General features: G+C 70.5%; 42 protein-coding genes, 2 tRNA genes and 1 riboswitch. Of the genes, 17 read left to right on the forward strand and 27 right to left on the reverse strand.

Features of this window, described 5'->3' with window-relative positions; genetic code table 11:
- Window positions 1–429: 429 nt before the first annotated feature.
- The gene (locus ACIRR9_RS51090) at window positions 430–978 is read right to left on the reverse strand and encodes a MarR family transcriptional regulator (RefSeq protein WP_365339555.1); all 549 of its coding nucleotides are present in this window, start codon (window positions 976–978) and stop codon (window positions 430–432) included.
- A 140-nt stretch (window positions 979–1,118) separates the two neighbouring features.
- Between ACIRR9_RS51090 and ACIRR9_RS51095 the strand changes: the two genes are divergently transcribed.
- Complete coding sequence (locus ACIRR9_RS51095; protein WP_403767507.1) at window positions 1,119–2,390, forward strand: MFS transporter; 1,272 nt, start codon at window positions 1,119–1,121, stop codon at window positions 2,388–2,390.
- A gap of 212 nt (window positions 2,391–2,602) precedes the next feature.
- Here ACIRR9_RS51095 and ACIRR9_RS51100 read toward each other — a convergent pair whose 3' ends face one another.
- Together ACIRR9_RS51100 and ACIRR9_RS51105 are read right to left on the reverse strand one after the other, a co-directional pair.
- Entirely contained in the window at window positions 2,603–4,249 is a 1,647-nt protein-coding gene (locus ACIRR9_RS51100) for a SpoIIE family protein phosphatase (protein ID WP_403767415.1), read from the reverse strand.
- Between the two features lie 182 nt (window positions 4,250–4,431).
- On the reverse strand, window positions 4,432–5,811 hold the full coding sequence (locus ACIRR9_RS51105; protein WP_403767418.1) for an NAD(P)/FAD-dependent oxidoreductase: 1,380 nt from the start codon (window positions 5,809–5,811) through the stop codon (window positions 4,432–4,434).
- 414 nt (window positions 5,812–6,225) lie between these two features.
- On the opposite strand from ACIRR9_RS51105, the gene ACIRR9_RS51110 reads away from it, so the two are divergent.
- Window positions 6,226–6,996: a helix-turn-helix domain-containing protein gene (locus ACIRR9_RS51110; protein WP_365339561.1), complete on the forward strand. Its 771-nt coding sequence runs from the start codon at window positions 6,226–6,228 to the stop codon at window positions 6,994–6,996.
- A 232-nt stretch (window positions 6,997–7,228) separates the two neighbouring features.
- The gene (locus ACIRR9_RS51115) at window positions 7,229–9,085 is read left to right on the forward strand and encodes a sigma-70 family RNA polymerase sigma factor (RefSeq protein WP_403767421.1); all 1,857 of its coding nucleotides are present in this window, start codon (window positions 7,229–7,231) and stop codon (window positions 9,083–9,085) included.
- Here ACIRR9_RS51115 and ACIRR9_RS51120 read toward each other — a convergent pair.
- Together ACIRR9_RS51120 and ACIRR9_RS51125 are read right to left on the reverse strand one after the other, a co-directional pair.
- Entirely contained in the window at window positions 9,072–12,377 is a 3,306-nt protein-coding gene (locus tag ACIRR9_RS51120; RefSeq protein WP_403767424.1) for an AfsR/SARP family transcriptional regulator, read from the reverse strand. The genes ACIRR9_RS51115 and ACIRR9_RS51120 overlap by 14 nt on opposite strands.
- Window positions 12,378–12,701: 324 nt before the next feature.
- Complete coding sequence (locus ACIRR9_RS51125) at window positions 12,702–14,780, reverse strand: asparagine synthase-related protein (protein ID WP_403767427.1); 2,079 nt, start codon at window positions 14,778–14,780, stop codon at window positions 12,702–12,704.
- 758 nt (window positions 14,781–15,538) lie between these two features.
- Here ACIRR9_RS51125 and ACIRR9_RS51130 point away from each other — a divergent pair.
- From ACIRR9_RS51130 to ACIRR9_RS51145, 4 genes are all read left to right on the forward strand, one after another.
- Window positions 15,539–16,963: an MFS transporter gene (locus tag ACIRR9_RS51130; RefSeq protein WP_123975931.1), complete on the forward strand. Its 1,425-nt coding sequence runs from the start codon at window positions 15,539–15,541 to the stop codon at window positions 16,961–16,963.
- A 178-nt stretch (window positions 16,964–17,141) separates the two neighbouring features.
- Window positions 17,142–18,362: an L-2-hydroxyglutarate oxidase gene (gene lhgO, locus ACIRR9_RS51135; protein WP_385677723.1), complete on the forward strand. Its 1,221-nt coding sequence runs from the start codon at window positions 17,142–17,144 to the stop codon at window positions 18,360–18,362.
- A 77-nt stretch (window positions 18,363–18,439) separates the two neighbouring features.
- Window positions 18,440–19,321, forward strand: a complete 882-nt coding sequence (trmB, locus tag ACIRR9_RS51140) for a tRNA (guanosine(46)-N7)-methyltransferase TrmB (RefSeq protein ID WP_365339569.1) — start codon at window positions 18,440–18,442, stop codon at window positions 19,319–19,321.
- A 10-nt stretch (window positions 19,322–19,331) separates the two neighbouring features.
- Entirely contained in the window at window positions 19,332–20,681 is a 1,350-nt protein-coding gene (locus ACIRR9_RS51145; RefSeq protein WP_403767432.1) for a PrsW family intramembrane metalloprotease, read from the forward strand.
- A gap of 355 nt (window positions 20,682–21,036) precedes the next feature.
- Here ACIRR9_RS51145 and ACIRR9_RS51150 read toward each other — a convergent pair whose 3' ends face one another.
- From ACIRR9_RS51150 to ACIRR9_RS51165, 4 genes are all read right to left on the reverse strand, one after another.
- Window positions 21,037–21,999 (reverse strand): aldo/keto reductase, encoded by a 963-nt coding sequence (locus ACIRR9_RS51150; protein ID WP_403767435.1) that lies wholly within the window; start codon window positions 21,997–21,999, stop codon window positions 21,037–21,039.
- A gap of 176 nt (window positions 22,000–22,175) precedes the next feature.
- A complete protein-coding gene (locus ACIRR9_RS51155; RefSeq protein WP_365339573.1) occupies window positions 22,176–23,198 on the reverse strand; it encodes a M23 family metallopeptidase in 1,023 nt (340 codons plus the stop codon).
- A gap of 7 nt (window positions 23,199–23,205) precedes the next feature.
- Window positions 23,206–23,365: riboswitch (cyclic di-AMP (ydaO/yuaA leader) on the reverse strand.
- Window positions 23,366–23,690: 325 nt separating this feature from the next.
- A tRNA-Met gene (locus ACIRR9_RS51160) sits at window positions 23,691–23,764 on the reverse strand.
- A gap of 62 nt (window positions 23,765–23,826) precedes the next feature.
- On the reverse strand, window positions 23,827–24,954 hold the full coding sequence (locus tag ACIRR9_RS51165) for a dihydrofolate reductase family protein (RefSeq protein WP_403767438.1): 1,128 nt from the start codon (window positions 24,952–24,954) through the stop codon (window positions 23,827–23,829).
- A 100-nt stretch (window positions 24,955–25,054) separates the two neighbouring features.
- Between ACIRR9_RS51165 and ACIRR9_RS51170 the strand changes: the two genes are divergently transcribed.
- The 4 genes from ACIRR9_RS51170 to ACIRR9_RS51185 all read left to right on the forward strand — a co-directional run bounded on the left by ACIRR9_RS51170 (window position 25,055) and on the right by ACIRR9_RS51185 (window position 27,256).
- On the forward strand, window positions 25,055–25,585 hold the full coding sequence (locus ACIRR9_RS51170; protein ID WP_403767441.1) for a MarR family winged helix-turn-helix transcriptional regulator: 531 nt from the start codon (window positions 25,055–25,057) through the stop codon (window positions 25,583–25,585).
- A gap of 152 nt (window positions 25,586–25,737) precedes the next feature.
- Entirely contained in the window at window positions 25,738–26,379 is a 642-nt protein-coding gene (ribA, locus tag ACIRR9_RS51175; RefSeq protein ID WP_403767444.1) for a GTP cyclohydrolase II, read from the forward strand.
- 67 nt (window positions 26,380–26,446) lie between these two features.
- Window positions 26,447–27,034: an O-methyltransferase gene (locus tag ACIRR9_RS51180; protein WP_403767447.1), complete on the forward strand. Its 588-nt coding sequence runs from the start codon at window positions 26,447–26,449 to the stop codon at window positions 27,032–27,034.
- Window positions 27,035–27,040: 6 nt separating this feature from the next.
- Window positions 27,041–27,256, forward strand: coding sequence for a hypothetical protein (locus ACIRR9_RS51185; protein WP_403767449.1), 216 nt, complete (start codon window positions 27,041–27,043; stop codon window positions 27,254–27,256).
- 84 nt (window positions 27,257–27,340) lie between these two features.
- Here ACIRR9_RS51185 and ACIRR9_RS51190 read toward each other — a convergent pair whose 3' ends face one another.
- Complete coding sequence (locus ACIRR9_RS51190; RefSeq protein ID WP_403767451.1) at window positions 27,341–28,543, reverse strand: MFS transporter; 1,203 nt, start codon at window positions 28,541–28,543, stop codon at window positions 27,341–27,343.
- A 419-nt stretch (window positions 28,544–28,962) separates the two neighbouring features.
- On the opposite strand from ACIRR9_RS51190, the gene ACIRR9_RS51195 reads away from it, so the two are divergent.
- Complete coding sequence (locus ACIRR9_RS51195; RefSeq protein ID WP_403767453.1) at window positions 28,963–29,613, forward strand: DUF3566 domain-containing protein; 651 nt, start codon at window positions 28,963–28,965, stop codon at window positions 29,611–29,613.
- Window positions 29,614–29,620: 7 nt separating this feature from the next.
- Here ACIRR9_RS51195 and ACIRR9_RS51200 read toward each other — a convergent pair whose 3' ends face one another.
- Window positions 29,621–29,785: a hypothetical protein gene (locus tag ACIRR9_RS51200; RefSeq protein ID WP_403767456.1), complete on the reverse strand. Its 165-nt coding sequence runs from the start codon at window positions 29,783–29,785 to the stop codon at window positions 29,621–29,623.
- A gap of 115 nt (window positions 29,786–29,900) precedes the next feature.
- On the opposite strand from ACIRR9_RS51200, the gene ACIRR9_RS51205 reads away from it, so the two are divergent.
- Entirely contained in the window at window positions 29,901–31,019 is a 1,119-nt protein-coding gene (locus tag ACIRR9_RS51205; RefSeq protein ID WP_403767459.1) for a PP2C family protein-serine/threonine phosphatase, read from the forward strand.
- A 127-nt stretch (window positions 31,020–31,146) separates the two neighbouring features.
- On the opposite strand, the gene ACIRR9_RS51210 is transcribed toward ACIRR9_RS51205, so the two are convergent.
- From ACIRR9_RS51210 to ACIRR9_RS51230, 5 genes are all read right to left on the reverse strand, one after another.
- Window positions 31,147–31,219, reverse strand: a tRNA-Lys gene (locus ACIRR9_RS51210).
- A gap of 138 nt (window positions 31,220–31,357) precedes the next feature.
- The gene (locus ACIRR9_RS51215) at window positions 31,358–31,546 is read right to left on the reverse strand and encodes a hypothetical protein (RefSeq protein ID WP_403767462.1); all 189 of its coding nucleotides are present in this window, start codon (window positions 31,544–31,546) and stop codon (window positions 31,358–31,360) included.
- 5 nt (window positions 31,547–31,551) lie between these two features.
- Window positions 31,552–32,019, reverse strand: coding sequence for a hypothetical protein (locus ACIRR9_RS51220; RefSeq protein WP_403767465.1), 468 nt, complete (start codon window positions 32,017–32,019; stop codon window positions 31,552–31,554).
- A gap of 80 nt (window positions 32,020–32,099) precedes the next feature.
- Window positions 32,100–33,227 (reverse strand): three-Cys-motif partner protein TcmP, encoded by a 1,128-nt coding sequence (locus ACIRR9_RS51225; RefSeq protein WP_403767468.1) that lies wholly within the window; start codon window positions 33,225–33,227, stop codon window positions 32,100–32,102.
- Window positions 33,228–33,327: 100 nt separating this feature from the next.
- Window positions 33,328–34,083, reverse strand: coding sequence for a DUF5131 family protein (locus ACIRR9_RS51230; protein ID WP_403767471.1), 756 nt, complete (start codon window positions 34,081–34,083; stop codon window positions 33,328–33,330).
- A 1,238-nt stretch (window positions 34,084–35,321) separates the two neighbouring features.
- Between ACIRR9_RS51230 and ACIRR9_RS51235 the strand changes: the two genes are divergently transcribed.
- Window positions 35,322–36,917 (forward strand): hypothetical protein, encoded by a 1,596-nt coding sequence (locus ACIRR9_RS51235; protein ID WP_403767474.1) that lies wholly within the window; start codon window positions 35,322–35,324, stop codon window positions 36,915–36,917.
- Window positions 36,918–37,150: 233 nt separating this feature from the next.
- Window positions 37,151–37,591 (forward strand): hypothetical protein, encoded by a 441-nt coding sequence (locus ACIRR9_RS51240; RefSeq protein WP_403767477.1) that lies wholly within the window; start codon window positions 37,151–37,153, stop codon window positions 37,589–37,591.
- Between the two features lie 144 nt (window positions 37,592–37,735).
- On the opposite strand, the gene ACIRR9_RS51245 is transcribed toward ACIRR9_RS51240, so the two are convergent.
- On the reverse strand, window positions 37,736–39,262 hold the full coding sequence (locus ACIRR9_RS51245; RefSeq protein ID WP_403767480.1) for a protein kinase: 1,527 nt from the start codon (window positions 39,260–39,262) through the stop codon (window positions 37,736–37,738).
- A gap of 361 nt (window positions 39,263–39,623) precedes the next feature.
- Entirely contained in the window at window positions 39,624–40,502 is an 879-nt protein-coding gene (locus tag ACIRR9_RS51250) for a LysR family transcriptional regulator (RefSeq protein WP_403767483.1), read from the reverse strand.
- A gap of 487 nt (window positions 40,503–40,989) precedes the next feature.
- Between ACIRR9_RS51250 and ACIRR9_RS51255 the strand changes: the two genes are divergently transcribed.
- Together ACIRR9_RS51255 and ACIRR9_RS51260 are read left to right on the forward strand one after the other, a co-directional pair.
- Window positions 40,990–42,174 (forward strand): PucR family transcriptional regulator, encoded by a 1,185-nt coding sequence (locus ACIRR9_RS51255; protein WP_403767486.1) that lies wholly within the window; start codon window positions 40,990–40,992, stop codon window positions 42,172–42,174.
- Between the two features lie 280 nt (window positions 42,175–42,454).
- On the forward strand, window positions 42,455–43,048 hold the full coding sequence (locus tag ACIRR9_RS51260) for a response regulator transcription factor (protein ID WP_403767489.1): 594 nt from the start codon (window positions 42,455–42,457) through the stop codon (window positions 43,046–43,048).
- A 161-nt stretch (window positions 43,049–43,209) separates the two neighbouring features.
- Here ACIRR9_RS51260 and ACIRR9_RS51265 read toward each other — a convergent pair whose 3' ends face one another.
- The 9 genes from ACIRR9_RS51265 to ACIRR9_RS51305 all read right to left on the reverse strand — a co-directional run bounded on the left by ACIRR9_RS51265 (window position 43,210) and on the right by ACIRR9_RS51305 (window position 51,883).
- Window positions 43,210–44,502 (reverse strand): MFS transporter, encoded by a 1,293-nt coding sequence (locus ACIRR9_RS51265; RefSeq protein ID WP_403767492.1) that lies wholly within the window; start codon window positions 44,500–44,502, stop codon window positions 43,210–43,212.
- A 252-nt stretch (window positions 44,503–44,754) separates the two neighbouring features.
- Complete coding sequence (locus ACIRR9_RS51270; protein ID WP_359206659.1) at window positions 44,755–44,991, reverse strand: cytochrome C oxidase subunit IV family protein; 237 nt, start codon at window positions 44,989–44,991, stop codon at window positions 44,755–44,757.
- Between the two features lie 3 nt (window positions 44,992–44,994).
- Window positions 44,995–45,585: a cytochrome c oxidase subunit 3 gene (locus tag ACIRR9_RS51275; protein WP_403072548.1), complete on the reverse strand. Its 591-nt coding sequence runs from the start codon at window positions 45,583–45,585 to the stop codon at window positions 44,995–44,997.
- Window positions 45,582–46,298, reverse strand: a complete 717-nt coding sequence (locus ACIRR9_RS51280) for a hypothetical protein (RefSeq protein WP_403072545.1) — start codon at window positions 46,296–46,298, stop codon at window positions 45,582–45,584. The genes ACIRR9_RS51275 and ACIRR9_RS51280 overlap by 4 nt, the downstream gene beginning before the upstream one ends.
- A gap of 59 nt (window positions 46,299–46,357) precedes the next feature.
- On the reverse strand, window positions 46,358–47,362 hold the full coding sequence (locus ACIRR9_RS51285; protein WP_403072542.1) for a DUF4331 family protein: 1,005 nt from the start codon (window positions 47,360–47,362) through the stop codon (window positions 46,358–46,360).
- Between the two features lie 323 nt (window positions 47,363–47,685).
- Window positions 47,686–47,820 carry a hypothetical protein gene (locus ACIRR9_RS51290; RefSeq protein WP_403767498.1) on the reverse strand — a complete coding sequence of 45 codons (135 nt, stop codon included), beginning with the start codon at window positions 47,818–47,820 and terminating at the stop codon, window positions 47,686–47,688.
- The gene (locus tag ACIRR9_RS51295; RefSeq protein WP_403767501.1) at window positions 47,817–49,346 is read right to left on the reverse strand and encodes a GMC family oxidoreductase; all 1,530 of its coding nucleotides are present in this window, start codon (window positions 49,344–49,346) and stop codon (window positions 47,817–47,819) included. Before ACIRR9_RS51295 ends, ACIRR9_RS51290 begins: the two co-directional genes overlap by 4 nt.
- 187 nt (window positions 49,347–49,533) lie before the next feature.
- Window positions 49,534–50,406, reverse strand: coding sequence for a LysR family transcriptional regulator (locus ACIRR9_RS51300; RefSeq protein ID WP_359206674.1), 873 nt, complete (start codon window positions 50,404–50,406; stop codon window positions 49,534–49,536).
- A gap of 322 nt (window positions 50,407–50,728) precedes the next feature.
- Window positions 50,729–51,883 carry a D-alanine--D-alanine ligase family protein gene (locus ACIRR9_RS51305; RefSeq protein ID WP_403767504.1) on the reverse strand — a complete coding sequence of 385 codons (1,155 nt, stop codon included), beginning with the start codon at window positions 51,881–51,883 and terminating at the stop codon, window positions 50,729–50,731.
- Between the last annotated feature and the right edge of the window lie 130 nt (window positions 51,884–52,013).

The following is a 52,013-nucleotide window of genomic DNA, read 5'->3' on the forward strand; positions in this document are numbered from 1 at the left end:
CTCACCCTCTCGGGCTTTCCTCCGGGCTTCCCTTCGGTGTTTCCGACTCTATCAGATCTTTTTCCGATCCGATTTCCTCGGTGCTTTCCAGGTTCTCGCTTTCGCGTTTCCCTTTCCGGCGGTTCCGACTCTATCAGATCCTTTCGGCGTCCGATTCCCAGTCAGAGGGGGTTGCCATCCCGGCTGTTGGGCCGTTCCGACGTCTCAAACCTTAGCGGATCCGCTGGGCGATTCCCAATCGGGGCTCGCCGCTCCCATTCGAATTGAATTCGGGCACGCCGAAATCAACCCCGTCGGGAGATCATGCTGTGGTTTGAGGTGCCGCTCGAAGCGGCGGAGCGTCACCGAAGAACCGTTCCGGCTCTGTGGCAACCCGGAGAACTCTACGGATCGGCCGGAGGCGTGTCAAGACCTCCTTGTCAAGATCTTTTAGTCCAGGTCGGTGAGCCGGCCGCCGGCGTCGGGCTGGGCGTGCTCCACGCGGCGCAGCAGCCGGGTGAGGACCTCGCCCAGCACCGCACGCTCCGCCTGGGTGAGGTCCTGGAGCAGGTCCTCCTCGAAGACGGAGGCGAGGCGCATGGCCTCCAGCCACTTCCCACGCCCCTCGGGGGTCAGCTCGACGATCACCCGTACCCGGTTGGACTCGTCCCGCTCGCGGGTGACGAGGCCCTCGGCGACCATCCGGTCGATGCGGTGGGTCATCGCGGCCGGGGTGAGGCCGAGCCGCTTGGCCAGGTCGCTGGGGCCCAGCCGGTAGGGGGCACCGGACAGGACGAGGGCCTTGAGGACCTCCCACTCGGCGTTGCTGATGCCGAGGGCGGAGGTCTGGCGGCCGTAGGCGACGTTCATCCGGCGGTTGAGCCGGGACAGCGCCGAGACGACCTTCTCGACCTGGGGGTCGAGGTCCTGGAACTCGCGCTGGTAGGCGGCGATCTGTTCGTCGAGTGTCGGCTCGCCGGCGCCGGGGGTGTCGGCCATGGGTCGAAGTATCGCATGGGCACGCTTGGCGTTGAAGTCCTTCGAGATGTACTCTTTAGCTTCGAACTTTAGCTTCTAAGTCTTGAGACTTCAGTAGTCCCTGACTTGACTACCTGAGAGAGGTGAACGTGACCAGGGCGATGGGCGCAGCGATGCGCCGGATCCACGTGGGCAACGCACTCAGCGCGTTCGGGCTCGGCTTCACCGTCCCCTACCTGTACGTCTATGTGGCGCAGGTGCGGGGGCTCGGTGCCATGACGGCGGGTTTCGTGCTCGCCGTCTTCGCCGTGGCCGCTTTGATCGTGCTGCCGTTCGCCGGCCGGGCGATCGTGCGGCGCGGCCCACTGCCGGTCCTGCTCACCGCCCTGGTCCTGGCCGCGATCGGTGCGATGAGCCTGGGACTGGCGGGGAACGGCCCGGCCGTGCTGGCCGCGGCCGCGCTGCTCGGGGCCGGGCAGGCCGTGATGCAGCCGGCACTGGCGACGATGATCGTGGACTGCTCGGTCGCGGAGACCCGGTCGCGGGCCTTCGCGACGCAGTTCTTCCTGCAGAACCTCGGGCTGGGCGTCGGTGGTCTCATAGGCGGCCACCTCGTCGACACGACCCGGGTCTCCTCCTTCACGCTGCTCTTCGCGATCGAGGCGGCGATGTTCCTGCTGCTGGCCGGTGTGATGGCGACGGTCCGGATGCCGCACGCACCGCGGATCGGGGACGCGCCGGCCTCTTCCGCCAAGGGGAGCTGGCGGCAGCTGCTCGGGAACCGGGCGATGGTGCAGCTGTCCGTGCTGGGCTTTGTGCTGTTCTTCGCGTGCTACGGACAGTTCGAGTCCGGGCTGAGCGCGTACGGCGTGGAGGCGGCGGGGATATCGACGTCCGCGCTCGGTACGGCGCTGGCCGCGAACACGCTGATGATCGTGGTCGCCCAGTTCGCCGTGCTGAAGTTCGTCGAGCGGAGCCGGCGGTCCCGGGTGATCGCGGGGGTCGGGCTGATCTGGGCCGTCGCCTGGGTCACGGCGGGGTATGCGGGGCTGGGGCACGGCAGTCAGGAGATGGCGACGGCCGCGTTCGTGTCGACGTACGCGCTGTTCGGACTGGGTGAGGCGATGCTGTCGCCGACCGTCGCCCCGCTGGTCGCCGACCTCGCCCCGACGGGCATGGCCGGGCAGTACAACTCGGCGTTCGCCCTGGTGAAGCAGCTCGCCCTGGCGGTCGGCCCGGCGGTGGGCGGCCCGCTGGCCGCGTCACTGCCCGCGCCGTACATCATCACGTTCCTGCTGTTCTCGCTGGGCATCAGTGTGCTGGCGATACGGCTGGGGCGGAGCCTGACGGAGATGCAGGACCGGCCTTGGCTCGCTGCGAGGAGCAAGGTGGTCGCGCGGGGCGGTGCGGCCTCGGAGTCCGTGTCCGCGTAGTGGGGGCTGGGCGAGGGTGGGGACGCTTACCGGCGCTTGCAGGGTGCCTCCCCCCAGAGGGGGACCCCCAGCCCACCCGTGCCGCCCTGCGGCACGCCTGCCCGCGGCTAAAGCGCCCCTCTAGGGGCGCTGGGGGTACCCCCGGCCGAAGGCTGGGGGAGGAACTGCGCGACCAGCCACCACGCACCCGCAGCCGCGTGCCGGCCGCACCCCTACCCCTTGGGCAGCACGAACTCGCACCACACGGCCTTCCCGCCCCCGGGTGTCCGACGCGACCCCCACCCGGACGCGATCGTCGCCACGATCGCGATACCCCGGCCCGACTCGTCCCCCGGTTCCGCGCGCCGCCGGCGCGGCAGGTGGTCGTCGCCGTCCGTCACCTCGATGATCAGGCGGCGGTCGGTGCGGCGAAGCCGCAGCCGCATGGGTGGGGTGCCGTGCTGGAGGGAGTTGGCGACCAGCTCGCTCGTGGCGAGGACGCCCAGGTCATGGAGGTCGACCGGAAAGCGCCAGCTGGTCAGCACGCCGGAGGCGAACGCACGCGCGCGTGGCGCCGCCTCGATGCCCCCCAGGAGTTCCAGCGCGGCGTTACGGAACAGGTCGCTGTCGTGGCCCGTGCGGGCCGGGTGCTGGAGGACCAGGACGGCGACGTCGTCGTAGTGGTCGGCGGTCACGCCGGCCGAGCGGACCAGGCGGTCGCAGACCACCTGGGGCGTGCCGGTGGCCCCGGCCAGCGCGCGCTCCAGCGAGGCGATGCCCTCGTCCAGGTCCTCGTCACGGCGTTCCACCAGGCCGTCCGTGTAGAGGACGGCCGTGGAGCCGGGGCCCAGCGGGACCGAGCCCGACGCGTGGATCCAGCCGCCGGTGCCGAGCGGCGGGCCCGTCGGTTCGTCCGCGCGGAGCACGGTGCCGTTCTCGTCGCGGACCAGGATGGGCAGGTGGCCGGCGGAGGCGTACACCAGCCGGCCCTCGTTCGGGTCGTGGACGGCGTACACACAGGTGGCGATCTGGTTGGGGTCGATCTCGGCGGCGAGGCCGTCGAGGAGCTGGAGGACCTCGTGCGGGGGGAGGTCCAGGCGGGCGTACGCGCGGACCGCCGTGCGCAGCTGGCCCATGACGGCCGCCGCGCGGACACCCCGCCCCATGACGTCGCCGATGACCAGGGCCGTACGGCCGCCGCCGAGGGTGATGACGTCGTACCAGTCGCCGCCGACCGCGGCCTCGGTGCCGCCGGGCTGGTAGGTGGCGGCGATGCGCAGGTCGTCCGGTTGTTCGAGTTCCTGGGGGAGCAGGCTGCGCTGGAGGGTCACGGTCGTCTCGCGCTGGCGGCGTTCGCTCGCGCGCAGCCGCTCCGCCGCTTCCGCGTGGTCGGTGACGTCGGTGGCGAAGAGCAGGACGCCGCCGTCGCGGTCGCCGTTCTCGGCGACGGGCGTGCAGGTGAACGTGTAGGTGCGGCCGTCGAGGGCCTTGCGGGACTTGAGCGTGCGGGGCTTGCCGCTGCGCAGGACCTGGTCGAGGAGGGGGAGGAGACCGAGTTCGGCGAGTTCGGGGAGGGCCTCGCGGGCGGGGGCGCCCAGGGGCCGTACACCGAAGGCCGTCGCGTAGGCGTCGTTGACGTACGCGATGTGGTGGTCGGCGCCGTGGACGAGGGCGACCAGGGCCGGTACATGGTCCAGGACGTCACGGGCGGGCAGTTCGTCGACGGCGGGAACGCAGGATGGGTCGTCGGTCAGTTGTTCGGCGCGGGCAGCGGGCACGGAGCCGTCTCCCCGTCGGTCCGGAGGGACCGTGTGCTCGGTCCGCGCTGCGGCGCGGCGCTGCGTTCCGGGGAGCCGGGCGCTCCAGCGCGTGAAGTTCACGAATCCTTGCCTCGTGTCGTCGTCTCCGGCCGGCTACGGGAGCGGCCGGGGAGTCCGGGGGAAGTCCCCCGGTGCAGTTCTGGGGAGAAGCCTTGTGCTCGGTCGAGGGCAGTCTGGCAGGGTGGCCGTCGACGGCGACATCCGTGAGACGCCGGGGCGGGCCGTGGAGTTCCTGAGTTCCGTCAGGACGACCCGTTCGAGTCGTCCGAGGGACTGTGGGGAGGCTTTCCACCGGCCGCGAGTTCGAACTCCGCTCGGGGATGTTCGAGTGATCCGAGCGAGACGATCTCCCGTTTGAAGAGCCCGGAGAGGGTCCATTCGGCGAGCACGCGGGCCTTGCGGTTGAAGGTGGGCACCCTGCTCAGGTGGTAGACGCGGTGCATGAACCAGGCAGGGTAGCCCTTCAGTTTGCGGCCGTAGATCTGGGCGACGCCTTTGTGCAGTCCGAGGGAGGCGACCGAGCCGACGTAGGCGTGCTCGTAGGTGTCGAGGGGTTCGCCGCGCAGCGTGTGCACGATGTTGTCGCCGAGGACCCTGGCCTGGCGGACCGCGTGCTGGGCGTTGGGGGCGGTCTCGGTGCCGGGTTCGGCGGCGGTGACGTCGGGGACGGCGGCGGCGTCGCCCGCGGCCCATGCGTGGTCGACGCCGTCGATGGTCAGCTCGGCGGTGCATTTCAGGCGCCCGCGCGGGGTGAGCGGAAGGTCGGAGGCGGCGAGCACGGGATGCGGTTTGACGCCGGCCGTCCAGACGAGGGTGCGGGTCGGGAAACGCTGGCCGTCGCTGAGGACCGCGATCCGGTCGGCGCAGGATTCCAGGCGGGTGCCGAGCAGCACCTGGATGTTGCGGCGGCGCAGTTCGGTGACGGTGTAGCGGCCCAGCTCGGGGCCGACCTCGGGGAGGATCCGGTCGGTGGCCTCGACCAGGATCCACTTCATGTCCTCGGGCTGGACGTTGTGGTAGTACCGCGTCGTGTAGCGGGCCATGTCCTCCAGTTCGCCGAGGGCCTCCACGCCCGCGTAGCCGCCGCCGACGAAGACGAAGGTGAGGGCCGCGTCGCGGATCGCGGGGTCGCGGGTGGAGGAGGCGATGTCCATCTGCTCGATGACGTGGTTGCGCAGTCCGATGGCCTCCTCGACGGTCTTGAAGCCGATGCCGTGCTCGGCGAGACCGGGGATGGGCAGGGTGCGGGCGATCGAGCCGGGGGCGAGGACCAGTTCGTCGTACTCGAGAAAAGTGGCGCCTTTTCGCTCCTCGGCGGTGGCGAGCGTGGCGACTGCGGCGGTGCGTTCGGCGTGCCGGACGGAGGTCACCTCGCCGATGACGACATGGCACTGGTCCAGAACGCGGCGCAGGGGTACGACGACATGACGAGGGGAAATCGAACCCGCGGCCGCTTCCGGAAGGAACGGCTGGTACGTCATATAGGGATCGGGCGTGACGACAGTGATGTCGACCTCACCTCGCCTGAGCTCCCTCTTCAGCTTCCGTTGCAGCCGCAGGGCCGTGTACATCCCGACGTAGCCGCCGCCGACAACGAGAATGCGCGCACGTTCCTTCACCATCCCATGACGCACCCGTGACTCTTGTTTGTCCACAGTCCCGGCAATTTGTGTGACCGGCGGGCGACTGTGCGGGGCGTCGGCCGCGCGGTTCGCGCCGCAGGAAAGGGGCCAGGTCAGCGGGGGCGGACACGGGGGCGTGAAGCTGTCGAATCGGGACGTAAACGACCCGTACTCCGATCGGGGGGCGCTCTGTGCGGAACGTCCCCCTTCTGAATTGACAGCCTCTCAACTATGTTCGTGTGTCGACGGGGTGTGGGGGATGTGGCCGAACGGTCCGCGACGGGCGGTCCGCCCGGCCGACGGCCCATGGATCGTTCGTGGATCGATCGAGGATCGGCGGCGGTTCCACTCGCTCCGGCTATCAGTGGCGGGGAGAGTCTCCGGGGGGAGACGTCATTAACCGGGGGAACACAGATGCACATTCAGGACACACATTGGTCAACGGCTTCCGCCCTCGCATCCGGCGGCGGAACGGTGAGCGCGGCGGCGGGCAACGGACGCGGTGACGGGCCGCGTACGACGCCGCTGCGGGTGGACGCACAGCGCAATCTGGAGCACGTGCTGCGTGCGGCGCGCGAGGTCTTCGGCGAGCTGGGGTACGGCGCGCCGATGGAGGACGTGGCGCGGCGGGCGCGGGTCGGGGTCGGCACGGTGTACCGGCGCTTCCCGAGCAAGGACGTGCTGGTGCGGCGGATAGCCGAGGAGGAGACCTCCCGGCTGACCGACCAGGCGCGGGCCGCGCTCGGGCAGGAGGACGAGCCGTGGTCGGCGCTGTCGCGCTTCCTGCGGACGTCGGTGGCATCGGGGGCGGGGCGGTTGCTGCCGCCGCAGGTGCTGCGCGTGGGAGTGCCGGAGGAGGTCGGCGGCGGGGCCGGGGCCGAGGAGGCGCGGGTGCCGCAGCAGCGGACCCAGTCGGGGCCCGGTGAGTTGCGGCTGGTGTCGGAGGAGCGGGAGCCGGTGGCTGCCGTCGGCGACGACACCGGCGCGGCTGCGCTGCTGGAGGTCGTGGGGCGGCTGGTGGACCGGGCGCGGGCGGCGGGCGAACTGCGGCCGGACGTCTCCGTCTCCGACGTGCTGCTCGTGATAGCGACGGCGGCGCCGTCCCTGCCGGATGCCGCGCAACAGGCGGCGGCCTCGTCGCGGTTGCTGGACATCCTGCTGGAGGGGCTGCGGTCCCGGCGCTAGCACTGCCGCGCGATGACCGTGGACGGGTGCGGGTGAACTGTGGCTGATCGCACAGTTCCCCGCGCCCCTACGGAGCGCGAGGTTTCCCCTTGCGAGTGAACGCCAGTTCAGCATGTTGACAGGTGCGCTCGGACGAGTGGAAGGTCTGGTCCTCAGAGTCCTGAACATAGGCCAATGTGGCAGTCTGACCCGGTGATTCGGTCGGATTGGGCAGGTATCGGGGGCGTCCGCGATGAGCGTTGACGGGTGGGACGAGTCGTCCGTCGGTGACGAGACCGCCACGCCGCAGGTACCAAGTCAGGGCAGGCGGGCCGATGTGCCGACCGCCGGCGAAGCCACTGAGGGGAACGTTCCGGCACAGCGCGGCGGGAGTGTGCTGCCGCCGCCCCGCGAACGGCCGTCCGCCGACAGCCAGTTGATCGAGCGGATGCGGAGCGGCGACGACTCCGCCTACGAGGAGCTGTACCGGCGCCACGCGGACGCCGTGCGGCGCTATGCGCGGACCTGCTGCCGGGACGGGCACACCGCCGACGACCTGACCGCCGAGGTGTTCGCGCGGATGCTGCAGGCGGTGCGCGGCGGGGCCGGGCCCGAGTACGCCGTGCGCGCCTATCTGCTCACTTCCGTACGGCGGGTCGCGGCGCAGTGGACCAAGTCGGCCCGGCGGGAGCAGCTGGTCGACGACTTCGCGGTGTTCGCGGCGCAGGCCTCGCACGGCTCCGAGGCGGCCGACGGCGACACACTCGACCTCGGCGCGGATGTGCGCGCGATGCACGAGGCCGAGCAGTCGATGGCGATGCGGGCGTTCCGTTCGCTGCCCGAGCGCTGGCAGGCCGTGCTGTGGCACACCGAGGTCGAGGACGAGTCGCCGAGCGAGGTGGCGCCCCTGTTCGGGCTCGACGCCAACGGCACGCGTGTCCTTGCCAGCCGGGCCCGTGAGGGGCTGAAGCAGGCCTATCTCCAGGCCCATGTGAGCGCCTCCCTCGTCGACGACGAGGAGTGCGCCCGTTACGCCGACCAGCTCGGCGGCTACGCCCGCCGCAGGCTGCGCATCCGCGCGGAGCGGGGGCTGCGCAAACACCTGGAGGAGTGCGCCAGGTGCCGGCTGGCCGCCGCCCAGATCGAAGAGGTCGCCGCCGGTATCCCGGCCGTCGTCCCGGTCGCGGTCGTCGGCTGGTTCGGTGCCGCCGGGTACGCCAAGGCGCTCGGGATCATCGCCGGTGGCGCCGGAGCGGGGGCCGCGGGCGCGGCCGCCGCGGTGAGCGGCTCGTCCGGCGGCGCGGGTGGTGGCGGTGCGGCCGCCGCGGAGGGGCTGGGGGCGCCTGTGAAGGCCGGTATCGCCGCCGGGGTGGTCGCGGCGGCGGTCGCCGCGGTGGCCCTCGCCCTGGCGAACGACAGCCACCCCGCCAAGGAGGCCGCCGAACCCTCCCCGTCCGCACCGGTGGTGCAGCCCGAGACACCCACCCCCACCCCGTCGAAGAAGAAGCCGGAACCCGAGCCGGTCGTCCTCGCCCCCGAGCCGGCCCCGACTCCGACGCCCACCCCGACCCCGACGCCGAGCCCGAAGACCACCCCGCAGCCGGAGCCGACCACCACTCCGACGCCCACCCCGACGCCGACGCCGCCCCCCACTCCGACGCCCACGCCGCCGGCCCCGGTCGTCTACGAGTGGAACGAGCTGAGCTACGACATCACCGGCGACCACACCCGGCCCGAGATGCGCCTCGCCGACAGCAGTTGGGTGTGGCAGCGCTACGGCGTGAGGGTCGCCGACAAGGAGTACGCGAACGGCGTCACCGTGCACGGCCGGTCCTCCGTCACCGTCGACCTCAACCGCCAATGCACCGCCTACGACGCACTGGTCGGCGTCGACGACACCACACTCGGGCTCGGCAAGGTCACCTTCGCCGTCTACGCGGACGGGGTACGGCTGTGGCAGTCCGGGGCGGTGGAGGGCGGGCAGGCCGCCGTACCCGTCCATGTGAACCTCGCCGGGCACAGCACCGTGCGCCTGGAGGTCGAACCGCTGACCGCGTTCGACACCTTGGCGCTCGCCGACTGGGCCGAGTCGAAGTTCAGCTGCCGGTAGCCGTGGACATGCTGGTCAGCTCGCGCAAGGCGTCCTCCTCGGTGAGGGACGCACCACGCGAGCGCTCGGCCGCGTAGCGCTCCGGGGTCAGCACCGCGCGGGCGGCCGCGTTGACCTCCTCGGCGCGGATGCGCTCCGGCTCGGGGCGGGCGTTCCCCGCACGCCAGTGGTCGGCGGTGGCGTACAGCCGTACCGCGCCCGCCAGGTCGCCGAGCCGGGCCAGCAGGTCGGCGCCGATGTCCACCAGCGCCGCCGTGATCGCCTCGGCGCTGCGGTACTCCACCGCCTCGCGCAGCGTCGCCGCCACGATCGGCAGCCCCCGGGCGGGGCCGGACTCCAACGCCGTGACCATGGCGTCGACCGCGCCCAGCGCAGCCGTGAACTGCGGTGGCGCGGTGCCGCCGGTCATCGCCGCACAGGCGGCATCGTGGAACTCGCGCGCACGCACCGCGTCGCCGTCGTACTGGGCGATGTGCGCCCGCAGCACCGCCACATACGCCCGTGACTCCGCCACCGCGTACCGGTCGGAGGCCGCGCTCGCCTGGTCCAGGACGGCCAGCGCGCCCCTCCGGTCGCCGGACCGGAAGGCGATCTCGGCGAGCCGCGCGAGCAGGAACGGCGTCTCCGCGTACGCGCCGACCTCGTGGGCGAGCCGCAGTGCCTCCTCGTACTCGCCGCGCGCCTCCTCGAACCGGCCGCGCGCCATTGCCGCCTCGCCGGCCGCGCTGCACACCTGCGCCCGCATCCAGCGGTCCCCGACCCGCCGGCTGAGGGTGCGCAGCTCGGCCAGTTCCTCGTCGACGCCCCTCAGGTTGCCGGGTGAGTCGACCAGGACATGGGTGCGGTACATCAGGGTGGCGCCGACCTCCCAGTCGCCGCCGTACGCCCGGCAGTTGGCGACCACGGAGGACATGTCGGGCGCCACGTCCGCCGGGCCGCCCAGGAAGTACGTGGTGAACGGCCAGACGATGCCCGGCAGCCGGGCGGCCCGGGGGCCGCCCTCCGCGAAGTACGCCCGGACGACCGCGACGTACTCCGGGACCCGCTCGTCCGTCACCAGGTACACGGAGCCGGACTCGGACGCCAGGAACAGGTCGAACAGCCTGAGGTCCATGCGCAGTTCGCGCAGCGGATGCCCGGCCTCGGCCGTCGGCGCGGCCAGCAGGGCGCCCACCGGGTCGGCCGTCTCGGCGGCCACGCGCAGTTCGTCCGGGCCGGCGTCCTCGGGCAGGGTGTCCCGGGCGACGCCCAGGCGCAGCACCGCGCGCACCCAGTCCGTCGCCTCCTGGCGGTAGTTGCGCAGCCACCAGAACCAGCTGACGGCCAGGGCGATCCTGGCCGCCCCTGACTCGTCACCCGCGCCCAGCGCACGGTCCAGTGCGGCGCGGATGTTGTCCAGGTCGGTCTCCAGACGGCGGATCCACGGGAGTTGCTCCCCCGACCGCAGCTTCGGCTCCGCCTCCGTCACCAGCGCGCGCACCCACGCGCCGTGCCGCCGCTCGGCCGCCGCGCGCAGCCCGGGGACCTCCGCGGCCCGCTCGACCGCGTACTCGTGGATGGTCTCCAGCATGCGGTAGCGCATCCCGCCGGTGCCGTCCGGGCCGTCCGGGGTGGCGACGATCAGGGACTTGTCGACGAGCGCGCCGACGAGGTCGGCGGCGGGGCCGGTGCAGACGGCCTCCGCAGCCGAGAGGTCCCAGCCGCCGGCGAAGACGGACACCTCGCGCAGGACCGTGCGCTCCCGCTCGTCGAGCAGGTCCCAGGACCAGTCGACGACCGCGCGCAGGGTCTGCTGGCGGGGCAGGACCGTGCGGCTGCCGGAGGTGAGCAGGCGGAAGCGGTCGTCGAGCCGGTCGGCGATCTGCCGGGGCGTGAGCAGTCGCAGCCGGGCCGCCGCGAGCTCGATCGCCAGGGGCAGTCCGTCCAGGCGGCGGCAGATCTCGTCGACCGCGGCGACCGCCGCCGGGTCGCCGAGCGCGGTGCCGGCGTCGGGACGGACGGTGGCGGCGCGCTCCTCGAAGAGGCGGTGTGCCTGCTCGGGGACGAGGGGTTCGACCGGGCGCACCGACTCGCCGGGGACGCCCAGGGGTTCACGGCTGGTGGCGAGGATCGTGAGCCCCGGGCAGTGGGTGAGCAGGGTCTCGGCGAGAGCGGCCGCCGCTTCGATGACATGTTCGCAGTTGTCAAGGATCAGGAGCTGGCTGCGCGGGGCGCAGTGCTCGACGAGCAGGGCCGTGGGGTCGGCCTGCGGGGTCGCCAGCTCGTTGGTCAGGAGCACGGTCTCGCGCAGACCGAGGGCGCTGACCACCGCGCCTGGCACCGCCTCCGGCCGGTCGAGCGGGGCGAGCTCGACGAGCCATGCCTGCGGGAGCCCGGCGGCGGCCTCCTCGGCGAGACGGGTCTTTCCTGAGCCGCCCGGTCCGGTGAGGGTGACGAGACGGGCCCTGTGCAATTCGGAACGGACGGCGTCGAGTTCGGGTTCCCGGCCCACGAAAGAGGTAAGCCGTGGACGCAGGTTGCCGGTGCGGGGCGGAGGCGCGCCGAGCGGGGCGGGGGCCGCCGGGACGGGCGGCTGCTTGAGCAACGCCGTGTACAGGTCCTGGAGTTCCCGGCCGGGGTCGGTACCGAGGCCTTCGGCCAGGGTGCGGCGGGCGGTCCCGTACGCGGCGAGGGCGTCCGCCGGGCGGCCGGTGTCGCGCAGGGCACGGACGAGAAGGGCGTGCAGCGGTTCGTCGTACGGATACGCCGTGGTCAGCTCGGTCAGCTCCGGTACGACGTCGAAGGCGCGGCCCAGTCGGAGGGCGGCCTCGGCGCGGGCGCGGGTGGCCTCCAGCCGGAGCGCGTCCGGGCGGGCGGCGGCCGCGGTGCGGTCGGGGAGGTCGGCGAGGGCGGGGCCGCGCCACAGGGCGAGGGCCCCGGTGAGGACGCGGTGCGCTGTCGCCGGGTCGGCAGCGGCGAGGGCGGCCGTCCCTTCGCGCACCTGCCGTTCGAAGACGTGCAGGTCGATGTCGTCCTCGGTCGCTTCGAGGCGGTAGCCGCCGGGGGTGGAGGCGACGCTGTCCTTGCCGAGCGCCCGGCGGAGGCGGCCGACCAGGGCCTGGAGGGCGGCGGGGGCGTCCTGGGGCGGTTCGTCCGTCGCCCAGATCTCCTCGATGAGGATGTCGGGGGTGAGGGTGCGGGTGGGGTGGAGGGCGAGGGCGGTGAGCAACGCGCGGAGGCGGGGGCCGCCGACGGGTATGGGGGCGCCCTGGTCGTCGATGGCTTGGGCCACGCCCAGGATTCGGTACCGCACCGGGTCATTGTCGCCGGGGGGAGGGGGCGGGGCACGGGGGTTTCGGGGGCGGGGTTTTCCGGGGGCCCGGGGTGGGAGCGGGGGCGGGGGGTTTCGCTTACCGGCGCTGGCAGGGTGCCGCTGCGCCCACCCGTGCCGCCCCAGGCGGCACGCATGCCCGCAGTTGAGTAAGCCCCGTAAGGGGCGCTGGGGGTACCCCCGGCCGAAGGCTGGGGGAGGAACTGCGCGACCAGCCCCCACCGGCCCGCACCCGACAGCGTCCGGATCCACCCCGAAGCCGGGGTCTGGGGGCGGCAGCCCCCGGGGACAGCAGCCCCCGACCGGTCACGCCCCCGAGGCCAGCGCACCCCTCATCGGCCGCACCCCCGCAGGGACCGCACGCGCGCGTGCGGGTGTCCCCGTCCAGCACGTGCCCCGGCGGGACAGCAGCCGCCGCAGCCACAGCTCCAGGGAGACCAGGTCGGCCAGCCCGTCCAGCGGCAACGGCTCGCCCGCGGCCGCCGCGCGGAGCGCCTTGCGGACCACCCGCGCCTCCACCAGCCCCGCCTGCGCCAGCAACGGCGTCGAGAAGAGGGCGATCAGGTCGTCGGCCGCCACGCGCAGCCCCGTGCGGGTCGCGGCCGCCGACGACGCGTGGGAGGGGGCGCCCCAGCCGGAGGGCAGGTCGGTGACGCCGGCGCCCTCCAGGACCGTACGGAGGATGGCCGCCCGGGCGCCCGGCTGGACCCGCAGCGCCTCGGGGAGGACACGGCAGGCGCGCACCACCTGGTTGTCGAGGAAGGGGGTGTGCAGGCGCTGGGAACGGATCTCCACGGCTTGTTCCAGGACCCGGATGTCGGCCGCGTGGCGGGCGAGGACGGCACGCGCGCGGTAGTCGCCGGGGCGCTGTCCTGGGCCGACGCCGGAGCGGTTCGCCGCCCCCTGGAGCAGAACCGATACTTCTGCCAGGGCCTCACCGGTCAGCCAGCGCGCCGCGGGCCCCGGTCTCGCCCAGGTGAGCGCCGCGAGGGACGCGCCCACCGCGCCTCCGGGGTCGTCGAAGCGGCGCCTGAGCAGGCGCTCGGCGAGCGTCTCGACGCCCGCGCCGTACGGCGTACGCGCCAGGCGCCGCGCCGCGCTGTACACGCGCGCGGGCACCATCACCGAGCCGTCCGCCTTGGCGAGCGCGGCGACCGGGCGCACGAGGTGCCGGCGCTTGCGGTCCATCAGCAGGTCGGCGAGGCGCGCGGGGTGCGCGTCCAGGACCTGGCGGGCGCCGTAGCCGGTGAAGTGGTCGGCGCTGCCGGCGGCGAGCCGGGCGCGGTGCCGGGCGGCGGAGACCAGGGACGGGCCCGGCTCGTCCGTGAGCGGGCCCTCCAGGTCGGCGTACGGCAGTATCTCCTCGCCGCCGGTCACCACCACGTGGTGCAGGCGCGGGTTGGCCGCCAGCGTCCCCGCGCGTTCGAGTTCCGCCTCGCGGCCGCCGGAGGCGAGGTCGTTGAAGGTGACGGCGAGGAGGCGTTCGCCGGCGCCGGTGCCGTGGCCCAGGACCGTGCCCGGCATGCCGGGCAGGCCCGCGGCCAGCAGGGCGAGGGTGCCCGACGCCGGGCCGCCGGAGAGGTCGGCGCCGATGCCCGGGACCGGCATCCCGCGCGCCGCGCGACGCTCGGCGGGGCCCATTCCGGGCACCGGACCTGGGTCGATGTCCGGTACGTGGCGTGGCGCCGACAGCCGCGCGCGTACGGCTTCTACGAGCGCGTCCCGTACGGCGTCCACCGCGCTGTCGGGATCGGCGGAGGGGGCCGCGACGGCCAGCGAGGCGACCTGCTCGTACCCGGCGATCTCGCGCGCCCCGGTGCGCAGGATCAGCGCATGCCCCGGCGGAATGCGCCGTACGCCCTCGTACGGGGTCGAGTCGTGCAGTGCGGCGGGCACGTCGGGGGCGGCCAGGAGCGCGGCCAGATGGCCGTAGTCGAGGTTGGCCTCGATGAGGTCGGCGAGCGGCAGCGCGGCCGTGGCGTAGGCCGTACCGCCTGCCCAGGGGCTGTAGAAGACCGGGCGGGCGCCCGCGAGGTCGCCGCAGACGGTGACCCGGCGGCCGACCTGGACGACGGCCGTGTAGCTGCCGGGCCAGGCGGTCAGATGCCGGAGTGCGCCCCCGCGCGCCGTGAACAGGCCGAGCCGCAGCTCCTCGTCGGTGGCGCCGCAGGTGCCGAGGACGGCGATGCGGTTCTGGGCGTCGGCCTTGATGACCCGCACCTCGTCGGGGCGCCAGTCGCCGACCGCCCAGAGCGGATCCGGGTCGCCCCACAGGAGCATGGAGCCGACCGGGTGGACGGTCTCGCCGTCGTATCCCATGGCGCCGGCGGAGCCGATCGTGGCGGCACCGGAGGCGGTGCTGCTCCATCCCACCAACCACCGCATCGACGCCTCCACAGGGTGTGGACAACCGTGCACCGCACGAACCGGACCCCATGCTGCCATGAAGGACGCGCTCCGGAGGGGCGGTGGGGCCGCCTTTGATCCCTGATTGATCCCTGGCGGATTTCCGGGAGTTGCCGCAGGACGGGCACGTGCGCGCGTGCCGCGGAAGAGTCACGGAAAAGCCGCGGCGGAAGCGAACCGCCATACGGCACAGGGCGACTGCGACGTGAATGCGCCCCCTGAACGCTCCCCCAGAACGCCCTTCACGCCCTCAATTGCCGTGGTAGGAGCGTTGATCGCCCGCAAAAGGTGGGGTCGATTTTCGGCCAAATCGGCGAAGGCGGCTCGGGCTTGTGCACGCTCCGTACATGCTTTGCGCATCACACGCGCACGTGCTCGAACGCGCACAGTCCGGGAGGCGGGCATCGCCTCCCGGACCGGTCCGCCACCCGCGGGGATGAAGGTGGCGGTGTCCCCCAGCCCACTGGATCCAGTACAGCGGGCCGACCCACGCAATGCCATGGAACCGCTCCCCCGGTGGCCGGAGAAGAGCGCACGGCCGGGCGCACGGCCACACGGCGGGGGCACGCCGCGACAGGCCGTGCACGGTGCGTATATGGGCCGCACTCGCGTACGGACCACAATCCCGCCATCCGGAACAATGCCCCTTAACGCTTGGGATGCGGCGAACTACGCTGGGTTTACGAATGCCGCGTGGTTATGCCAGCGCGGCAGCCGTCTGTGTCGAGGGGTGGCGCATGTCCAGGGAGCAACGCGGGCCGAACGAAAAGCTCGGCGCCGTTCTCGCCCTCGCGGGAATCAGCAACGCAGGACTCGCGCGACGCGTCAACGATCTTGGCGCTCAACGCGGGTTGACTCTTCGCTACGACAAGACGTCGGTGGCGCGCTGGGTGTCGAAGGGCATGGTGCCGCAGGGCGCCGCGCCGCACCTCATCGCCGCCGCGATCGGCCAGAAACTCGGCCGCCCGGTGCCGCTCCACGAGATCGGCCTGGCGGACGCGGATCCCGCACCCGAAGTGGGCCTCGCCTTCCCCAGAGACGTCGGACAGGCGGTGCGGTCGGCGACGGAGCTGTACCGTCTCGACCTCGCCGGCCGCCGGGCCGGTTCCGGTGGCATCTGGCAGTCGCTGGCCGGATCGTTCGCAGTAAGCGCATACGCAACGCCCGCCTCGCGCTGGCTGATAACCCCCGCCGACAGTTCGGTCGCGCGCGAGGCGAACACCGCCGAGGGTTCGGGCGCACCGCTCAAAGTCGGCCACAGCGATGTGCAGAAGCTGCGGGAGGCCGCCGAGGACGCCAGGCGCTGGGACTCCAAGTACGGGGGCGGCGACTGGCGTTCGTCCATGGTGCCGGAGTGTTTACGAGTGGAGGCGGCACCGCTGCTGCTCGGCGCGTACTCCGACGAAGTCGGGCGGGCGCTGTTCGGGGCGAGCGCGGAACTGACGCGCCTCGCCGGGTGGATGGCCTTCGACACCGGGCAGCAGGAGGCCGCGCAGCGGTACTACATCCAGGCGCTGCGGCTCGCCCGCGCGGCGGCGGACGTACCGCTCGGCGGGTATGTGCTGGCATCGATGTCGTTGCAGGCGACGTACCGCGGGTTCGGCGACGAGGGCGTCGATCTCGCGCAGGCCGCCGTCGAACGCAACCGTGGCCTGGCCACCGCGCGCACGATGAGCTTCTTCCGGCTGGTCGAGGCACGGGCACACGCGCGTGCCAATGACGCACAGGCCGCGGGGGCCGCTCTCAAGGCCGCGGAGGGGTGGCTGGAGCGGGCACGGGAGGGGGACAACGATCCCTCCTGGCTCGGTTTCTACGGCTACGACCGGTTCGCCGCGGACGCCGCCGAGTGCTACCGGGACCTGAAGGCCCCGCGGCAGGTGCGGCGCTTCACGGAGCAGGCCCTTTCCAAGCCGACGGAGGAGTTCGTGCGGTCGCACGGGCTGCGGCTGGTCGTCTCCGCCGTCGCCGAACTGGAGTCGGGGAACCTCGACGCGGCGTGCGAGCAGGGGGTGCGGGCCGTGGAGGTGGCCGGGCGGATCTCGTCGGCGCGGACGACGGAGTACGTGAAGGATCTGCTGCACCGGCTGGAGCCGTACGGGGACGAGCCGAGGGTGGTGGAGCTTCGGGAGCGGGCGCGGCCGTTGCTGATGGCGCCGGCGTGAGAGTTGCCTGAGCGTCTGCCGGGTTCATGTCGTAGGGCGGGTGCGGGTGCGTGGGGGCTGGTCGCGCCCGCGCGGCGGTAGCCGCATATCGAATACAGCCCCGCGCCCCTTGCGGGGCGCTTTCCTCAAGCACGTTTCAAAGTGATGTCAGTGGCGCAGTGCACTATCGATGTGGGAGGTGGTGCAGGTGCGCGCCGGGATTGCTTACGACTGTGATGTGCTCGTCGTCGGTGGGGGGATCGTCGGGCTGTCCACCGCGTATGCGATCACCCGTGCCGCGCCCGGGACCCGGGTCACCGTGCTGGAGAAGGAGGGCGGGCCCGCCCGACACCAGACCGGGCGGAACAGCGGGGTCATCCACAGCGGGATCTACTACCGGCCCGGGTCGCTGAAGGCCCGGTACGCCGTCAAGGGTGCCGCCGAGATGGTCAAGTTCTGTGCGGAGTACGGCATCGCGCACGCTGTCACCGGCAAGCTGATCGTCGCCACCGAGCGGGCCGAGCTGCCCCGGCTGCACGCGCTCGTACAGCGCGGCCGGGAGAACGGGATACCGGTGCGGGAGCTGGGGTCCGCGCAGATCGGGGAGTACGAGCCCGAGGTGCGGGGGCTCGCCGCCATACACGTCGGGACGACCGGGGTGGCCGACTTCGTGGGCGTCGCCCGGCAGCTCGGGGCCGCCTCGGGGGCGGAGCTCCGGTACGGCGCGCAGGTCGTCCGGGTGGACCGGCGGCCGGAGCGGGGCGTGGCCGTGCTCACCTCGCGCGGGGACGTCGTACGCGCGCGTGTGCTGGTGAACTGTGCCGGGCTGTACTGCGACGAGGTCGCCCGGCTGACCGGGGACGAGCCGGGGATGCGGATCGTGCCGTTCCGGGGCGAGTACTACGAGCTGGCGCGCCCGGAGCTGGTGCGGGGGCTGGTGTATCCGGTGCCGGATCCGGCGTTCCCGTTCCTCGGGGTGCATCTCACGCGCGGGATCGACGGGGGCGTGCACATCGGGCCCAACGCGGTGCCGGCACTGGCCCGGGAGGGGTACGGGTGGGGTGTCGTACGGCCGCGGGAGATCGCCGGGACGCTGGCCTGGCCGGGGGCGTGGGCGCTGGCGCGGCGGCACTGGCGGTACGGGGGCGGGGAGCTACTGCGGTCGGTGTCGAAGCGGGCGTTCACGACGGCCGTGCGGCGGCTGCTGCCCGTGGCGGAGGAGGCGGACCTGGTGAAGGCGGCCGCCGGGGTGCGGGCGCAGGCCGTGCTGCGGGACGGGACACTCGTCGACGACTTCCTGATCAAGGAGGGCCCGCGCGCGGTGCATGTGCTGAACGCGCCCTCACCGGCGGCCACGGCCTCCCTGCCGATCGGGCGGGAGGTGGCACGGAGGGCGCTGGACATGCTGGGTTCGGTGTGACCCGTGTGCTCCCCCGAAGCACGAGGCTGCCCCGAGGCCCCTCCGAGCCGTGTACGGGCCGTAAAATCGACTGCACTGTGTCTGACTCGCTCAATGCCCCCGAAGCCCCTCAGCCCGCCGAGGCCGTCCCCGGCGCGGGCTCCCACCACATCCCCGGCGTGTCCGTCCGGCACACCCGGGCCAAGGGCGAGCCCCGGTTCCCGGACGGGCCCCAGGCCGATCCGGCCGGCTCGCACTTCGAGCGGCGGATCCGCAGCTTCCAGCCGCGCCGCAGCCGGGTGACCGCCGGGCAGGCCGACGCGCTGCAGCGGCTGTGGCCCAAGTGGGGGCTGGACATCGACGGACAGCGGACCATCGACCTCGGCGAGCTGTTCGGGAACGGCAACCCGGTGGTGCTGGAGATCGGGTTCGGAATGGGCGAGGCGACCGCGCAGATGGCCGCCGGGGACCCGGACACCAACATCCTCGCCGTGGACGTGCACACCCCCGGGCAGGGCAATCTGCTCAACCTCGCCGACCAGCAGGGGCTGTCCAACGTCCGGGTCGGGAACGGCGACGCGATCATCCTGCTGCGGGAGATGCTCGGCCCCGACTCCCTCGACGGGCTGCGCGTGTACTTCCCCGACCCCTGGCCGAAGAAGCGGCACCACAAGCGGCGGCTGATCCAGCCCGAGTTCCTCGACCTCGCCGCGACCCGGCTGAAGCCGGGGGCGGTCGTGCACTGTGCGACGGACTGGGAGCCGTACGCCGAGCAGATGCTCGAAGTGCTCACCGCGCACCCCGAGTTCGAGAACACACAGGCCGACGGCGGTTTCGCGCCACGTCCCGGGCACCGGCCGCTGACCCGTTTCGAGGGCCAGGGACTGGACAAGGGACATGTGGTGAACGATCTGCTCTTCCGTCGCGTACAGCATCGGGTGCGGCAGAGTCCGCAGCACCGACTGGAGTCACCTCGTTAGGGTCGATGCCGTGGCCAGCTACCCGCCGCCGTACCCGTCGCAGCCGTCATATCCGACGTATCCGCCCTATGCCCCGGACGCCGCCGATGGTCTGCGGCATCCCCGCTGGTGGCAGCGGCGCTGGGTGCGGTACGGGGCGCTGAGCACACTGCTCGCCCTCTCCGGCCTGGTCATCCTGGCGCTGGTGCGGGAGCAGACGGGCACGGAGGGCTTCCTCGTCGGGCTGGGGCTCGCCGTACTGCCCGTGCCGCTGCTCGTGGCCGCGTTCCGGTGGCTCGACCGGGTCCAGCCGGGTCCCTGGCGCAACGTGCTCTTCGCCTTCGCCTGGGGCGCCTGCGCGGCCGCGCTGATAGCCATCGTCGCCAACAGCTTCGCCACGCGCTGGATAGCGACCGCGACCGCGGATCCGAGCAGTGCGGACACGCTCGGGGCGACCGTGATAGCGCCGATCGTCGAGGAGTCGGCGAAGGCCGCCGCCGTGCTGCTGGTCTTCCTCTTCCGCCGCCGGGACTTCACCGGGATCGTCGACGGGGTGGTGATAGCCGGGCTCACCGCCACCGGGTTCGCGTTCACCGAGAACATCCTCTACCTCGGTACGGCCTTCGGGACCGACCAGCTGACCGGTGACAGCGGGATCGCCTCCGTCACCGCCGCGACGTTCTTCGTGCGCATCGTCATGTCGCCCTTCGCGCACCCCCTGTTCACGGTCTTCACCGGCATCGGCTTCGGCATCGCCGCGCTCTCCGGGGAACGGCAGCGGACGCGGCGCGTGCTGCTGCCGATCGCCGGGCTGCTGTGCGCCATGAGCATGCACGCGTTCTGGAACGGCTCGTCGACCTTCGGGCAGTTCGGGTTCTTCGCCGTGTACGGCATGTTCATGGTGCCGGTGTTCGGGCTGCTGACCTGGCTGGCGGTCTGGACACGGCAGCGGGAACTGCGGACCGTGCGGGAAGAGCTGCCGGCGTACGTCTACGCGGGGTGGATCGGGGTGGCCGAGCCGTTCGTCCTCGGCTCGATGCGGGCACGACAGATGGCCCGGGAGTACGCCGCGTACCACTTCGGCAAGGCGGCGGGAAAGGCCGTCGCCGAGTACGAGGGGTACGCGACGACGCTCGCACTGCTGCGGCGGCGCGGGCAGCGGGGGCGGGCGGGGGCCGACTTCGTGGTGCGCGAGCGGGAGCTCCTGACGGAGCTGTGGAGCCGACGGGAGATCACGCGACCGGCACTGGAGTACGCGGCCCGAACGGCCGCGCCGGCCGGGTGGCCGGGGCACGGCGGATACCCGGCGCCGGTCTACGGGGCGCCGGGATGGTACGGAACGGCGGCACCGTATCCGACGTACAACCCGTACCAGACGTAGCGGTCAGGGCCACGGCCGATCGGCACCGCCGGAATGCGCCGTTACGGCCGAGCGCCGTTGCGGCGGAAGAGAGGGTGCGGGGCGTAGAGGGTGAACGGCGAAGGCAGCAGCCCCGGAAGTCCGACCACGGCGCCAGGCCACCGCCATCAGCCCGACGCCGCCGAAGCTCTCCGCCAGGACCACGATCGCCCGGCACCGCCGAAACGCACCGTTGCGAGTGCGCGCCGTTGCGGCGGAAGAGGAGGCGTGAGGCGGAGGGGAGAGCAGTGCCACACCCCTCCGACGTCGCCCCGAAGCGACCGTCACCGCCTCCCGTCAGCTCATGCCGAAGCCACCGCCACCGCCACCCGTCAGCTCATGCCGATGCGGTCGTCAGCTTTTTCAGGTCTTCCTCTGTCAGGTGGAGGTCTGCGACTGCCAGCAGGGGCGGGAGCTGTTCCACCGTGCGGGCCGAGGCGATCGGGGCGGTGATCGTGGGCTGGGCCGCCAGCCAGGCCAGGGCGACCGTGGGGATCGGGGCGCTGTGGGTCTCGGCGACCTCGTCCAGGGCCGTCAGGACCTTCTGGCCGCGCTCGGACTCCAGGTACTGGGCGGCGCGGCCCGCTCGCTGGCTGTCGACGGTCGTGCCGGGGCGGTACTTGCCCGTGAGGAAGCCGGCGGCCAGGGAGAAGTACGGGACCGCCGCGAGGCCGGTGCGGGAGGCCAGGTCCTGGAGGGGGCCCTCGTAGGTGTCCCGGGAGACCAGGTTGTAGTGGGGCTGCAGCGCGACGTACCGGGCGAGGCCCTCGCGGTCGGAGAACTCCAGGGACTCCTGGAGGCGCTCCGGCGTGATGTTGGACGCGGCGATGTGCCGGACCTTGCCCGCCCTCACCAGTTCGTCGAGCGCGCCGATGATCTCCTCGACCGGGACCTCGGGGTTGTCGAAATGCGTGTAGTAGAGGTCGATGTGGTCGGTGTCGAGGCGGCGCAGGGACGCGTCGGCGGCGGCCTTGATGTTGGCGGCCGACAGACCGAGGTAGTCGGGGTGCTGGCTGACCTTCGTCGCGATGACGACGTCGTCGCGGTTGCCGCGCGCCTTGACCCACTTGCCGATGATCGTCTCGGACTCGCCGCCCTTGTTGCCCTCGATCCAGGCCGTGTAGGCGTCGGCGGTGTCGACGAAGTTGCCGCCCGCGGCCGCGTAGGCGTCCAGGACGGCGAAGGAGGTGGCCTCGTCGGCCGTCCAGCCGAAGACGTTGCCGCCGAGGGCGAGCGGGAAGACCTCCAGGTCGGAGGCGCCGAGCTTACGGAAGGAAGCGGAAGCGGAAGAAGCAGTCATGCTTCAGTTCAACATCGGTGACCTGGCACACCATGCCGGGGCTATACGAAGTTCTCGTAAAAGCGGAGGGCAGCCGGAGAGCAGGCAGCTGGCAGGAGCAGGCCCGACACGCCTGACCGGCAGCCCTGACGTCGGGGGGGTTGTCGTCAGGACCGCCGGAGATCAGGAAGTGTCCGTCAGGGGTTGAGGCCCTTGCCGCGCAGCCAGGTCATCGGGTCGATGGCGGTGGCCTGGCCGCCGGGGTGGACCTCCAGGTGGAGGTGCGGTCCGGTGACGTTGCCGGTGGCGCCCACGCGGCCGATGACATCGCCGGTGGAGACCTTCTGGCCGACCGAGACGCCGATCGAGGACTGGTGGCAGAACCACAGCTCGGTGCCGTCGTCCAGGGTCAGGATCGTGCGGTAGCCGTAGGAGCCGGCCCAGCCCGCCTCGGTGACCGTACCGCTGTGGACGGCCTTGATCAGCGTGCCGGTGGGGGCCGCGAAGTCGAGGCCGGTGTGGTAGCCGGAGGACCACATGGAGCCGGCCTGGCCGAAGGTGCCGGTGATCGTGTACGAGACGACCGGCAGCGTGTACTGCTTGGCCAGCGCGGCGAGCCGGGCCTGCTCGGCCTTCTGCTTCTCGGTGGCCTGCGCCTTCTCCTTGGAGTCGGCGGCCTTGGCCGCGGCCGCCTTCTCCGCCTTGGCCTCCGCGGCGGAGATCGCCTTGTCGGCGGCGGCGACGGCCTTGGTGTCGAGCTGGTTCTGCTGCCGCTCGGCCTGGGCGATGATCCGGTTGCGCAGCGCCTCGCCGGCGTCGGACGAGGAGGAGTCCGCGTCGGTGGCGGTCGTCGTGGTGACACTGCTCAGCGCGGTCTGGGTGGCCTGGTGGCCGCCGTTCCCGCCGAACAGGGAGTCGACGGAGGACAGGTCGGGCATGGAGATGGAGACCGGCGGCTTGCCGGTGTTGGCGCTGGCCATGCCGCCCGCGCCGACGGCGGCGATGACACCGACGCCGAGAACCGTGGAGCTGCGGGCGAGCCCGCCGCCGCGCTGCTTGGCGACCCGGTGCCGGCCGCGTACCGGGTCGAGGGAGTCCTCGGTGGGGTTCCACTCCTCCCAGGGGCCCTCGTCGGTGCGGTAGCTGCCGTAGCCGAAGGTGTCGGGTTGCCGCTGGCTGGGCACGAACGGAGCTGTCGGGGCAGGTGGGTTGGACGCCACGCGGGCGCACTCCTTTCCTTCCGCCGCCTACCGGGTTAGCTGACGGGTTCGGAGCAGAAGGTCTCCTACGCGCGTATACCGGCCGTTTTGTACCCGGCGGTAGCCTCGCGATTCACCCCAAGGTGGTGGTTCCCCGGTTCCCTCACGGGATTCGGCGCGTGCGCACGGAGCCGTCGCGGGTGACGGCTGGGACGACCGCGCTGCGTTATCGAACGTTAATAGACCCAGCCGTCAGATTCCAAGCTGTTCGCCTTGATCATTAAGCTTCCACAGCATGGACTTACCTGCCACGACAGGCGAAAAACGGGCGAGTTGACCGGACCTCCTGTTCACACCAGGAGTCACACGCGTTTTGATGGTGTCTCAGATGTTACGCGGAGGGCGGTCGTCCGGACACCGAGTGTGACGGCGGCGAGGCTGCGCCCATCAGCGCGGACGGGATACGACTCAGGGCCGGAATCCTAGAATTCGGATTCCGGCCCTGGCCTTCAGTAGCGGGGACAGGATTTGAACCTGCGACCTCTGGGTTATGAGCCCAGCGAGCTACCGAGCTGCTCCACCCCGCGTCGGTGAAACCAGCATACGCCATCGGAAGAGGGGAAGTCACACGGGTTACGAGGGGCCCTCGTCACACGAGGTGCGCGTTCGGCGCCTTCGCCAGTTCCTCGTACTCCCCGAGCACCACCACCGCCACCCCGCGGTCCCTCAGCATCCCCGTCCCGTCGGCGGCCGCCACGAACGTGTCGGGCTCGCGCCACGCCGTCACCACCCGGCGTACCCCCGCCCTGAGGATCAGCTCGGCGCAGGGGTGCGGGCGGGAGGAGCGGTGGGTGCAGGGTTCGAGGCTGGTGTAGACCGTGGCCGTGGGCAGGCGGGGGTCGGCCGGGTCGATCTTGGCCAGGGCCGCCTCCTCCGCGTGGACCACGGGGTCGCCGGCCTCCCGGGAGTGGCCGCGGGCCAGTTCCGTGCCGTCGGCCGCGACCACCACCGCGCCGACGCTGAACGCCGTCCGGGACGGCGGGCACTCGGCCGCCAGCTCACAGGCGAGCCGCAGCCAGTGGCGGTCGGCGGCAAAGGCCGGCGCGCCCTCGCCGGGGGCCGTGGGCTCGTAGCGCATGAGGACGACGTCCTCGATACGGCGGCTCTCCAGGAGCCGCAGCCGCCCGGCCTGGTAGCCGCCGGGACCGAACAGGCGCGGCGCCTTCGGGTCGCCCACGAACAGCGGGGCCAGCACCAGCTGGACCTCGTCGGCGAGGCCCTGCTGGAGGAGCTGGGTGTGGACGGTGCCGCCGCCCTCGACCATCAGGCGCCGTACGCCCCGTACGTCGTGCAGATGCTCCAGGAGGCGGCGCCAGTCGAGGTCGGCGCCGAGGGCGACGATGTCGGCGGCGACGCCCAGGGCGGCCGCCCGATCCGCACCCGCATCCGTCGTGTAGAGGACCTTCTCGCCTCCCGTGTGCCAGAAGTTCGCGTCCGGGTCGAGGTCGCCGGTCGCGGTGACCGTGACCTTGAGGGGGTACTCCGGCTTCCCGGCGGCGACCCGGGCCGCACGCCGCCCGGGGTCGTTGACCAGGAGCCGCGGGTTGTCCGCGCGGATCGTGCCGGCGCCGATCAGGATCGCGTCGACGGACGCGCGCACCTCGTCGACGCGGTCGAAGTCGGCCGGGGACGAGAGCAGCAGTCGGTCGGGGCCGGTGTCGTCGAGGTAGCCGTCGAGGGAGACGGCGGCGGACAGCAGGACGTGGGGGTACGGCATCGGACGCGCTCACTCTCGGCGGCGGGCGGGCGGGGGCGGTGGGACGAGACCTGCGAACTGGACGCTTGGTTAAAGTTTGAAACAAACCTACACTGACCCCATGACGACTCGCTGGCTCACCCCGAAGGAGCAGCGCGCCTGGCGCGCATTCATGGCGGCGACGAACCTCCTGGAGGACGCGATCGACCGCCAGCTCCAGCAGGACGCCGGCATGCCGCACCTGTACTACGGCATCCTGGCCAACCTCTCCGAGGAGCCGGAGCGCAAGCTGCGGATGACCGATCTCGCCGCGAAGGCGAAGATCACCCGCAGCCGGCTGACGTACGCCGTGACCCGGCTGGAGAAGGACGGGCTGATCCGGCGCGAGGACTGCCAGTGGGACAAGCGGAGCAGCTTCGCGATCCTGACGGACGAGGGCATGGCGGTGCTGGAGCGCACGGCGCCGGGCCATGTGGACACCGTACGGGCGGCGGTGTTCGACCGTCTCTCCGAGGACCAGGTGGAACAGCTGCAGGAGATCAGCTCCGTGATCGCGCGGGCACTGGAGGGTGACGAGGCCCCGCGGCCGACGTCCGACGAGGTGCCGTGGCGGCGCCGCTCGTCCCCCTGTTCCGGTTCCTCCTCTTCGTGAACCCCGGGTTCAGGCTCCTCACAGAAATCTGTTGCTTCAAATTTAAAACATGGGGTAGGGTTCCAGCCGTGGATCTGCTTCAAATCTGAAGCAGGCGCCCGCGACGTCCCCCACAGGGACAACCGTCCTGCACCCGGACACAGGAGAACCCGATGACCGACTACCCCGCCGCCACCCAGCGCGCCCGCGTCCGGGTCCCGCTGCGCTTCAACGACGGCTACAGCGTCGACGCCGAGCTCGTCACCTTCCACGGCCTGACCGACGGCCAGGAGCACGTGGCCGTCGTCCTGGGCGACCCCGCCCCCGGCACCCTCCCGCTGGTCCGCCTGCACTCCGAGTGCCTGACCGGCGACGTCTTCGGCTCCGCCCGCTGCGACTGCGGCCCCCAGCTGCGCGAGGCCGTCGAGCGCATCGCCGACCGCGGCGGCGTCCTGCTCTACCTGCGCCAGGAGGGACGCGGCATCGGCCTCTACAACAAGCTCGACGCCTACGCCCTCCAGGACCAGGGCCTCGACACCTACGAGGCGAACGCCGCCCTCGGCCTCCCCGAGGACGCCCGCGACTACACCGCCGCCGCCCAGATGCTGCGCGCCCTCGGCATCGACGAGCTCGACCTGCTCTCCAACAACCCCGACAAGGCCGAGCAGTTGCGCGGACTCGACGTCACCGTCCGGGACCGCGTCCCGACCGGTGTCTTCAGCACCGCCCACAACGTCCGCTACCTGCGCGCGAAGGTCCTGCACACCCAGCACACCCTGCCGCTGGGCGAGTTGACGGAGCTCAACGCGGGCTGAGCCCCGGCACGGACCGGCCGGATGTGCTAGCAACGAGAACTCACGCACCTCTGTGACGGGAGCCTCCGTGGACGACCAGCTGGCGCATGTTCTCGACGACCTCCACCGGGAAGGACGGGCGCACGACGGCCCGCTCGCCGACCGGCTGCTCCGGCTGCGGAACATGACCCCGGACGCCGCCCGGCTGATCGCCACCCTGATCCGCGCCCGGCACGCCTCGTCCGTACTGGAGATCGGCACCTCCAACGGCTACTCGGCGATCTGGTTCGCCGACGCGGTCCGCGACACCGGCGGCCGGCTGACGACGGTGGAGATCGACGGGGCGCGGGTCGCGGCCGCACGGGCGAACCTGGCGCGCGCCTGGGTCGGCGACCACGTGGACGTCGTCCACGGCGACGGCGCCGTGGTCCTGGCCGGCACCCCGGACGCGACCGTCGACCTGGTCGTCCTCGACGCCGAGCGGCCGGCGTACGTGGACTACTGGCCGCATCTGCGGCGGATCCTGAAGCCGTACGGCGTGCTGGCCGTCGACAACGCGTCGAGCCACCGGGAACAGGTGGCCGCGTTCCACGAACTGCTCACCACGGAGCAGGAGTTCGCCGTCGCACTCCACGAGGTGGGCGACGGGGTACTGACCGGCGTACGGCTGCGCTGACCCGGTATGCCCCGCGAAGAACCACAGTTCCTGCTCGTGCGGGCCCGGGACGACGGTAAGTACGGCGCCGAGTGCGAGCGGTTGTTCCGCGCGGGCTCGGCGTCGGCGCAACGGCTCGCGCACGAGCTCGGCCCGTCGCGGACGGTGACCCACAAGGGCCTGGCCAACGGTGGCCCGGCGGCCCTCACTTCGGTCGGCCGGCGAGCGGACCGGCAGCTGTAGCGCGGTGGTGGCGGCAGCACGCGGCACAGCCGGATGCTGCGGCACAGCCGGATGCGGTCGGCGTCGTGCTCACTCCGTGCGGTCTCAGGCGGCGCTCCGCCCGGCTGCGCCCGTCGCCGACGCGGCGTGCGGCAGGCGCGGGGCAAGGGCCAGCATGCCCGGAACCGTCGCCAGGGCGAGCGCCGCCAGGGTGATCCAGGGAGCCGCGCTCGACATGCCGAGCAGCAGCGAGAACAGCAGCGGGGCGACGACCGTGGCGATGGCGAAGGAGTACTGGAAGACGGCGATGTAACGGCCGCGGATCCCGTCGGGCGCGGCATCCGCGGACAGCGCGTTCGAGACGGGGGAGTGCACCAGCTGGGCCGCCGAGTAGCACAGCACGGCCACGGTGAGGCAGGGCACCCACAGAGCCCGCGGCAGCCACAGCGGGCCGGCCGTCAGACCCGCCCACGCGGCCCAGAGAACGCCGGCCAGACACAGCGACCTGTGCCGGGGCAGCGGCCGGATCAGACGCACGACCGGGGTCTGGAGCACGGCCTGCACCACCGTGTTCAACGCCAGCAGCGGACCGACCGCCCAGGTCACTTCGGGCAGCCGGCGGTCGACGAACGGCGGGAAGGCGATGCTGAGCATGACGTTGCACAGCGCGAACACCGTGTTCAGCCCCACGAGCGCGAGGTAGGGACGGTCGGCCCACAACGCCCGGTAACCGCGTCCGCCCGGCTCCTCACGACCCGACCGGACCGGCAGCGTCGCGGTCCGCGGCACTCCCCGTTCCAGCAGCAGGGCGGCGACCAGCAGCAGACAGGCGCAGGCACCGATCGTCCCCCGGTACACCGGGCCCGACTTCACCGACAGCGCGATGCCCGCGGTGATGGCCCCGACCCCGTAGCCCGCCGCACGCAACGAGCCGATGATGCCGAACCACCGCTCCCGGGAGTGCCCGCCGGGGTCACGGTCGGACAGATTGCTGACGAGGGTGAAGGCCGAGGACCAGAAGGCGCGCTGCCCCAGTGACGCGACGGTCGCGGCCAGCAGGATCCCACCGCTGTCACGGACCATGAGGTACCCGAGGAAACCGGCCGCCTGGAGCAGCTGCGCGACCAGCACGACCGGTCTGGGCCCGAGCCGGTCGACGAGACCGCCGACCCACAGCGGCAGCGGAAGGGACACCAGCCCGGCCAGGCTCAGCAGGGTCCCCACCCGCACCAGCGACGCACCCGAACTCGCCGACAGGTACAGCAGGGACAACGGGACGAACAGCCCGGTGACCACGGAGTCGACCATCAGCACGAGGAAGACCGCGATCCCGGCCGTGTTCCGCCGGGACCCTGCCGGATGTGCACCGGGTGAACTCCGCCGCCGCCCGAGCAACCACGACGCCCGACCGCCCGACCGCGTCAAGAATCCCCCCGGCTGACGAACCCGTCTGTCGGACTCGCCTGTTCGACTCGTCTGTTCGACTCGTCACTTGTATCCACAGCCCTCGGTGGACAACCCCCGCCGAAAGAATCTTTAGCAAGCCCTTACTGGCCGGAGATGTAGGCCGAACGGGTGATGTCCGGTCGTACGGACCCAGGACCGGGCGGGCCCCGCACCGGCCCGCCGAGACCGGCCCGCTCCCGCTCACTCACCGTCGTCGCCGGGGATGCGCGGCCGCACACCCGCACATAACGTCGCAGGTGGGGGCCAGCCAGGGAGTGGACATGAGCCGAACCAAGCGCAGCAGGACCCACAGCACGGCCCGTAAGCGGGTGCCGAGGATCGCGTCCCGCATCGTGACGGCACCGACGGCGCCCACCCCGAAGACACCCGGACCCGAGTCACCGCAGCCCGCGCCAGCCCGTGATCACGCCCTCCCGCACGCCCCACCGCGTCGGCTCACCCACATGCGCATATCCGAGACCAACCCCTGGTCGGTCACGGTGATGAGCTCCCTCTTCCTGGGAGGCCTGGGAGTGTGCGTCCTCGGCGCCGTGCTCGGTGCGTCGGTGCTGCTGGACATCGTGGCCCCGGGCGAGTGGCCGACGCCGTGGGAGACGCTGATCGTCGCCTCCGGGGTGGTCACGCTGGAGGTGGTCCTGGGCACCGTCCTGGCCTGCCTGTGCAGCTTCATGTACAACTACACCGCGCGGTTCAGCGGCGGAGTCGAGGTGGCCCTGACCGACGATCTCAGCGACCCGGTACCGGCCGCCCAGGCCCTCCAGCTCATGACACGGCTGCAGACCCGAGCCCGGCAACGCCTGCACGCCTGCCTGCCGACCGACTCCCGCACGGGCGACCACCCTTCCCGCCGACGCCACGACGGCTCCTCCCGACCCGCTCCCGAAGAGAACCACCACCCCGAGCAGCCGTAACCTCGGATCACACCTCCCGCCCGGGCACACACGCCGACGCGAGCAACCCGTCGGGGTGCAGATCCGGCACGGTGACGATGTAGCCGCCTGCTCCGGTTCCAGCGGTGTTGCGCAGGGGCGAGCACCAGCGCCGGCGCATGCCGTACGCGGCCGTATCCGCCAGTCCCGCCACGACCGGTCCCGCGCCTGCTCCGCCCCCGTCTCGGGGACGCCCGGGAATGGGAGAGACGTCGCCGTGCGTTGGCGGGGCAGGGGGACGAGCACCGGAGCACGACGTGAGCGCTGCGATGATCACGACATCCTTGGTCGAGACCCTGCGAGGATGGCGCCGTTCCGCGCCTGCGGCCCGCTGGCTGGCCGGGCCGATCCTGGTGATCGTCACGATCCCGGTGGCCGACGGGTTCCTGCCGCCGGACATCCATCTCGCCCACCTCCTTGTCGTCGCCGTGGCCGTCACCGCGGTCGGCACCGGGCCGCGCAGCACCGCGCTGATCGGGGCGCTGGCGGTTCTCGCACTGGTCCTCGCCGGCCTGGAGCGACGGACGCTGGCCACCGAGAGTGTCCTCGTCGAGCTCGCCGCCCTCGTCACCGTCTGTGCCTTCCTCGTCCTCTTCACCCGCCTGCGGGACCGGCATGAACGGGAGCTCGTCAGGGTGCGCTCGGTATCGGACGCGGCCCAGCGCGTGGTGCTGCGGCCGTTGCCGAAGCGGGCCGGACCCGTCACTCTCGCCTCGCACTACCGCAGCGCCGAAGTGGACGCGACCATCGGCGGCGACCTCTACGCGGCCGCCCGGATCCCCGGCTCCACGCGGCTGCTCATCGGGGACGTCCGGGGCAAGGGGCTGCCCTCGATCAGCGACACGGCGATCGTGCTGGGTGCCTTCCGCGCCGCCGCACACCGTCGGATCCCGCTGCCGGAGCTGGTCGCCTATATCGAGGACGCCGTCCGCTGGGGACTCGCGGAGTTCTCGGAGCCGGCGGAGGACGCCGCCGAGCGCTTCGTGACCGCCGCCGTCATAGACATCCCGGACGACGAGCCCGTGGTGCATCTGATCAGCTGCGGGCACCCGCCGCCCCTCCTGCTGGGCCGCACCAGGACCACGCTGGCGCTGACGGTCCCCGAACCGGCGCCGCCACTCGGCCTGGGCGACACGGACGGTGCCGACGGGTACTACGTACCGGTGACCTTCCCGTTCGAACACGGCGACAGGTTGTTCCTGTACACCGACGGCGTCAGCGAGGCCCGCAACGCGGACGGCGACTTCTATCCGCTCGCCGAACGCGCCACGGCCTGGGCGGACAACGCGCCCGGTCCGCTCGTCGAGCGGCTCGCCGCGGACGTCCGGGCGTACGCGGGCGGCCGGCTGAACGACGACATGGCGATGATCGTCGTCCAGCGCGACTGAGCCCTGGCATGACGGGTGGCCCAACTCGGCCGCACGAGCCCGAAAACGCGGCAGCGCCCGACCCGACCGAAGTCGGATCAGGCGCTGCCCGGCAGGTCAGGGGTCATCTCCCCCGCCCACATCCGGTAGGCCGTGTGGGACTCGAACCCACAACCAATGGATTAAAAGTCCTGGCCAAAGCTTGCCAGGTGGTTCCGGACGGTTCTTCGGTGTCCGGAACCACCTGGTCAGAGCAGATGCTGCGCCTCGCACGGATTACTCCGTGATGGCTCGTGCCAGACCATCCGCTCACGCATCGCTCACGCAGGACGAGCCCCTGATCAGGGAGAACCGCGCGATCAGCGGTACTCGACGCCGCTCTGAGGACGAACCGCCTTGGTGATCGTGGGGTTGGTGTCGCTCTTCTTCTCGGTGCCGATCAGAGCCTGGTTGGTATAGATATCCACGATGTCCGGCTGCGGCGTCGGCGGCGCGGGCGGTGGCGCGGCCGGCGTCTGCCCCGCGCCCTGGTTCTGGTTGTCGGTCATGAGACTCAAGTGTGCAGGAGGAGCGCGGCGGTCGACAGCGCGAGCCCGCCAACGAGCAGCCACAGGCTGGCGCTCCAGTACCTGGCCTTCTGCTGGTGCCGCCGCTGGTTCTCCTCAAAGATCGAGGCACGCGTGGCTGCCAATTCGATCAACACCTGGCTCTTCGGGGACCGCACGTGGGCGACGAGCAACTGACGCGGCTCTAGGTCCTTGTGGTCCGCCACACGAAATGTCTGGACGCCTGCCAGCAGGGCGAGTGCATACGCGGCGAAGGCCAGGTAGGCGAGGACGGCGTGATGCTTGTGTGTCGCCAGGAACTGGGCCGCCGTCGCCGCGAACCCGAGCAGGAACACCGCCTTGGTGTCGATCTTTCCCAAGGAGTCGGACTGGCGAGCCAGCCGCGCGGCCAACTCGTTGTTCAGCACATCGAGCGTCGCTTCTTGATCCCGCAGTTCCCCCGGCGTCATCGTCATGCCTAGAGCCTACGAGGGAAGGAAGCTGAGGTCGGCCGCCGTTCACGGCGCCCGACCGTGGCAGCGCGACCACTCCCCTCTCACCAGAGCGCTTCTTGTTCCGCCGACGGGCTGGGCTCGGGTGCAGCGGTTGCCATGGTGACCCGTGTTTTGTTGGTGATGGCGCCCGGCCCCGTCGTTACGACGCCTGTGTCGCGAAGCTGACGAACGACCTTGATCACTTGAGTGGGCCGGTAGACGGTCTCCAAGAGGGCGTATCGCTGAAGCTCCAGGACAGTCCGCCCATCGGGTGCTTCGGAGACGAAGTCGCGCAGAATGCGCCGTAGCGGAGCGGTATTCGGTTCGAGTTCGAGCTCCAGCGTCTGCTGCTTGGCATCCCTGGGGTCGCGGTAGCGGACACCGTAAGACGGGTCCACCTTCCACATGGCGTCCTTCATCTTCTCCAGTCCCAGCTCGTGCTGGGTGCCGAAGAGCAGGTAGAGCTTCCGGTTGCCCTCGTCGACCATCTCGAAGTAGAGGGTGTGTGTGAAGCCGGCCTGGCGCAGAGTGTCCCGGTACCGCTCGCGGAGGAAGGTGGACTTGTGCGAGGAGGGCTGCTGGAAGACAGCCTGCCACTCCTGATTGCCGAACGCTTCGTCGCCCCGTTGGCGGTGACCCTCGTCCTTCTTGGCGAACCGGGTGAGGAACGTGGGGCCGAAGGTCACCATCACTTCGGTACCTCGCTGGTGCCCCAACTCGTGCAACAGCGAATACGGGATGTCCGGTCCCCCGAAGCTGTCCAGGAGGACGAAGAGTGGCTGCCCCAGGGCGCCGACGCTCCGCAGCTTCTGCAGGAGGGCCGGATGGAAGTCGACTTCTTGTATGTCGACGGTCAGCCGCTTGGCGATGTGGTCCGTGTGCCTGGAACGGGCGAGTGCCATCTGGTGCTCAAGTTCCCGGACGCGTCGCGGATCCTCTTCCATGAGGATCACTCGCATACGCTTCGGGTACCTGTGCAGAGCGTCGGCGAAGACGTCGTAAGCAATGACCGGGGAGCCGGGCTCGCCCTGCTTGTAGACCCCTGCGCCTGCAAAGCCTTCGGCGTAGGTGATGACGTCTTTCCTGGACAGCAGAATCGGCGCCCACGCCTCCAAGTACCGCTTGAGTAAGTCGTGTTTGGCCGCCGTGTGCGGATCGCGATCCCACACGGCTTCCTTCGGTACGGCCATAGCCGCTCCCCCCTGCTTGCGTCGGCCCCGCTGGGGAGAGGGTCACACACCGTTGCCATACGCCACCAGAGTGCGTACGGCGCTTGCTGTACTTTGGCCGCTAATGGGCCGCGACGGGTACCCGGGGAGGCATCTCGTCCCAGGTCGCCCCGTCCAGTTCGCGGCCTCCCGCCTTCGGGGTGCGGCCTCCCCATTGCTTGAAGAAGAAGGGCACGTCGGCGTCGCCGCAGGCGTCGCGGATGTCCATCAGCCATTCCTCCCGGACGGGACGGTGGTGCGGCCCCGACTCTCCGCCGGCGATGACCCAGCCGATGCCGTCCAGACGCAGGCCGGTCAACGGGCCGAGCAAGGGCTCGCAGGAAAGAAAGCGAACGGCGGCGGGCACTTGGCGTAGATCGTCGACGCGGTCCAGGTGATCCGCGTCTTCGACGGAGACTCCCATCCAGAGGTTGGGGGGCCAGTCGAGGTCGCCGGCCACTCGTCGCAGCCTCCGGGCACGCTTGGTCAGTAGCTGGTAGGTGTGCTGAGGCGTCTCGGCGATCACTTCGAAGACCTGCCGAACGAAGCTCAGGGGGACCTTGGCGTGGAAGAGGTCGCTCATCGAGTTGACGAAGACCATTCGCGGGGCTTTCCACTGTCGGGGAATGGCCAACGCGTCCGAGTGCGGAGTGAGGCCGAAGCCCGGGCCGGATGTCCTTGGATCCCCATCAGCCTGGTACTTGGCGACCCCCATGGCCTTGAGGCGTCTGGATAACACCAGGGCGTAGCAGTTGTCGCACCCAGGCGAGATGCGGTCGCATCCCGTGGTGGGGTTCCAAGTCGCCTCAGTCCACTCGATCGTGCTCCGGTCGCCCATGGTCCCTCCCGTAGCGGGTGGACAAGGGCCATCAGCGCTTGCCCACTCGACGCCTCGACTGCGCTGCCTAACGAGCGACGTGCCGAACTGACACGCGATCACCCCCATCCTTCACTTCGAACGGGTGTTCCGTGAAGGGGGTGTTGGGGTGATGGCACGTCTTACAGGTCCGGCGGTCGGTATACGCAACTCGGTGCGCCGACGAATGCCCAGCAATGGATCTCTCTGGCATCCCTGTGCAGGACAGCCTGGTGATCAACATGATCAAGCACAAGATCCGAAGCTCAGCTCATGCCGCCCTGCCCGCCGGAGAGCTGGTTGACGAGCCAGAACGTGGCGCCGCTCATCACAGCCGCGCCGTCGCTCTCGCAGGGGGCAGCGACGGAAGGTGCCCCCGTCGCGGTGCTCCCTACGATGGTGGCCCGACCTCGTCGACGTCGACGGCGTCTTCCATGACGATCTCGCAGCGCTACGCGGCAGAGCACATGTCAGCGCTCCCCAGCTCCTTGTCCACGGGCAGGTGTCCGGTCAGTGGGCTGCTCGGTGTGTGCTTTGACCGCGGTGGCCAGGTGGCCGGCGAAAGGTGCGGGCAGGTCGTGGCCGTTGGTGGTCTGCACAAGGGCGTCGGCGATGCGGTGGAGTTTCGTGTTGCTGTGCTGGGAGGCGGCGATCAGGACCTGCCAGGACGGTGGCCGTGATCAGACAGCCGTCGGCAACACGACTGGGGTTGGCCGTGCGAAGAAGTGACCGATGGCCTCCGCAGTGAACGCCTGCCCACAGACGTCGACAGCCCCTGACCTTTCGAGGACACCTCCGGGGCCGCCTGCCGTGACAGCACGGTCCTCGGAGCCGGTGGCCCCCACACCAATAGGAGGGCAATGCCTCCGATCGAATAGCTGTCTAAGGCGCGATCCGGAGGAGTGGGAGCGTCCCGCGGCACATCGTGTCGACTGTGCACTCGAACGGGTGATCCAGGCCGCGTGCCGCCGGGGGCGGCGGGGTGCGGTGGTCCACCATGAGGCCGCCTTCGTCCTCGTGCCCCTCCCGGAGGGCTTTTTCGCTATGCCAGCTCCTGTTCCTCGTCCCGTCGGCCGCCTGTGGATGGCTCCGACGGTTCGCCGAGGCCATCCTGCCGATTCCGCTTCAGGCTGCTCGCCCGTCCGTGACGAGTGTCATCGGGTCTCGGCGCAGGCTCGTACGGCCAGTGCCCGCGTTGAGTCCGGCGCTCCTGAACCGGAATGCTGACGAACGAGATCCAGGCCGGCCTGGAGCAGTGGGCCGCACGGGTCGACGACACCCGCCGACGTGTTCGTGAAGCGGAGGCCGCAGAGAAGGCGAGCCGGATCCGATACGCCGCGCAGTGCCGGCGCGAGGCGTTCAAATACCTGGCAATGGCGTGCGCTTCGCTGCGAAGCTGGCCGGGTCTGGAACAGATCGGCGAGCAGGGCGTCAAGGCCGCCCACCGCATCCTTGTGGCCATGGACGGGCCAGAGATCCGGAAGGTCCTGCCTCTGGTCACCGCCGCAGCAAAGAAGCGCAGGATCCCGGCCAGGTTTTTGGCCGAGGCCACCGACGCGTTGTGTGTTGCCGAACAACGCCCTCAGGTGTACGGCACCGCGGCCGGCCATCCGATCGCTGACGAAGCGCGTGTCGACGCGCTGCGTGCCGTCCTGGGGATGCGGTCGTTGGCGCCCCAGCCCTTGCTCCAGAATGCGGCCACGTCTCGGAAGCCGGTGGCGGACGAGCCGCTTCCAGCAGAGCTGAACGTCCTGGAAGGGCTTCTTCGCGAGCTGCCGGCAGTCGGCCCGCTCCCGCGTAGCGTTCGGCCCACAGTCGCCGCGCATACGGCATGGGGCTGTGCTTACTGCGGTGGCCCGGCCCAGCCGGACACGGTCGAGTTGGAGATCCGGGGCCGGGTATGGCGGATCTGCAGTGCCTGCGAGCGGTGCCCAGATACCCCTGAGGACCGCCTGCTGGACGTGCTTACGGCCAAGGGGGGCGTCTCGGAGACCCAGGCCCGGCACGCATCCAGGCTCGCTCGGCACCAAGGCTGGCGGCTACCGATGCGCTATCACCAGCAGGCCGCCCGGCCCAACCATCGCCCCCAGCCCCGCTGGCATCACATTCCGGACACCGCGGTCACGAAACTGATCACATTCGCCGAGCAGCGGCAGCCCGCTGTCACTCCCACGGTGATGCCGACCCAGCGCACGGCTCCGCCTCCACCGCCGCATCCCGGCCTGCTCGTTTCGGCCAAGGCACAGGTACTGCTCGCATTGCCCCTCGACCAGCAGTTGACATCCACGCAGGTGAGCAAGGCACTTCAGATGGCGCCAGGGACGTTCGAGGGGCGCGCTCTGATGATCAGAAACGTACGCGAGCTTCAAGCGGTCTTTGCTTCTCCACCGCAGTGGTTGGTCGACTTCCACCACACGCTGGCAGCCAAGCGGGCGATCAACCAGGCACGTCAGCTGGCACGAGCATCGGCCGCCAAGCCGAAGGACCGCAACGAACCGGAAGCGGCCCGGCCGACTCCACGGACCGGTCCACCGCATCCCCGTATGTTGATCTCGGCCCGAGCGGAACGAACGCTGGCCAAGCCGCCCACCGAGCGACTGCAGTCCGGTCAGGTCACCAAGGCTCTCCAAATCGCGCACGCCGCTGGAGTCAAGCAGCGCCTGGACGTGCGTACCGTCGGCGAACTCGCGGCTCTCTTCCACGACCCGCCCGGCTGGCTCCTCGAATTCCACCGCAGCCTCGCGGCCCAGCGGGCAGCGAACCCGAACTCGGACCCGGAGGACGACATCGAAGCCGACACGTCGGCTGACCGGTAGGGCTTGAGCATCTGAAACTCGAAAGGCTGCAAGTCGTGACCAGAGCTGTGGATCCCGCCCTGCGTGCGGCAGCGCGCGACCGCACATGCCCGGACTGCTCAGTGGCGCCGGGGGAAAGATGCCTTCCGGGACCCGGAGGCCGTTCCAACACCCACCGCAGTCGGATCGATTCCGCCAGAAGGGCTCTTCAACCCTTGCCTCCGCGGCAGCTGCTGCCCGCGACGGACGAGCGCATGCACATGGAGATCGCCATCGGTGATCCAGACACCTTGGTGATGTCCCTGCACCCTGCTGTGTTCGGGGCCCTCTTCCAAGCACCGGAGGATGTGGGTGCGCTCTTCCACCTGGGGCTCTGTGACGCGGACCCGACACTTATGGACTTCAGATCGGTCACCAACCCGATGGTCCTGATGTTCATCGCGGCATTCGCACGGCTTTCGGCGGCCGAGCGCGACGAGTGCATCGACCGCTTGGTCGCGCTCGGTTTCACGCATGCGTCGCCGGAGGGCGAGGTGACTACGGTGCGTGAGGCGGTCAGAGTCGTTGAGCGTTCCGATCTCTCTCCCGCCTTCCTCGCGGACTGGGAAGCGGCGAAGGCGGGCTTCCCGGCACCTCAGATTCCCACGCGCCCTTGGAAGCGGCAGGAAGCCGCATTGGGGGGCAGCGCAGATTGAAATAAGCCCGATTACCCAGGTCTCGGTCCGGCTACGTGCGCTGTCTCCCTGTCGTTCGTCCACGTCCACGCGAATCCGGATCGTCCAACTGCTACCAGAACTGCAACCAGACGACGAAGGCTCCGCATGACGACCGGCGACGGTTCAGTGCTGGGTTTCGGCGGACCAGAGGGTGGTGCCCTGGTAGATCACGCTGACGCCGCCGTCGGTGCCGAAGTACAGATAGGCGCCGTCGTGCCCGGAGGTGACGGAGCTCCAGACACCCCAGGTGTCCTGGTTGTAGACGACGAGGTTGCCGTCGGCCTGCATGATGGCGCGGTATCCGGTGCCCGAGGTGCCCGAGGACCAGCGCCGGTGGTGATCCTCGTCGTAGATGACGAGGTTGCCGTCGGTCTGCATCGTCATGGTCGTCCGGTTGGTCTGCCAGGACTCACCCGGCATCAGCTGCTGGTCATGCCGCACGGTCAAGGTCGTCCATTCGGGCGAGGCCGATGCCGTCCCGCCCGGGTCCGGGGCCGCCGCCTTGCCCGTGGGGGCCGTCGTCTTCGTCGTCTCGGCGTCGCGTCCGGCGGAAGTGGGGCTTGGTGACGGCGGCGCGGCGGTCCGGGTGGGTGAAGACGAGGAAGCCGCCGCGGCGGGTGCTCGGTGCGGGGACGGTGATGTCGAGGCGGCAGAGGTCGCGTACGGCTCGGCGATCGCTGTACTGCTTGCGCCCGCACGGGGCTTCGTGTCGACGGCGGAGTCCGCTTCGAAGGCCGCGCGGGTGGCCAGCCCCGCGGTCACGAGGACTGCGGTCCCGGCGAGTATGGCCCCCGCTCTCCGTGCGCGGGTTCCCTTGCCGGGTACAACGGTTCGGAACAGGCGGCTGCGGACGGTCGTGGCACCGGCGGCTTCGAGTGCGTCCGCGAACTCGGCGGCGTCGGCCCAGCGCCCCTCCCGCTCCGGTTCGAGGGCGCGTCGCGTCACGCGTCGGACTGCCGCCGGCACCTGGGGGCGCGGCGGTCCGGGCCAGTCGAGCTGTTCCGTCGAGCCCGGGAGGCTCCCGGTGAGCAGCTCGTAGGTGAGTACGCCCAGGCCGTAGACGTCGGCCCGCTCGTCGACGTCGACCAGGCGGTCCTCCGGGACCTGCTCCGGAGCCATGTAGCCGGGTGATCCCACGCCCTGCGTCAGTCCCGAGGCGTGCGCCAGGCTCTTGGCCAGGCCGAGATCGGCCACCAGCAGCCGTTCACGGCCGCCCGACGCCGTCTGGAGCAGGATGTTGGACGGCTTGATGTCACGGTGCACTATGCCGACCGCGTGCAGGTCGGCCACGCCCCGTGCGGCCTGCACCGCGAACCGCGCCGCCTGGTCGACGGCCAGGGGTCCCTGGGCCAGCCGGTCGGCCAGCGTTCCGCCGTCGGCGTAGGTCATGACGAAATACGGGCGCCCGTCCGGTAGTTCGCCGATGTCGTACACCTGCACCACGCGGTCCGACGCGGCCTGGCGCAGCAGCCGGGCCTCGTCCAGGAAACGCTCCCGGAGGTCGGGGCGGTGAACCCACTTCTCCGCCATGACCTTCACCGCGATCGGGGCTTCGAGCAGGTCGTCGTAGGCGAGCCAGACCATGCCGAAACCTCCGCAGCCCAGAAGGCGCTGAAGGCGGTGACGTCCGACAGTGACGGGTGTTGACATGAGGGCGGAACTCCAGCGCAGTTGCCGTTCGACATTCGACCGGGACCAGGAGGCGGCGGACTCAGCACCTGCCCGCCGCGCCGCTCATGGGCGACATCCGGTACCGGTCACCTCCTCGCACCGCGGAGACGGTGAGGGCACCTCGCCGGGCGCCCTTCCGGCATGCCGGGTCCTGTGACCGCAGATGCCTGTGTGTCAGTGTCGACGCGTGACGCAGCCGCGCACAACGTGCGCGGGACCAGCATGATCTCCGTTCTTTGGGCACCAGCACAACGGCCCCGCCGGTAGCGCGATCTCCGATCACGGGCCCTGCGTGCAGGGCACACCGCGCATCACAGCCCGCTGCCCATACAGATGCCGGTCAGTCCGGGCCCGGGCCGAGCATGCGGCGCGAGAGCTCGGCGAACTGGAGGAGTTCGGGCATGGTCCGGTGCTTGGAGTAGGCCAGGGCGACCATGCGGGGTGCGACGCCCTCCAGCGTCAGGTAGACGACGTCGTCGCGGCGGTAGAAGCCAGCCATGCCAGCCGGCATGACGTAGCACCCGGACCCGAAGGCGACGGTCTGCAGGCATTCCTCGATCGTCGCCGGGAACCGTCCGGTGTCCCCCGGCGGCGCCACCGGGTCGAGCGGGACACGTCCGCGCCATTCCGGTACGTCTTTCGGATCCTGTAGCAAGGTCATGTCCCGCAGGTCCTCGACGTGCACCGCCTTGAGTTCCGCGAGCGGATGATCACTGGACAGTGCCACCACACGGGGCTCCGGGAAGAGCGGGACAACCTCGAACATGCCCTCGGGCAGGGGCAGTCGGACGTAGCAGACGTCGACCCGCCCGTCGAGCAGGAAGTCGACCTGGTCGGTGATCGAGGTGTGGACGACATCGATGTCGAGCTGGGGCGCCATCCGGGCGAACTCGCGCACGATGGGGGTGACGATGACACCCGGCATGAAGCCGATGGTGAACTGGTTCACCTCCCGGCTCGCCGTCCGCGCCCGCTGCTGCACCGCCTGCGCCATCGCCAGCATCGGCCGAGCGTCCTCCAGCAACTGGTGCCCCGCCCGCGTCAGGACGGTGCCCTGCCGGTCACGCAGGAAGAGGACTACGCCCAGATCCTCCTCCAGCGCCCGGATCTGACGGCTGAGCGCGGGCTGCGTCATGTAGAGACGGCTCGCCGCCCGCACGAAGCTGCACTCCTCGGCCACGGCCACGAAGTAGCGCATCCGGCGTATGTCGAGATCCATGCGGCTCATCGTAGCCACGCCCATCACGGCATATGCCGAAACGGCTTCAGAATCGAACAGATAGGCATTGGCGCGGTCCCCCTCAGCCGGTCCACCATGGTCAGACCGAGGGGGGAAGCCACAACGTCCGTCGCTGTAACGGCAGTTGTGTATCGCGCCGGGCCCGTGAGGACAGCTGGCCACCGTCGCGGACCGGGGGACACGGGGGACACACACCGCCGATCGGGTGCGGCCACAGGGCGGTGCACCCCTTGCGCGTCAGGCGCGGACGCGGTCGGACCACCGTCTCCTCGCGGGTACGCCCGCGCCTTCGGGCATCGACCCCCCTCCGGCCGACGGGGCGGATGGACCCCACGAAAGGAGTCACCATGGGATCACGCCGGCACCGGGGCAGGGCCACGCCGTCCACCGGACACACCCCGAGCGCTGCGGCATACGACGGCACGGCACGGCGGTCGGCTCTCCGCGTGGTTCGTGCCTGTCCGTCATGACCGGCAGATCCGAGTGCGCTGCGGCTGCGACAGCGGCTCTGCGCGACATCCTGGAGCGCATCGACGCCGATGCCGTGGTCCAACGTATGGAACCCGTACTTCACCGCACGCCCGGATACGGGTGCTCGGCGCGCGACTGCGGGGCTTCCGCACTTCGTGCCTCGCTGCGCCGGCACGTCGGCCTGCTCCTGCACTGGATGGTGAGGGGCACACCTCCGGACGCGTACGTCCTGTCCGAGATATACGAGCAGGCGCGGGAGTGCGCCGCCGCCGGACAGCCGTCGAGCGGTGCCCTGCTTCTCCATCACCAGGCTGCGGGCGTCTTCTGGGACGCCGTGCTCGGTCTGGCCACCGCGGAGGACCGCGGACATCTGGCGGCCTGGACCGACCAGGCGCGGCGTCACCTCGACAGCTACCTCGACATGGTCACCCGGACGTTCACGCAGGCGTACGCGGACCAGGCCGACCTGCCGTCCTCACAGGGCGACCGGCGGGCGCGCACCCTCTTCGACCGCCTCTGCGCCCACCTGCCCATCACGGTGGAGGACCAGGAGCGTGCCGCTCGGCTCGGCTTCGATCTGATGCCTCCGTACGTGCCGTTTGTCGTGCTGCTCGACAAGTCCACCCCTGCCGAGCGCGCCGACCTCGCCGCCCGACTGCGCACCGCAGGAGCCCTGACCTTCGTCGAGGATGTCCGCGTCACCGGATTCACCGGGCCCGCGTTCGACTGGTCCGCGTTCACGGGCGACCGACGCCTGCTCCTCGCACAGGGCCTACCGGCCGGGCGGGCCGGCCTTCAGACCGCCGTCGACAATCTGCGTCTGCTGGTCGCTGTCGCATCGCGATCCCATCGGGGTGGACGTGTCCAGGTCGAGGACTTCCTGCCCCAACTGCTCCTGGCGCGCTCTCCCGAGCTCGCCGACGCGGTGGCCCAGCGAGTCCTCGGCCCGCTGGCAGGCCGGGACCACGGCGAGCTGATGGCGAGCCTCGCCTGCCTGGTCGAGAACCAGTTCGACAGCGCCTCCACCACGGTCGCCCTTCACATACACCGCAACACCCTGCTGTACCGGATCAAGCAGATCGAGAAGCTCACCGGCCTCGACCTGCAGAGGCACAGCGACCGCGCAATGGTGTGGCTCGCGGTCATCTGGGCTCAGGTCTCCTCCGGACGGGTCGGATAGCGGCCGTGCGGAGGTAGCGGCTGTCGGCTGCGTCCCCTGGCGCTGACCCGACCGGCACGTTCAACTCAGAAAGCGAGCAGCGATGAGAAGCCGTCCGACGGAGGCTCAGGCAGAGGTGGTGCCGATGCAGCGTCAGGCCGAATCGAACCGACGTCTTCCCATCGATACGGCAGCCACCGACTCGCCGCGCAGCAGGCGCCCGCACAATGCGGCCAGACCGGGCCAGCGACCGCACACCGACGTCATAAGACGGCTCCCCACGGCCTCGGTGTCGGTGGCCGTGGACGCCGCGGACCCGGTGACACACGCCGGGCTGGCGGCCGGGCTGAGCCGCGGACCGAAAGTGGCGCTCACCACGGTGAGGGAGGCGGACGTCGTGGTGGCCGCGATCCAGACGGCCGACAACTCCACGTTGGAAGCGCTGAGCGGTCTGCCCATGCCGCCCCCGGCACGGATCGTGCTCGTGGTCAGCGACGGCTGGTACGCCGACCTGACGGTGGCGGCCCACAGCGGAATACGGGCCGTGCTCTGGCGGGCCGAGGCGAAGCCGCAGTCCCTGATCCGTGCCGTGCTGGCCGTCGCCGCCGGCGAAGCGCTGCTGCCATCGGCGGTACAGGGCGAACTGCTCGACCAGGCAGACCGCCTCCAGCGCAACGTGCTGATGCCCAGGGGCCTGACACCGTCCGGCCTGAGCACACGGGAGATCGACGTGCTCCGACTGGTCTCACAGGGCCTGGACCTGGCCGAGATAGCCGACGCGATGTGCTACTCCGAACGCAACATCAAGAAGATCCTCTACGGAGTCATCAACCGCCTCGGACTGCGCAACCGCGTCCACGCCGTCTCCTATGCCATCCGCAACAAACTCATATGAGCGAGCCCAGCGGGGCGTGTACAGCGTGAACTTGCGGGTCGCGGCTGGGGTGTGGGCGAGGCTCGCCGATCAAGTACCGCCTCAGGTCGCCTACGTGCCGGGCGGGTTCGGCGCGGCGCAGGCCCCACGGTTGGTGTCGGGTGTCGGCGACGATCCCTGCCTCACTGCGACAGAGCGGTGGCACTTTCCGGCTGCTCGGACTGCTCGGACGGGTCGTCCTGGCCTCTGAACGACAGCAGGCGTGAGGGAAGGAGCCAGAGGCAGGCGAGGGTTCCACCGATCGCGCCGACCCACAGCGCGACGGGGATTCCCGCTGTCGCGGCGATGAGGGCGCCGGTGACCGAGCCCAGCGGCCGGAGGCCGAAGCTCACGGTCTGGTACGCACCCCGAGTCTGTGACCGGAGGTGCGGTGGCACCACCAGTGCGAAGACCGAGCCGACCGAGATGTCCTGGACGGATTCACCGACGCCGCCCAGCAGCGTCGAGGCCAGGACCAGGGCGAAGACGAGGCTTCCGGTGGCGCCGACGGCGGGGATCACGAGAAGCGGAGCGTGCGACACCAGGCAACCGACCAGGAGCATCCGGCCCAGGCCGATGCGGCGTGCGAGCCGGGAAGCCAGGGCCGCGCCGACGAGCCCGCCGATGGCCTGCACGCTGAACACGAACCCGATCTGGGCACTGGTCAGGGACAGCTTGTGGACGTAGTACCAGACGAGCACCGACAAGAAGAGCATGTTGAAGAAGTTGCCGGTGGCGGTGACCGCGAGTGCTGTCCTGATCAGCGGATTCCGCCGGATGAAGGCCAAGCCTGTGCGCCGGTCGCGGTTCTCCGGGGTGCCGGGTTCGTGGCGGCGCTCCACCGGTCGCAGCCGGAGGAGGAACAGGGCGGCCGTGACGGCGGTGGCCGCGTCCACACCGACCGCTGCCGGCACACCCGCGAGTTGGACCAGGAGTCCACCGAGGGAGGGTCCGGCCAGGATCGCGGCGGTCTGGCCCGTGTAGGAGGCCGCCTGCCCGGCGACGTAGAGCTCGGACGGCAGGGTGGTGGCGAACAGACCGCTCTCGCTGACGTTCGACAGCACCGAGCACAGGCCGATGACGGCCAGGATGACGGCCAGCTGGAGGAGCGAGAGCAGGCCGAAGGCCGTTGCGATCGGCACGGTGCTCAGGGCGGCGACCCGCAGGAGGTTGGCGCCGGCCAGGAGCTTGCGGTGCTGTCCCGTACGGTCGGCGAAGGTGCCCGCCGGTATGGCCAGGAACAGGCTCGGGAGCCAGATCACGGCCGACAGGACGGCACTTTGGACGGCGTCGGCGCCCAGGACCTCGATCGCGGCCAGCGGCAGGGCCACCGAGGAGATGGCGTCGCCCAGGGCGGCCAGCGTGGTGGCGGACCAGAGCTTTCTGAACGCGGAATGGCGCAGCGGCGCCGGCACCGAAGGTCGAGGGGCCCGCAAGGTGATGGATCCTGTTTCTCGCGATGACGGAAATTACGCGGAATGTGCGGCCGCTCCGGACCCGAACAAGTACCGGAGCGGCCGATGAATTTACCAGGAGTGCTGCTTCTTCATTTTTTTCACCTCCACTGCTCGCGAACTCCCCTCCATAAGGGAATCGCTGGGAAAATTATTGAGGAAGTCGACGGGTATCGCTAATGCCGATATCGTCGCCTGCCATGCCGAATCGGCTTGGCGAATTGTCCGGTGATTTCAGAGGATTACGTAGAGGGTGAGCAGAGTGGCGCCCGTGGCCACGACGTAGACCTCGAAGGCGCCACGGAGGGCCGCCGGGGCGTTGCGCAGCTCCATGAAGTGCAGGCCGACCAGGCGCACCTTGATCAGCGCGATGGCGACGACCGCGCAGCCGATCAGGGTCGACGTGCTGCCTTCGATGCCCAGCAGCCAGCTCGACAGTGTGGCCAGGACGAGTACCGGAAAGACCCACATGTGTCACGCCACCAGGTAGAAGAGCGGGAAGAGGACGAGCCAGAGCAGGTCCACCATGTGCCAGTACGAGGCTGCTCCCTCGGCGGCCAGCAGTTGGCCCCGACTCAGGGCCGGCCGCCGGGACAGGACGATGAGGACCGTCAGCGCGCCGATCCCGATCGCCAGGTGGGCCAGGTGGATGCCGGTGAACACGAAGTAGTACATGAAGAAGTCGTTGCTGCTCGGGGTATGTCCGTCGCGGATCACGAGCGCGTATTCGACGCCCTTGATAGCGGCGAACCCGAGCGCGCACAAAAGCGCCCATGGCAGTGTCCGTGTAGGTCTGCCGGATCGCAGCTGCCGCAGCCCGCAAGCCACCAGCGCTGACGCGATCAGCAGGAGCAGGGTGTTCAGGAGTCCCAGGTCTGGATGAAGGGCCTGCTGAGAGGCCCGGAACATCCTCGGGTGCCGGCCGTGCAGTACCGCGATGAAGCCGAAGAACACCGAGAACATGATCATGTCGCCGAGGAGGAAGACCCACAGTCCGGCCTCGCCGGGGATGTGGCGGTGACGCTGGGGCGCCGAGGGTTCGGTCCGGGCCTCCGTGGCGGTCATACCGCCGGTTCCAGGTCGGCCAGGGCCCGGTCGTCGTCCACCCGGTTCGCGGCCCGCATCATCAGCGGTGTCATGACGAGGAACCAGGCGCCGAAGGCACCGGCCGCGACCCAGAACGAGAGGATGCCGTTCCAGGCGAAGGGGCCGGTCTTGAAGAAGGTCAGCAGGATGCTCGGCAGGAAGAGGAAGGCCATCCAGAAGTTCAGGTAGGCGGCCCAGCGGGGCAGGAGCGGCGTGCGGCGCTTGTCGGCCAGGATCGCCACTCCGACCGCGATGGCCTGCCCGACGGCCGGAAACGCGTTCATGACCAGGGTGATCCAGGCCGTGTCGTTGAGCGCCATCGTGATGTCGGGCGAGCGGTCCGGCCGGTAGGCCGTCGCGGTGAAGATCAGGACCGGTACGAAGATCGCGGCCACGTTGGCGGCACCGCAGACGAGTTGGGTGGCGGCCAGCGGCGCCAGCCGCGAGTCGATACGCCGGATCAGGCTCGACAGCGCCGCGACGAAGGGTGCGGTCGTCACTGCGCCGACGAGCATGACCACGAGGCCGGCACGGATCGAGTTGGCGTGGTCCGTGTAGAAGGCCGCCACCCGCTCCGCCGACCAGCTCGGCGCCATCGGGGGTATCCAGTGGGCGATCAGCAGAGCGGCGAAGAACAGTGCGATGAACACGTAACCGAAGCTCGCGCAGACGGTCAGGATTCGGCGGGACATGAGGGAATCTCCTGGTTGCGGAGGGGAAGAGTGCGGAGGGGGCCGATGCCCTGGCGTCGTCAGGCCGGTGCGCTCAGGTACGGGAACACGGCGCGCAGCGTCCCGGTGGCGTGGCCGACATCCAGGCCCATGGGGACGGGAGCGTTCAGCACGATCTCGAACATCGCCTCGGGAGCGGACTCGGTGAGCCCTCTGCCGTTGCGGGCCAGCGCGCCGAAGTCGGCTTCGGTGCCCACCTGGTAGCGCAGGACATCCGGGAAGATGACGTCGCGTATCGCGGCGCCGTAGCCCTGCGGGTCGGAGTGCGTGTCGTTCGCGGCCACGAGACCCGCGACCTTCCGGCGCACGAGATCGCCGTAGTTGTCGAGGTCGGCATGCGGATCAGTGGCGTTGTAGTCGTCGAAGCCGGCCTCGGTGACGTCGAACAACGTGCTGACGAGCGGATTCGCGCACCGGTTGATCTGCAGCCAGCCGCCATGGTGGTCGTCAAGGGCGGTGGTGGCCCAGAGGCTGATCGTCCCCGATCCGATGAGCTCGTCCGGTACTTCGAGGACGATGGCGGTGACGTTGGTGCCGGCGAACAGGTTCGAGGCCCGCTGCGGGTCGAACGCGGAAAGGTCCACCGCCGCGCCGTTGCGGAGCGCGGTCACGACCGCCGTGACGACGGTGCCGTCGAGGTAGAACGGGTCCCCGGCCCGGCCGACGAAGACGTTGACACCGTCCGCCGTGGTGACGATCTCCTGCGTCCTGCCGGTTGCCACGAGGGCTCCCGAGGCGTTGCGGTCGGTGGCCTCGTATCCGGTGAGCCGGTCGAGCACCCAAGCCTGCCCGCCGTCCGGTTCGGTGGCGAGGAATCTGAACCGGAACGTCAGATCCTGCACCGCGTCGTCGCCGGTGTCGATGTGGAACTCGTACAGCGCCTCGGGGTGGAAGCCCTTGTCGGCCGACACCGGGTTGGTGTTCATGACGAAGACCGTTCCGGTCCGTCCCTTGAACAGGTAGACATCGCTGATGTCCAGGCGTGGGTCCTGCTTTGCGGCAGCTGAATCCTGGTGGTGGGACATCGATCGGCCTTTCGAGAAAGCTGAGCAGGGCAGGGCGACGCCTCGCCGACTCGGCGGTTGGTGTGTGCGCAGCATTCGAGGGTTCGGTTCTGCGAACCCGGGGAAGCCACCGCGGGACGCTCAGGCGCTCATGGCGGTCGCCGAGCAGTGTGTTACTGCCGCTGCGCCAGGCACTCCGAGGTCGAAGTGGGTCACGTCGAACATCCTGACCCGGGGCGGTCATTCGTCGCCAATGCCTATCCGCTGGCCCTGCATGCCGGTTCGGCATCAGTCCACTTGCGCGCGCATGATGCGGCTGACGAGGTTCGCGAATTCGGGATGGATCACACGGGGGCGCGCCGCTGCGTGTTCGCACGCGTGGCGTCCGCACGAGGCGAGTTGCGGGGCAGCCTGCACGTGAGTGCGTAGATCACCGCGCCGACGAGCGTTTCATCGATCATGCGCCACAGGAACTTCACAGTTGCCGCTCCTTCGTGTCCAGGGGCCGCTTCGCATCGCGTCGGATGGTGTCGGCGGCGCGTTCGGCGATGGCCAGGACGGTCGCGTTGACTCCGGTGTTGGGAATGGACGGCATCACCGAGGCGTCGGCGACACGCAGGCCGTCGACGCCGTGCACCCTCAGGTCCGGGTCGACGACGGCGAGGTCGTCCATCCCGATCCGGCACGTGCCGACGGGGTTGTGAAAGGGTGCCGCGTTCCCGCGGACGTAGGTGACGAGGTCGTCTCCCATTCTCGGAGCGGTCTCCCGAGCACCCCACTGACCCCAGGCGGGCATGCCGCCGATCTCCCGCGCGATACCGAGGGCCGCGAGCATGGCTGACACGTCAGCGCTGTCGGCCAGGTAGTTCGGATCGATCAACGGCAGCCGGCCCGGGTTCGAGCTCCTGAGCCGAACCGTTCCCCGGCTCACCGGCGCCGTGTGAGCGAAGGCGACCGTGTGACCGCACTCGGGCGTCCCGACGTCCGCGATGTCCGCCGGAGCGTCGAGCAGCATCAGCTGAACGTCCGGAACGGCTGTCGCGCCGCTGTGCACCAGGGCACCGACCGTACTGAAACCGTGGCTGGTCGTCAGCTGCCGCCCCGTCTCGAAGACCACGGGGCACTGCAGGTGATCGTGCAGATTGGCGCCGACTCCGGGGAGATCGGCCAGCACCGGAATCCCGACATCACGCAGATGTGCCGCGGGGCCGATACCGGAGAGCAGCAGCAGGTGAGCGGAGCCCACCGTCCCGGCCGCCACGATCACCTCACCGCGCGCCTCGGCGCGTTCCGCCGTGCCGAAGGACGTGTATTCCGCGCCGGTGCAGCGTCCGCGCTCGACCACCAGGCGGCTGACGTCTGCCTCCGTGGCCAGGTGCAGATTGGGCCGGTCGAGCACCGGGACCAGATAGGCGTCCGCGGCGCTCTGCCTACGGCCGCCCGCCCCCGCCAGGTCGCACCAGAAGGCGCCGTGCTGCCGTTCACCGTTGATGTCGTCGGTGAGGTCGTGACCGGCCTCGGTGAGCGCGCCGAGGAAAGTCAACGACCCGTCGTCGAGCTGGGTCGTCGGCGCCGCCCACACCGGCCCGATGACGCCGCGCAGGGCGGGGTTGCGGCCTATCGCCGTCTCCGTCCGGCGGAAGTACGGCAGCAGCTCGGGGTAGCTCCAGCCCTTCGCACCGTTGTCCGCCCATGCGTCGTACACGGCGCGGTGCCCGCGGACGTGCATCATCGCGTTGATCGAACTCGATCCTCCGAGGACCCGCCCGCTGGGCCATTGATGCGTGCGCGACAGCGTCCCGGGCTGCGGGGTCGTCCAGCGTGACCAGAGGATCTCCTTGGCCGGAATGAGCGGGAACCCGACCGGAAGGTGCATGGCCGGTGGGCCCAGCGCCGAGCCGCTCTCCACGAGAAGCACTTCCGCCGCCGCGTCTTCGGACAGTCGCGCCGCGAGAACACAGCCGGCCGTTCCGCCCCCGACGACCACATAGTCATAGGCAGTCATCTCTGTCCCGCTGGCACGAACAAGCCGCGATGACACATCGTCAAAACCTTTTCTGTCAGTTCACATTCCTTCTGCCGATGAGCTTTGCGGGCCGCGGCTCGTCGCGCCAATGCCGATTGCCCGAAGCGTCATGCCGATCGGACATGGCGACAGAACAGCGCGGTTCCGCTCGCCCACGCGCGTTCCTCTATGCCGAACCGAGCGCCGCAATCACGATCTTGGCGAACTGGTCGATGGACGGCATCTTGCGGTTCTTGGCGTACGCCAGCGCCACCATGCGCGGGGCAACCCCGGTGAGCTGGACGTAACGGATGTCGGGGCGGCGGTAGAAATCGGCGAGGCCGGCCGGGACGACGAGAAACCCGGTGCCGGACGCGACGGCTTCCAGGCTCTCCTCGATCGAGGTGGGCCGTTCGGCTTCCGGACGGTTGCGTGCCGTCGCCGCGTCGAAGTCGGTGCCTCGCCACTCCGGTACGTCTGCGGAGTCCTGGAGCAAGCGGTACGGCGTCAGTTCCGTGATGTGGACGGTCCCCGCCTGTGCCAGCGGATGTTCGTCGGAGAGAGCCGCGACCCGAGGCTCGGGGAACAGAGGGACGATCTCGAAGATGTCGACCGGCAGCGGCAGCCGGACGAAGCAGACGTCGACGCGCCCGTCGAGCAGATAGTCGACCTGGTCGGTGGGCGCCGTGTGCAGCACCTGCACATTGACCTCCGGCGCCAGCGCCCGGAACTGCCTGACGATCGGCGTGACTATGACCCCTGGCATGAAGCCGATGGTGAAGTGGTGCCCCTCACGGCTGGCGAGCCGGACTCGCCGTTGCAGAGCCAGCGATGCCGCGAGCAGCGGCCGTGCGTCCTCCAGCAGCTGACCGCCGGCCCGGGTGAGCGCCGTACCCAGCGGGCCGCGCTGAAGCAGCGACGCTCCGAGATCGTCCTCAAGGGCGCGGATCTGTCGGCTCAGTGCGGGTTGCGTCATCTTCAGTCGTTCGGCACCACGCACAAAACTGAGCTCTTCGGCAACCGTCACGAAATAGCGGAGACGCCGGAGGTCGATATCCATGACGCCAATGTTAGCCACGCCGCTTTTCCTGTCGAACTATGATCCGAAAAAGCGTCTTGGGCTTTGGCGATGCCAGACCGGCATGACTTCTGCGCGAATCGGCATTGGCGCCACCGGGCGTCCACGGCCATGATTGACCGACATAAAGGGGCCTACCATCGACACATGACCGCCCGGTCATGGGCGCAGCCTTGCACGCATTCTCAGCGGCGTGCCGAGGGCGCCGCTCAATTCCACCCCGCTCGGCGCAGAAATCGTCAAAACCCCGAGTTTTGCAGTCCGGTCGCCTCTCGGTGAAACCCCCGCTCCGGCTCGGCTCGGATCACCTCAGCCTGGTGGTCCGTCGCAGTGCCGCCTGAAGCAGACGATCCACCAGGTCCCCGTACTCGACGCCACTGGCCTGCCACATCTGCGGGTACATCGAGACGGGGGTGAAGCCGGGCATGGTGTTGATCTCGTTGATGACGAACCGTCCCTCCTCGGTGAGGAAGAAGTCCGCACGGACCAGCCCCTCGCAGGAAGCGGCCTCGAACGCCTTGAGGGCCAGTCGGCGCACCTCGCTGGTCTGGCTTTCGGTCAGCGCCGCGGGCACCTCTCCGGGGGTGGAGTGGAGGTACTTCGCCTCGAAGTCGTAGTACGCGCGTGCGTCGGGCGCCGGGATCTCGGCCGGCACGCTGGCCCTCGGTCCCTCGGGGAACTCGAGCACGCCGCACTCGATCTCCCGGCCCTGCACCAGGGCCTCCACGATGATCTTCGCGTCATGCCGGTGCGCCTCCGCGATCGCGTCCTCAAGGCCGGGCGCCCCGTCGACCTTGGTGATACCGATCGAAGAGCCGGCGCGTGCCGGTTTCACGAACAGCGGCCAGCCGTACGCGTCGGCGAAGCGGCTGATCCTCGCGCGGGCCCCCGCCGCGTCGGACTGCCACTCGCGGGGTCTGATCACCAGGTACGGCCCGACCGCCAGGCCGAACGAGCTGAACACCCGCTTCATGTACTCCTTGTCCTGGCCGACCGCCGAGGCGAGAACACCCGCTCCGACGTAGGGGATGCCGGACAGCTCCAGGAGGCCCTGCACGGTGCCGTCCTCGCCGTACGGTCCGTGCAGTACGGGAAAGACCAAGTCCACTTCGCCGAGGACCTTGGGCTCCGTGCCGCGTTCGCTGCGGACGACGGTCCGGTCGGTCGGATCGACGGAGACGACGATGCTGCCCCGGTCCGAAACCGTGAGCTGCTCGACCATGGGCGGGCGCCCGTCGGTCATCGCCATGCGCTCGGGATCGTCCGCCGTCAGGACCCAGCGCCCGTCCCGGGTGATGCCGACCGGAAGGACGTCGTACTTCGTCCGGTCGATGGCTCGCAGCACGGCCCCCGCGGTCACGACGGAAATGCCGTGCTCCGAGCTCCGGCCGCCGAAGAGGAGTATCACCAGTGGCCTGCGGCGCGATCCGGACGGAGGGGGTGTGGATGGTTCGGTCATGGTTTCTGCTTCCTTCGCTGTGCGGCGCCGGGGCGGCCGGGGGGGCGGCCCGGCCCCCCCGGCGGGCACCCCGGCTCGGGGGGGCCGGCAGCCCCGGACAGATGGCCCGGGGACGCGGGCGGGGCCAAAG

This window comes from Streptomyces sp. NPDC101234 (genome assembly GCF_044767525.1).
Taxonomy (GTDB): domain Bacteria; phylum Actinomycetota; class Actinomycetes; order Streptomycetales; family Streptomycetaceae; genus Streptomyces; species Streptomyces sasae.

What these genes read in the sequence shown, in the direction of transcription:
- ACIRR9_RS51090 (WP_365339555.1), bottom strand. Translation starts at nt 978, where the DNA reads ATGGCCGACACCCCCGGCGCCGGCGAGCCGACACTCGACGAACAGATC.
- ACIRR9_RS51095 (WP_403767507.1), top strand. Translation starts at nt 1,119, where the DNA reads ATGGGCGCAGCGATGCGCCGGATCCACGTGGGCAACGCACTCAGCGCG.
- ACIRR9_RS51105 (WP_403767418.1), bottom strand. Translation starts at nt 5,811, where the DNA reads ATGGTGAAGGAACGTGCGCGCATTCTCGTTGTCGGCGGCGGCTACGTC.
- ACIRR9_RS51110 (WP_365339561.1), top strand. Translation starts at nt 6,226, where the DNA reads ATGCACATTCAGGACACACATTGGTCAACGGCTTCCGCCCTCGCATCC.
- ACIRR9_RS51115 (WP_403767421.1), top strand. Translation starts at nt 7,229, where the DNA reads ATGAGCGTTGACGGGTGGGACGAGTCGTCCGTCGGTGACGAGACCGCC.
- ACIRR9_RS51125 (WP_403767427.1), bottom strand. Translation starts at nt 14,780, where the DNA reads ATGCGGTGGTTGGTGGGATGGAGCAGCACCGCCTCCGGTGCCGCCACG.
- ACIRR9_RS51130 (WP_123975931.1), top strand. Translation starts at nt 15,539, where the DNA reads ATGTCCAGGGAGCAACGCGGGCCGAACGAAAAGCTCGGCGCCGTTCTC.
- ACIRR9_RS51150 (WP_403767435.1), bottom strand. Translation starts at nt 21,999, where the DNA reads ATGACTGCTTCTTCCGCTTCCGCTTCCTTCCGTAAGCTCGGCGCCTCC.
- ACIRR9_RS51165 (WP_403767438.1), bottom strand. Translation starts at nt 24,954, where the DNA reads ATGCCGTACCCCCACGTCCTGCTGTCCGCCGCCGTCTCCCTCGACGGC.
- ACIRR9_RS51170 (WP_403767441.1), top strand. Translation starts at nt 25,055, where the DNA reads ATGACGACTCGCTGGCTCACCCCGAAGGAGCAGCGCGCCTGGCGCGCA.
- ribA (WP_403767444.1), top strand. Translation starts at nt 25,738, where the DNA reads ATGACCGACTACCCCGCCGCCACCCAGCGCGCCCGCGTCCGGGTCCCG.
- ACIRR9_RS51185 (WP_403767449.1), top strand. Translation starts at nt 27,041, where the DNA reads ATGCCCCGCGAAGAACCACAGTTCCTGCTCGTGCGGGCCCGGGACGAC.
- ACIRR9_RS51190 (WP_403767451.1), bottom strand. Translation starts at nt 28,543, where the DNA reads ATGGTCGACTCCGTGGTCACCGGGCTGTTCGTCCCGTTGTCCCTGCTG.
- ACIRR9_RS51195 (WP_403767453.1), top strand. Translation starts at nt 28,963, where the DNA reads ATGAGCCGAACCAAGCGCAGCAGGACCCACAGCACGGCCCGTAAGCGG.
- ACIRR9_RS51205 (WP_403767459.1), top strand. Translation starts at nt 29,901, where the DNA reads ATGATCACGACATCCTTGGTCGAGACCCTGCGAGGATGGCGCCGTTCC.
- ACIRR9_RS51215 (WP_403767462.1), bottom strand. Translation starts at nt 31,546, where the DNA reads ATGACCGACAACCAGAACCAGGGCGCGGGGCAGACGCCGGCCGCGCCA.
- ACIRR9_RS51220 (WP_403767465.1), bottom strand. Translation starts at nt 32,019, where the DNA reads ATGACGATGACGCCGGGGGAACTGCGGGATCAAGAAGCGACGCTCGAT.
- ACIRR9_RS51225 (WP_403767468.1), bottom strand. Translation starts at nt 33,227, where the DNA reads ATGGCCGTACCGAAGGAAGCCGTGTGGGATCGCGATCCGCACACGGCG.
- ACIRR9_RS51230 (WP_403767471.1), bottom strand. Translation starts at nt 34,083, where the DNA reads ATGGGCGACCGGAGCACGATCGAGTGGACTGAGGCGACTTGGAACCCC.
- ACIRR9_RS51235 (WP_403767474.1), top strand. Translation starts at nt 35,322, where the DNA reads ATGCTGACGAACGAGATCCAGGCCGGCCTGGAGCAGTGGGCCGCACGG.
- ACIRR9_RS51240 (WP_403767477.1), top strand. Translation starts at nt 37,151, where the DNA reads ATGCACATGGAGATCGCCATCGGTGATCCAGACACCTTGGTGATGTCC.
- ACIRR9_RS51245 (WP_403767480.1), bottom strand. Translation starts at nt 39,262, where the DNA reads ATGTCAACACCCGTCACTGTCGGACGTCACCGCCTTCAGCGCCTTCTG.
- ACIRR9_RS51250 (WP_403767483.1), bottom strand. Translation starts at nt 40,502, where the DNA reads ATGGATCTCGACATACGCCGGATGCGCTACTTCGTGGCCGTGGCCGAG.
- ACIRR9_RS51255 (WP_403767486.1), top strand. Translation starts at nt 40,990, where the DNA reads ATGACCGGCAGATCCGAGTGCGCTGCGGCTGCGACAGCGGCTCTGCGC.
- ACIRR9_RS51270 (WP_359206659.1), bottom strand. Translation starts at nt 44,991, where the DNA reads ATGTGGGTCTTTCCGGTACTCGTCCTGGCCACACTGTCGAGCTGGCTG.
- ACIRR9_RS51275 (WP_403072548.1), bottom strand. Translation starts at nt 45,585, where the DNA reads ATGACCGCCACGGAGGCCCGGACCGAACCCTCGGCGCCCCAGCGTCAC.
- ACIRR9_RS51280 (WP_403072545.1), bottom strand. Translation starts at nt 46,298, where the DNA reads ATGTCCCGCCGAATCCTGACCGTCTGCGCGAGCTTCGGTTACGTGTTC.
- ACIRR9_RS51285 (WP_403072542.1), bottom strand. Translation starts at nt 47,362, where the DNA reads ATGTCCCACCACCAGGATTCAGCTGCCGCAAAGCAGGACCCACGCCTG.
- ACIRR9_RS51295 (WP_403767501.1), bottom strand. Translation starts at nt 49,346, where the DNA reads ATGACTGCCTATGACTATGTGGTCGTCGGGGGCGGAACGGCCGGCTGT.
- ACIRR9_RS51300 (WP_359206674.1), bottom strand. Translation starts at nt 50,406, where the DNA reads ATGGATATCGACCTCCGGCGTCTCCGCTATTTCGTGACGGTTGCCGAA.
- ACIRR9_RS51305 (WP_403767504.1), bottom strand. Translation starts at nt 51,883, where the DNA reads ATGACCGAACCATCCACACCCCCTCCGTCCGGATCGCGCCGCAGGCCA.